Source organism: Dyadobacter frigoris, from assembly GCF_005280585.1.
Taxonomy (GTDB): Bacteria; Bacteroidota; Bacteroidia; order Cytophagales; family Spirosomataceae; genus Dyadobacter; species Dyadobacter frigoris.
Window position 1 is genome coordinate 1 of sequence record NZ_SZVO01000012.1, and the last position, 57,671, is coordinate 57,671.

Here is a 57,671-nt window from a genome sequence, read left to right on the forward strand (position 1 = left end):
GCCTGATTTACAAAAAATTACTGCCGACAACGGTTATAAAATAACATTCATAGATTATGTAATCAAAGAGTATAAATGGGAGGTGGAAATTGCACAAAAACCAGAATCAGCACAAGGATTTATCCCTCAGAAAAATCGCTGGCAAGTAGAAAGATCGTTTGGATGGCTAAATTTTAAACGTCGACTATTTAGAGATGTTGAGAAAACCGTAGAATCTGCTGAGGCAATGCTTGAAATTGCCTACTTATCCATTTTTTTGAATAGAATAACAAAATAAGATCCCAAAACATACTCTAAAAGCATTACGTTTTTTTATTTCGGGATATGATATTTGAACCGCAATAACTGTTCAATAATCTTTCACTTTAATCAAATTACAACAATGAAAAAAACATGTATCGCTCTTATGGTTTTATTGTTTGGGACATCCCTGAAAGGATATTCTCAAACAGCCGCATCCACCGATTTTTTTGCGGGTAAATGGGAAATTTCAATTGTGGGTACACCAAATGGAGATTCTAAACTTGTCACCCAGCTTACGCGCAAAGACGGCAAACTCACAGGCGAGCTAAAAGATCCGAGCGGGCAGAATCCGGAAGCCATTCCCATTAACAGTGTTGTGGAAGAAGCAAATAAAATGACGATCTATTTCACCGCACAGGGAACGGATGTTAGCCTGGACCTTAGTAAAATTGATGACAGTCACTTAAAGGGTTCAGTGATGAATGGCATGTTTGATGCTTCTGCCATCAGGGCTAAGGAATAATTTTCAAAGATTCAATGCAATTTTAACTGATCATCATAATGAGAAAAGCAAGTATAATTTTTGCAGCCCTATTTCTGGGTATTGCCTTCCAAGGCTTTTCTCAGAGTGCTGCACCGGCCGACTTTTTTGCCGGGAAATGGGAGATAAATCTTTCTGGAACACCAGCCGGAGATGTAAAATGGACAACAAACCTTGTCAGAAAAGATGGTAAACTGACAGGCGAACTGTCTGACGCAACCGATGCGGCAAAGCCGAAAAGAGTGATTAATAAAATTGACGAAACTGCTGATGAAATCGTAATTTTTTTTACTTCTTCACAAGGAGATGAAATTCCTCTTGCGTTGACCAAGACGACTATTAATACCTTGGAGGGCAGGCTTATGGATAGTTTTGACGCGAATGCCAAACGATTGAAATAGTAAGGAGAGGTTTGAGTTCTTCATTGTTAATTTACTGAATTGATAATGAATTTGTTACGTAACATTGAAAAATTATTCGTTGTCAGGATTGTCTTTATTCTGCCTTTTTAGTGGCAGAATAAAGACAATTTTTGTGCAAGCTGGTTTTTATCCCACAGTTTTTATTATTTGCCGGCAAAAAAGACGGTCTATTTAAAAATGCCTGGAATTACTATTTTTTCGATTGTATTAAACCTTCTTTTGTTTGACCGGATAATATTTAATTACCATTAAATAAATTTAAAAGTACAGATCCGAAGTACGGAGCATTTTTTTTTGTAAAATTAATTCTATATTTATGGTATATACGTCAAATTTTACTATGTTTTAGTTCTTCTGTGCCTATTTTGTAGAATTAGTTCGCTTTTGTCAATGATCTGAGAAGAGGAAACTTTGGCATGGACTTTTATTTAAAATCTAAGTCAGTAACCTTGAAAGAAATAGCATGGTATAGCAACTGCGGGCCAAGGGCTTGGATCAGGCCATGGTAAAGTTCAGGAAAGAGCTGAGATATCCACTATGCCTTGCTTTTTAAGTAATAAACCGAGTGTCATTTTGAAATACTAACCTCATTTTGTATATGGAACGCTTAGCCCAACCCTTAATTGCCATAGTTGACGACAGCGCTGTGGTCCGTACTTTTACTGCTTTTCTGCTTGCCAATTATGATTTTGAGGTTGTATTTGATGCCGAAAATGGCCAGGATTGCATTGATAAAATGCATCAGGCTGAACAGCTTCCTGATATAATTATTCTGGATATTGAAATGCCTGTCATGGATGGTTTTCAGGCAGCCGCCATTTTAAAGGAAAACTGGCCTGATGTGAAAATTATAGCGTTTTCAAACAAAAATGACAAGTTGTCGATGGAGAAGATTCTGGCCGCAGGAGCAAAAGCATTTGTTACGAAAGAAAGCGATATTACCGAAAAACTGATTGAGATTATAAATCAGATTTGGCTTCAAGGCCAGATGAAGATCGTGTCTTGAGAACGACATGCAATAGTGTATTAACAACAGCAAGACTTTTCTCCGAAAAGTGATCATCGATATTATTTTTACTTTCCGGAACGAGTGAATCCTGTACCTGGGTTTACTCGTTTTTTTAATAAAAATCCACCTTCTTCCAGGCAACCTGAATATCGTAAATCTGTGGGTTTTTCTTATATTTTGAAGCTGTGATTAGTTGAAATCCTGAATTTGTAGTGATAATGATTCTCGGTTTCGGATGAGTTTTGTGTTATCTGCTGATATGTTATAAAGGTTCAGTTATATTTGGAATATAACTTATTTATGAAAAAGATACTTTTACTATTCGCTTTCCTTATGTGCACAGCCAAAGTTGCTGATGCGCAGGATATTGATTCGATCGTAAACCGGGCTGCAAAGGCATATTTTACAAACGGCCAGAGAATCGGTGTTTCCATTGGAGTTATTCAAAAGGGTAAGATTCATCAATATCATTATGGCAGTACACAAAAGGGTAAAATTGTTAAGGCTAATAATGAAACAATTTACGAAATAGGATCCATCACCAAGACTTTCACCGGTATGCTGCTGGCTCAGGCGGTGCGTGATAAAAAGGTTGGTTTGAATGATGACATCCGAAAATACCTGAAAGGAGATTATCCCAATCTGGAATACAAGGGAAAGCCTATACAACTACTTCATCTGGCAAACCTGACGTCCGGACTTCCCGACAATCTTCCTGAAAAGATGCCGCCCTTCAAAGCAGCAGGCCGGGATTCGCAGCTTTTTGAATTAAAAAAAATACACGACGAGTATAGTCGCTCTCAATTTTTAACGGACCTTCATCAGGTTCAGCTCGTAAGAGAGCCAGGTCTTAATCCTTCACATTCGAATACGGCCGCCGAACTGCTTGGCTTTTTGCTTGAAAACATCTACGGGTTAAGTTATGACGCTCTTTTGATAAGGTATATCACAGGACCGCTGACTATGAAAAATACTTTTGTCTCGGTACCTGCTTCGAAGGAAAAGCAACGTGCAAAAGGTTATAACGAAAAAGGAACCCTTATGCCCGAAATTCCAAAAGATGCTGCCGGTGCTGGTGTACTGCAATCAACATTGCCGGATATGATCAGATACGCGAATTATCATCTTACGGGAAAAGACGACCGGGTTTTACTCAGTCATAACCTTAGCTGGGGAGACCTTGACAATTCGGGGATTGGTTTGAGCTGGTGGTTGAAAACAAATTTTGACGGTAAAAGAAAGATATGGACATCTGGCGGTACTTTCGGGTTTTCGTCATACTGCGTTCTTTATCCTGAGAGCGGTTTTGGTGTTGTGGCACTGGCCAACGAAAACGACGGCGGTGCTGAAGACGCACTGTCGGGTATTGCTTCTGCCATTTATAACGAAGTTTATTTTTCGGCCACCCAGCGGGCTTCCCTGGGTTTTGGATTTTCAAAATCAATTAATATTCTTCTGGTAGAACTGAATAAACCCGGATTTCAATCGGCAGCAGAATCAGTGAACGATTTAAAGAAAAAGGACGATTCTTTTAAATTATCCGAAGGTGAATTAAATAATTTCGGCTATTATTTACTAAATAAAGCGAGTAAAGACAAGGCATTGGAAATATTCAAACTAAACACGATTTTGTTTCCAGGCAGCTCGAATACATTCGACAGTCTTGCAGAAACCTACGAAAGTATCGGCGACAAAGATTCAGCAATCAAAAATTATAAGCGTGCCCTGGAACTCGATCCGGGCAATTCAAATTCTGCGGAGCATTTAAAGAAATTGGAAAACTAGATACCTATATTGGTACTTTGTCAATACCGCCTGACTAATAAAACGGAGTAGATACGGTACTTTAAATACTGGAAAATGATTACTAAAATCCATTAATTTTTGTTGAATATTAAATGAAAGCTGGTCCCTTTATCGTTTTCGACAAAAAGCCCTATGCCAAGCATGGAGGAAATTTCTTTTACCATCAGAAGTCCCAACCCATTAAACTCCTGTGAAACTTCAAGGGTCTTTTCATCATCATCTCCATTGAGCCAATGCATTAGGTTAAGAGATATCCCGGGGCCGCCGTCGGCAATGATCAAATGAAGTTTGTCGTGATGTGTTTCAGTGAAAACCCGGATATCGCCATTGTAAGTGAATTTGTTAGCGTTATCGATGATATTATGTATCACAACGCCAAGCAAATGATTATTGGAAAAGACAGTTACCTCTCTGCTCGTTTCCTGAATAAAAGTATTTTCGTGCTCCTGGATAGCAGGGGTAAATAAGGTGATTTTTTCACTGATCAGAGGATAAAGAAAGACTTCGGCAAATTTGATATGTTCTCCTTTAAACTGGGTTTTGATATACTGGATCATGTTTTCCAGCAATTGATTAATTTGCTTCGCTGAAATGTTAATATTCTTCCCTATTAAAGCTACCTGATCATATTTCTGAACGTCGATCATGGGTTGTATCTTATCAGAAGCGTATATCAAAAATTTAATTGGTGTCCTGATGTCATGGCTGATCGACGCCACAAGACGTGTCCTGATGTGCATCTGCTTATTTAGCTCTTTTTCGGAAATTTGAAGCTGTTGCAGGGTTTCTTCAAGAGATTGCGTTCTCGCCTTTATTTTTGTTTCCAACTCCTGGTTTTGTTTTTTTAGATAACGGGTCCTTGACCGGATAAATAGAAAAACAGCTGCCATAAACGCTGCTGCACATGCTAATCTGAACAGGAACGTTTCGTACCAGTGCTTTGGAACGATTACGGTGATACTTTTTGTAGAATAATTGTTTTGACCAAAACCATTGGTTTTACGTACGGTGACCGTGTATTTTCCTGATGAAAGTTCAGAAAATCGGATAGTTGGGTCAGCTGATTTTAAGTCTATCCAATCTGCCGCCACAGGTTTATTACCTGATTTGGTTAGCGCATAAGATAAATTTGTATTGTAATTATTTCCATAATAAGGCGTAGTAATGTGAAGATTTATTCGCTGCGGATCCTGTTCCAGCATGATAGTATCACTGTTTATCCGACTGATCTTATCACGAATTTCAATCCTGTCGAAGAAAAAACTTTTATCTGGCAGTTCTGGCGAAATATTTTCAGGAGTAAACCATACCAGGCCGTTCATCGATGGAAGCGATACCTGGCCGTCTGGAAGCCTTACTGCACCAGGCTGTCCTCTGCCGTTAAACTCATTAGTATTAAAGCCATTTTCTTTGTTATAATAGAGAAAAAATGGTTTTTCCGGTTTGGCAGTTTCTTTCCCTGATTCATTTGCAAAACGCAGAAAATCCTTTTTTGCAAATTGAAATAATCCTTTGTTGGTAGGTATCCACAGAAACCCTTTTTTATCTTCTACAATGTAATGTGCTGCCGAGATGAACTTATTGTCATCCATGGGGAACTGTATGAGCTTTTTTTCAGTGTAAAAAAATATTCCGTCTCCCATGGTTGACAGAAATATTCCATCTTTGCCGGCATTTCCTGAAACGTTGTTTTTAGGCTTTCCCGGGATATAGAGACTCCTGATAATTAACTTTTCGGTTCCTGGAATCAAAGTTGTTTTACCCGTTTTTATTTGAACCGAAAATAAACCGTGATGGGTTATCAGCCATAATTTGTCGTTATTTCCCTGGAAAATATGCATGATATCCTCTAAAACCGGGCCTTTGAAATGAGTTGGCTTTTGGGCAGGGCGTGAAGTGTCAATGTAAAAAAGTCCATTACGATGTATACCAAGCCATATTCTGCCAGTGTCATCCATATACATGGTATAGATCTGGTCACCTATATCCCAATGTTGAAGCAGATGTTCCCCTTTTGAATCGTACTGATATAAATTGTAACCCGATTTTGACCAGATATTTCCTTGTTTATCTGTTAGGATGCTGGATCCATCTCCTTCATAACCCGATTGAATAGCAGGTAATATGGCGTTATAAATTTCTCTGTTTTTTTTGCCGGAATCTATCAGTCCGAGCACACTTCCCTGAGGTGTAACGACCTGACTTTTGCCGTAAATCGTTTGCGTATAAAATATATTCTCAGAATCCTTATTTCCAAAGCGCAGCGTTCGGAAATCTTTCCTTATAAAGACAAACAACCCATGAGTGGAACTTCCCAGAAAAAGTCGTTTTTTATCGGTGTCAAAATAAGCCGTTTGAATGATATTGGCTTCCAGATCAAAATCATCCAGAATCAGACGGGTGATGCAGTTGCCTGCTTTAATGTCCTCTATATAGTAGAACTTTTTGTCCGCTTTAATAAAAACCTGATCAGAAACATTATTCCAGAAAATGGTATTTTTTTTACTACCTGCAACGTAGGAAGGGTCATTGAGAATATCGCCGTCAAGATGGATTTTTTCCAGGCCATCCGCTCTAAAACACAGCAAATTTCCACTGGATGTAAAACTAAACAAGCTGCCGTTTGAAATGAAATAATCGGAAAAATCGCTGGTTTTATAAGGCATATCCCACGATTTTTTCCAGTTTGTGAAAAATTCGATCTTATCCCGTTGTATAATATAAAAGGTGCCAATGCGGGAAGGGACCAGGATAATGTAGTAATGAAGCAGTCTGTCAGACATCTGTATTAAACTATTGGGCAGTCCTGATGCCGTTCTGTCGCGGTCTGTGTTACTGTGCGGAACGCGGGAAATCTGTTTTGCGTAATATAGAGAATCATCTACGGCGTTAGGGCCTTCGATGCGCATAACATCTTCCAGATTATCGCCAATGGCATAAATCCTGTTGGTATTTCCCGTCAGGTCCGGAAGAAGAGTGTAGAACCTAGGGCTTAATAAATTGGAATTAGTTTTATCAAAAGTATAAAAATGATGACCATCAAAGCGGACAAGTCCGTTTTCGGTCGCCAGCCAGATAAAACCGTTCTTATCCGCAGCAATGCTTTTTACGCTGTTTTGTGGTAGTCCGTTTTCATCTGTATAATGGCTCACTGCATATTTTTCTTCATATTTCTGGGCGTCACTGATTGTTAACCGCAGACACAGCATAGTAATTAAGAATATTCTTATCAACATGTTTTACTGTTTGATCTGGTTTGTCTATTCAGAAGGCCAGCGGTTAAGGTAAAAGCGGCCGGTAATGGTTTGCAAAATACAATTTATTGATGTTTTTCAAAGCGTTTCTGAAACTGTGAATTTCGTATAATGTGATATCACAGTCTGGAAAGTTTAGTTACGTACTTTTTATACGTAAGTATTTTTTATTAGTAAAAAGTATTTTCTGAAACCCGCCTTTTGGCGAAATACGATTTATTTGCGCTGTTTTTCTATTTTAAGTAAAATAATATACCTATAAATATAATAAATATAAACTTATAGTGAATTTTGATAAAATTGAATAAAGAATTTGTTACATACGTAATTGTTACTTAATGTTGTATAAAATACTTACGTAATAACTTTATTCTCCAAAATCATGAAACGATTTATACTTTGTGTAAGTGCAATGATTGGCCTGACTTACAGCACCGTCCATGCGTTGGCGCCGGATGATAAGAAGGGCAAAAAGATGGCTGGAAAAGTACGTTTGCTTCGGGAGCTTCCGGTTTATCTTGCTCCTGTCGATACGGCTTCGAGAAAAGAAATCCAGGAAAGTGAGGAATTTAAACCTTCCATTCATGTCGGTGCCATTGTCCATATGTTTGCGTCTGCGGAGCAATCCGGTTTTGGGGGAACGGCTTCTGCTGATTCAAAGGACTGGAACAAAGGGTTTTCTCTTTACCGCGCACGGGTTTTGGTAGGAGGACAATTATCTAAAAAAGGCAGTTTCTTTATGGAAACCGATCTTCCCTCACCCATAGGTGTGCAGCTGAGCAACGGTACTAAAAATGTAAAAGTAGCGCCCATTATCCTGGATGCACAATACGAGTATGATTTCTCTAATGCTTTTCAGCTGATCGCTGGTATGCAGCTGGTTTCAAATAACCGGAATGGTCTGCAAGGAGCGGCTGGATTGATGGCCAACGATTTTACCTATTTTCAGTATCCTTATAACATGTTTGGAAACAGTCCTTTGCAAGGGAACTTCGGGCGGGATTTAGGTGTAAATGCCAGAGGTTTTCTGCTTAAAGATAAGCTGGAATATCGTCTTGGTGTCTTTACAGGTAGAAATTTGGATGGACAGGCCCCTCTGCGTATAGTGGGAAGAGTTGCATATAATTTCCTTGATCCTGAAAAAGATTATTACTATGCAGGTACCAAACTCGGCACCGGAAATACATTTGCCTGGGGAGCTGGCTTTGATACGCAGGGTTCATATCATAATGTAGGTACGGATATTTTTATTGATAAAAAGGCAGGAAAAGCAGGCTCTGTGACGCTGAATGCTGCATTTCAATATATGACAGGAGGAACCAGTGTGAATTCCAAATACTCATTTGCTGCACTGATTCCGCAGCAAACCGTTCAGTTTCTGGAACTTGGATATTATTTTACCAAATCAAGACTGCAGCCTTGGGTACGCTATGAGAATCAGAACATTTCTTCCAAAAAAGAACAGGCAGGATCCGAACTTACCAGCAGTTTTGATAAAGCAAAATCAAGTAAAGTGTATGGAGGGGGACTGAATTATTTTTTTGCCGGAAATACTACGAATTTAAGACTTTCGTACGTGGCAAGACAGTATAATATTGCTAATTCAGCAGGGGATTTTAGTACAAAAGCATACGGGCAGCTGTGGTTGCAAGTTCAGTTTTTTATATTTTAATATGCTGAATGAGCTATAAACGTCTTATTTGTATATGAATAAGTATTACTTACGTAATTGAAATAATACTGGTATCTGTTCATCTTTACAAAATCTTGGCAGATCATAATTTAGTCAGATCATTAGTTTTCACTCAATATCATTATTAAATTCAGACATATGAAAATTTTACAAACGCGTTACTGGGGCATGATAATGCTCGCTATGGTTGCAGCACTTACCGGCTGTGGCGGTTCAGGTTCAAGTGATAAAAAAGAAGGAGAAGGCGAGACGGTTAAAATCGGAATTCTGCATTCCTTAAGCGGTACCATGGCGATTTCGGAGGTTTCACTTAAAGATGTGGTACTTATGGCAGTTGATGAAATCAATGCCAAAGGAGGTGTTCTTGGAAAGAAAATTGAACCCGTTATCGTGGATCCGGCTTCCGACTGGGATTTGTTTGCCGAGAAAGCGAAGGAGCTTTTGCTGGATAAAAAAGTGTCGGCTGTGTTTGGCTGCTGGACGTCGGTTTCCAGAAAATCGGTACTTCCTGTTTTTGAAGAAAATAACGGGCTGCTTTTTTATCCTGTTCAATATGAGGGGGAAGAGTGCTCCACAAGTGTTATTTATACGGGCGCCACACCAAATCAGCAGCTTATTCCGGCAGCGGAATATATGATGAGCGCGGAAGGTGGAGCGTATAAAAAATTCTATCTACTTGGCACAGACTATGTTTTTCCACGTACTGCGAACAAAATTTTGAAAGCGTTTCTTCTTTCCAAAGGTGTTCCGAAGGAAAACATTGTTGAAGAGTATACACCTTTTCATCACCAGGATTATCAAACCATCGTATCAAAAATAAAACAGTTTGCGGCGGGCGGAAAAGCTTGCGTGCTTTCGACGATCAACGGAGACTCCAATGTGCCTTTTTACAAGGAATTTGCCAATCAGGGATTGTCGGCAGCGACTTGTCCGATCATGGCTTTTTCAGTAGCCGAAGATGAATTGCGGGCTACGGATACGGAATTTCTGGTTGGCCACCTTGCGGCATGGAACTACTTTCAGTCCTCAGAATCTGCTGAAAACAAAAAATTTGTGGAAGATTTCAGAGCTTTCTGCAAGAAAAATAATCTGCCTGGCGGTGATAAAAGAGTAACGGATGACCCGATTTGCTGGGCTTACACCGGCGTGTACCTTTGGGCAAAGGCAGCGGAAAAAGCAGGATCCTTTGAAGTTTCAAAAGTTCGCCCTGCGCTTTACGGACTGGAATTTGATTCTCCGGACGGAGTTGTTAAAATGGATACTAAAAACCACCATTTGGCCAAACCGGTTATGATCGGTGAGATTAAACCGGACGGTCAATTTGATATTATCTGGAAATCGAATGGTCTTGTAAACCCTGAGCCGTGGTCAAAACTGACATCGCCGGATAAGGATTGTGATCATGTCGCACATGGCGGAACCTATACCCTTACCAAAAAGTAGGTCAAAAAAAAACAAAACATTTGCTCAACGTTAGATAGATAGGGCCGCTTGCCGGCAGGTTTCCACACCTTCCTTTTAAACTGGTTGCTGCCTTGCCGGTAGCGGCCGGTTTAAGCCGGGAATCCCATTCAGTAAAAAGCTTACCGTACACTTTAAACTTTCAGGTTATGAACTGCACCATCAAAATGTGGCTAGGGATTTGTTTGTGCCTTTTTATAGGAAAACGCGCCTCGGGTCAGTCTGACAGTACAAGTATTTACGTGGGTCACATCCTTTATCCGTCCAGTGATTCTGCTCGTATCACGGCTTTGCAAAAGCTGGTCAAACATGGAGAACCTTCGACTTTCCCCTTTCTTGCTGCTATTAATGAAAAAAAAATATTTCTATTGGATGGCCAGCCCGTTACCACAGGCTCGGCTCAGCAGCTGGCGGATGGCTCGGAGGTTTTTGAGATCTTTTATTTGTATCCAAAAAGTCAGGCAGTTCTAAATTCGGATGGCACACCTAAACTCCTTCCCGTCAGCTCGCTGGAAAAAATCGATATCAGCCGTTCAGATCGCCTTTCGATGGCGCCGATTTTGCCGTATCTGAATCTGGCAAATCCGGATCCTAAAAAACGTATAATCGCATACGGTCAGCTTTTGACTTCCTCTGACAGTTCCAAAATTAATGTTCTGTCGGGTGCTTTAAATCTTGAAAAAGATAAGGAAGCACTCACGGCCGGCAAGGAGATTTTGTTTCAGCTCAAATTGGAACAAGCTAAATCTGAAACGGTTGCCAAAGCCTATGTTGACAGCCTGGATAGTAACTGGGGCGAGAATGTTACGCTTATTCTCAAAGATTATTCTGTGTCAGGCAAACTGGAAGGTGCTAAAAAATATGCTGCCGGAAAAGTAACAGACCTTGAAAGTCTTCAGGGCAGAATCCAGAAAGCGCAGAATTTATTCAGCGGGATCAGTCTGGGCAGTATTCTGATTTTGATTGCGTTGGGACTTGCGATCGTTTATGGTTTGGCAGGAATTATCAATATGGCTCATGGTGAATTTTTGATGATCGGTGCTTACAGCACTTTTTGTGTCCAAAAACTTTTCATTGACATACTAGGCATAAAATCAGATCTGTTCTTCTTTGTCTCGCTGCCTGTTTCCTTTATAATCGCCGGAATTTTCGGGCTGATTTTGGAAAGACTTGTCATCAGGCATTTGTACTCCCGTCCGCTGGAAAGTCTTCTGGCAACCTGGGGTGTAAGTCTGATCATGGTGCAACTTGCAAGAAGTATTTTCGGGGATCTTACTGCCGTTAAAGCACCTTCATTTCTGGCTGGTGGCTATCAGGTTATGCCGCATTTAATTCTTCCATACAACAGACTTTTTATTATCGGTCTTACCATTATCGTCGTTTCGCTCACTTATCTGATGCTTTACAGAAGTCGGCTGGGTATTCAGATCCGGGCCGTAACCCAAAACCGGAGTATGAGCGCTTGTCTTGGTGTGGAAACCAGAAAAGTGGACGCTATTACTTTTTTTCTTGGTTCCGGGCTTGCGGGATTAGCCGGTTGTGCGATGACGCTGATTGGTAATGTGGTGCCGGACATGGGACAAACCTATATCGTTGATTCATTTCTTGTGGTTGTTACTGGTGGCGTTGGGAAAATTGCAGGTGCTATTCTTTCGGGTCTTGGTATCGGCTTTCTTACCAAAGTCCTTGAATCATTTTACGAAGCTGTTTATGGGAAAGTGCTGATTCTGGCTCTGATCGTGATTTTCCTACAATTCAAACCGCGCGGACTTTTTCCTGATAAGGGAAGGATAGCAGAAGATTAAATCTTAAAGTCCGTTTCGCCTAAAAATATATCAAATTTCTGACTATCATTTTTTATCACGATCATGGAAAAAACAAAAGATTTCAGGCTTTATCTGGCCTTTATTATCCTTTTTGCCATACTTCTTCCCTTGGGTAATTTGATGGGCTTCGTTTCCAATAATACGATTTCCTTGTGGGGGCGCTATTTCTGTTTTGCCATTGCGGCGTTAGGAGTTGATCTGATCTGGGGTTACACCGGAATACTTTCCATGTGCCAGGCGTTCTTTTTTTGTCTGGGAGGATATAGCGTAGCGATGCATATCGTGATGAAAGGCGCAACGGCAAGTGGAACAAGCGGTTCGGCAATACCTGATTTTATGGTTTGGAACCAGATCAATGCATTGCCATTTTTCTGGGTTCCGTTTCAATCTTTTGGGCTCGCATTAATTCTTGGCTTGCTGATTCCCGCTGCATTTGCATTTGTTTTTGGCTATTTTATTTTCCGAAGCCGGATTAAAGGGGTTTACATGGCCATTATCACACAAGCTCTGGCTTTGGCCATGTGGCTTTTGTTTTTAAGAAATGAAACGATGCTGGGAGGTACCAACGGGCTGACTGATTTTAAATCACTGCTCGGGCTGAGCCTTTCCTCGCCGGGTGTCAAGCTTGGTTTATATCTTTTTTCACTGGCCGGACTTTGTGGAACCTATTTTTTTAGCAAAAAATTGGTCGACTCCAAGTTTGGAAAAGTATTGCAGGCCATTCGTGACAGCGAATCCAGGACGAGTTATACAGCTTACCGGATTTTGGATTATAAACTCGCGATTTTTATCGTGGGAGCCTTGCTGGCTGCCTTTGCGGGTATGCTTTACGCGCCGCAAACGGGTATTATTACACCCGGAAGAATGGATGTGAGAGCGTCCGTAGAAATGGTTATGTGGGTTGCGCTTGGGGGGAGAGGAAAATTGAAAGGTGCCATACTTGGTGCGCTGGTGGTTAATTTTCTTTACAGTATTTGTACCAGTCTTTTTCCGGATTCGTGGCTTTTTATACTGGGCTTCCTGTTTGTGATTACAGTACTTTATTTTGACAAAGGCTTTTTGGGGATGATTGAAAAAATAGGCGGCGGAATAGGTAAAAAGAAAAACAAAATCACGGAAGTTGCCGAGCAGCAGGTTGTGTAAAATGCTGTTACAAAGTACTTACGGCAATAATCCTGTCAATACTCTAAAACGCTTTTAATATGCTACTTACAGTTAACGAACTTTCAGTTTCCTTTGGCGGCGTGCACGCCTTGGATCTGAGCCATTTTGAATTAAACGACAAAGAGCTGCGTGTCATCATCGGCCCAAACGGAGCGGGGAAATCAACTTTCCTTGATATTTTATGCGGAAAAACAAAACCGGATTCCGGTCAGGTTTTATATAATGATATACCTGTTCTTGGTAAAACAGAAGTTGAAATTGCAAACCTGGGTATTGGGCGAAAGTTTCAAAAACCTTCGGTGTTTCCAAGTCTGACGGTTTTTGATAATATGTTGTTGGCTTTAAAAATGAAAAAAAGCATTTTTGCTTCGCTTTTTTTTAAACCAACAGAAGAGATTGACGTAAGGATCCGGCAGGTGGCTGTGAAAGTAGGACTTGACAAAGAGCTCAAAAAAATAGCTGGAGAACTTTCACATGGACAAAAACAATGGCTGGAAATTGCGATTGTTGTTTTGCAGGATCCCAAACTGATGCTAATTGATGAACCGGCGGCGGGTATGTCAGACGAAGAAACGGAGAAAACAGGGGAGCTTTTACTGGAATTATCAAAACACCATGGCATCATTGTCATCGAGCATGATATGAAATTTGTTGAGCAAATTGCAAAGGACCTGGTGACGGTTTTGGTAAGAGGGAAACTACTGGTGGAAGGTTCTTTCTCGCAGGTTCGAAATGACCAGCGTGTTATTGACAGTTATTTAGGCAGGGCCAACGTACAACTTGAAAACTTCTGAACCATGAGTCAATCCATATTGAAGATCAATTCACTCAGCTCGGCTTACGGGCAAAGTACCATTTTATGGGGAACTACTCTGGAAGTGAAAAAGGGAACGGTTACTACGGTAATGGGACGAAATGGGGTTGGGAAAACTACACTTTTGAAAACAATCATGGGTTTGGTACCACCAAAATCGGGTATGATCGAATATAAAGATGAGGACGTAACGAATGTGCCAGCGTTTAAAAAATCGAGAATGGGTATTGCCTATGTTCCTCAGGGAAGAGAGATTATTCCCAAACTGACTGTTTATGAAAATCTTAAACTGGGATTGGAAGCTTTAAGTGATCGGAAGGCGAAAATTCCGGAAGATGAAATTTATGCCATGTTTCCTATTTTGAAAGATTTCAGAAACCGTCTTGGTGGAAATTTGAGCGGTGGGCAGCAGCAGCAGCTTGCCATCGCCAGGGCATTAACGGGGAGACCGTCATTATTGCTTTTGGATGAACCCACCGAAGGCATTCAGCCATCGATTTCTCAGGAAATTGGTCACATTTTAAAAAAGCTTGCAAAAGAGCAGGGGATTTCTGTTTTGTTGGTTGAGCAAAAAATAGATTTTGCCCGTCCGGTTACTGATTATTTTTATTTTATGAACCGCGGAGCAGTCGTTTCTCAGGGCAGCGCCGATGAAATGAGTATGGAAGAACTGCAAAATCATATTTCTTTATGATATTTTCTATATAAAATTACAAACGCACATACTTAGGATTAATTAATTTGAAAATTTATGTTTTAGCTCTTATACCTACGTATATTTACACGTAGGTATAAGTGGATTTTAAACCTTTGCCAAAACAAAAACACATCAACGTAACGATCAGGATCATGTTTAGAAAAGAGCCCGTTAAAGATGAAACTCAGGAAAGAAAAACCTTTCTTTACTTTACATGGCTGTATGTTTCTGCTCTCTTGATCGTCGCCGTTATTTCGATACTCAGCCAAATTTTGATTCAAAGATATCTGACCGCGCAGCGTGACGATTCCCATATTATCAATTATGCCGGACGGCTTCGTACATATAGCCAGACACTTAGCAAAACCGCCCTTTTGATCGAATCGGGGCGTGATCTGGAATCCAATCGTAAAGAATTTGTCAATACCTTAAAGCAGTGGCAAAAAGCACATCAGGCGCTGATAGGCGGAAATTCTTTCTTAAATCTTCCTCCCAATAATCGAAAAGAAATAGCTATGATGTATGATATGGTCAAAGAACCGTATCAGGAAATTTTGACGGCTGCCAATAAAATGGTGGCAGAAATGGAAAAAAATCAGCGTGCTGATTCGATCACCGTTAAGCCTTATGTGAAGAAAATCCTTGAATATGAAAAGTCATATCTGCTGGGTATGGAACTGATCGTTTTTGACTATGATCGTTTCTGGCGGCAAAAGGTACGTACGCTAAAAGAAATCGAATACATTCTTTTGGGCGTTGTTTTGTTTACACTGCTTTTGGAAGCCGGACTTATTTTCTTCCCGCTTTCGGTAAGAATACGGCAGACGATGACGGGTTTGATTGATTCGGAAAATCATGCGAAAACGCTTGCACAACAGCTTCAGGAAAGTAGCAAATCCATTGAGAAATCGCACAAGGAGCTTCGGGAAACGAACTTTGCACTTGAAAAAGCAACATATCTGGTTAAAACCGACCGGGAAGGAAATATCATTTATGCCAATGATAAGTACTGTCACGTAACCAAATACAATTTGTCGGAGCTTCTGAACCGGCCTTTGTTTTATAACAATCTGGGCGGTGAGGAAAGCATCGTTTATAATCATATCCGTGATGCACAGCGAAAAACAGAAGTTTGGCAGGGTGAAGTTTTTGATACCGCTTCTGACGGGGCGGGCTTCTGGCTGGATGTTACGATGATGCCCATTATTGACAAAAACGGAAGTCTTTATCAATATCTGGTCGTTTGTAATGATGTTACCAAGCGCAAAAATACCGAAAAACAGCTCTGGCTTCTGACCGAAGAAAAAATGCGCAGACAGGAAACTGAGCAGCATATCCGTTCCTTTTCGATCATTACCGGGCAGGAGAAAGAGCGCGAGCGTGTTGCTGCTGAAATTCATGATGGTATCGGGCAAATGCTGACAAGTCTTCGCATGAAACTCGAACAGGTTGATGACAGGATGGAGTATAAAGATCCTGAAATTCAAAAGGTTAATGAACTACTGGCCGGGATTATTTTTGAAACCAAAAGGATATGCGCAGATCTTCTGCCAAGCGTTCTGGAAGATTTTGGCCTGCGATCTGCAATCCGTGAACTGGTTAAAATGTGCAGGGAAACGGCCGGATCCGTTACTTTTCATCTGGAAGAGAATATCAGGAATGAAACGCTACCGCGCGAGATTGAAATCGGCGTTTTCAGGATTTTGCAGGAAGCACTTAATAATGCAATTAAACATTCGCAGGCTACGATCATAGAGGTACATGTTGATAGCAACACGGAGTTTTTAAATATGATCATCCAGGATAACGGGAGAGGTTTTTACTTTGACAATCAATATATTTATTCAAGAGAAAAATTCCCGAAAGCTCATGGTCTCAGAGGTATGAAAGAGCGATCTGATCTGTTAAACGGCACGATCAATATCAGCTCGGAGCCGGGCCACGGAACGGCTGTTCAACTGGAACTGCCATTGGGAAAACATAAATCCTGACCCATTACACATCAGCAAAAACTTCTTTTTTTTATGAAAAAAATAGCCGTATTTCTTGTCGACGATCATGAGATTTTCCGTAACGGATTAAAGCAGCTCATCAATAATGAACCTGATATAGAAGTGGCAGGAGAAGCAGCCACAGGCGAAGATGCTATTGAAATGCTTTCAAAAACCACGGTGGATGTCATCATCATGGATATTCGTATGCCGGGAATCAGTGGTCTTGACACCGGAAAGTCCGTTTTAAAGGATAATTCCAAAGCCAGACTTTTGTTTTTTAGTTTGTTCGACAATCCGGATTATGTACTTACCGCACTGGATATGGGTGCGAGCGGATATATTTTAAAAGATACCAGCAACAAGATTTTTTTGCATGCAATCCGCACCGTACACAATGGCCAGTTTTATTTTATCGGTGATGTGACCGATACGCTGGTTCGTAAATATCATGAACAAAGACTTATTTCTCCCGAGTCGGCAGCCACTCCATTGGCCGAAACCTCGCTTTCTAAACGTGAACAGCAGATTATTCGAATGATAGATCAGGGCGTTACAAATAAGGAGATCGCAGAAAACCTTGGGATCAGCATTAGGACCATTGAGGCGCACCGTCTTAATATTTTACGCAAATTCCAAGTCAGTACCATTGAGGAAGCAGTTGAAAATGCCCGCGCTTTTTCTCTTTTAGCTTAAAAAAGTAAGATAAATATTTTTTTAATTCGGCATCATTACTATATTTACGTACGTAACAATTACTTAGGTACGTAAATTATAAGATTCAACCAAAATCTGAGTTCTGATGCATTTATCTCCCAGGGAACAGGAAAAACTTTTATTATTTCTGGCTGGTGAGCTGGCAGAAAAACGCAAGGCCCGTGGGCTGAAGTTAAACTATCCGGAATCAATCGCTTTGATAAGCAGCCGGTTACAGGAAGAGGCAAGAGACGGAAAGTCGGTAGCTGAACTTATGCAGTACGGCGCGGAGATTCTGTTGCGGGAAGATGTTATGGACGGCGTTCCTGAAATGATCCATGACATCCAGATTGAAGCTACTTTCCCCGATGGAACCAAGCTGGTAACAGTCCATAATCCTATCCGTTAAAATCATGATACCAGGAGAATATATTTTGGGTAAAGGCGATATTATTGCCAATACCGGAAAAAGAACGGAATCCCTAACGGTTATCAACACCGGTGACAGGCCAGTTCAGGTAGGATCACATTTTCATTTTTTTGAAATCAACAAGGCACTCCTGTTTGACAGGGAAAAGGCTTACGGTATGCGGTTGAATATAGCCGCGGGAACCGCTGTCCGTTTTGAGCCAGGCGAAGAAAAGGATGTTGTTTTGGTAGTATTTGGAGGAAACGGAAAGATTTACGGATTCAATAATCTTGTAGACGGAGATCTGTCCGAAAGTAAGAAAAGTGCGCTGAACAAAGCAGATTTGACAAATTTTAAAAACGTGAAATCATGAGCTTGTCAATAAACCGTATCAAATATGCGAATATGTATGGGCCAACGGTTGGTGATAAAATCCGGCTGGCCGATACAGATCTAATTATTGAGATTGAAAAAGATCTATGCGTCGGCAACTCTGGTTATGGAGAGGAATCCAAGTTTGGCGGAGGGAAAACGATCCGTGACGGAATGGCACAATCTGCCAGAGCAAGGCGGGATGAAGGCGTTCTTGATTTTGTCATAACCAGTGTCATAATCATTGACCATTGGGGAATTGTCAAGGCAGATATTGGAATAAAAGATGGTAAAATCGCTGGCATTGGGAAAGCCGGAAATCCGGACACGACAAATGATATAACACCCGGTATGATCATCGGTGCTGCCACAGAAGTACATGGTGGTGCGGGTTTGATCGCAACAGCAGGAGGAATCGATACGCATATTCATTTCATTTGTCCGCAGCAAATTGATCACGCGCTTTTCAGTGGAATTACAACCATGATCGGTGGGGGCACGGGTCCGGCAGATGGCACAAATGCTACAACCGTAACACCTGGTGCCTGGAATATCCGGAAAATGCTGGAATCGGCAGAAGCATTTCCTATGAATTTGGGATTTTTAGGAAAAGGAAACTGCGCTTCTATGGCACCGCTGGAAGAGCAGATAGAAGCCGGGGTGATAGGCCTTAAAATCCATGAAGATTGGGGAGCGACACCGGCTGTGATCGACGCTTCCTTGAAAATGGCAGATCAGTTTGATATTCAGGTCGCTATACACACCGATACACTAAATGAGTCAGGTTTTCTGGAATCGACCATGGCTGCTATTGATGGCCGCGTAATACACACCTACCATACCGAAGGAGCGGGTGGGGGGCACGCGCCGGATATTATCAAGGCCGCTATGTATCCGCATATTTTACCGTCATCAACTAATCCGACACGTCCTTTTACAGTCAACACGATTGACGAACATCTGGACATGCTTATGGTTTGTCATCACCTTGACAAATCTGTCCCCGAAGATGTAGCCTTTGCTGATTCCCGGATCCGTCCGGAAACCATTGCCGCCGAAGATATTTTGCATGATATGGGCGTTTTCAGTATGATGAGCTCGGATTCGCAGGCGATGGGCCGCGTCAGTGAGGTCATTATCAGGACCTGGCAGACGGCTGATAAAATGAAAAAGCAACGAGGATTTCTGCCCGAAGATCAGCCGAATGACAACGATAATTTCAGGGCTAAAAGATATGTGGCAAAATATACGATTAACCCTGCTATTACCCATGGGATTTCAGAGCATGTTGGCTCTATTGAAACAGGGAAACTGGCGGATCTGGTTTTATGGAAACCTGCATTTTTTGGCGTAAAACCTGAAATGATCATCAAAGGAGGCATGATCATTGGCAGCCGGATGGGTGATCCCAATGCATCGATTCCGACACCACAGCCTGTTATTTACAGGCACATGTTTGGGGCATATGGCAAAGCACTGTTTGGTACCTGCGTTACTTTTGTGTCACAACTTTCACTGGATAGAAATGTAGTGCAGCAGTATGGTTTGCAAAAAATGATATTACCCGTTAAAAACTGCCGGAATATTTCCAAAAAGGATCTGATCCACAATGATGTTACGCCACAAATTGATGTGAATCCGGAAAACTATGAGGTTAGAGTGGATGGTGAACATATTACCTGTGAACCGATTGCAGTAGCTTCTTTGGCCCAGCGTTATTTTTTGTTTTAGAAAGATTAGACCTTTTTCATGATGATCATAAAAGAAAAGCTGGGAAAAATTAATAACTATGAAATCAGGGGCAGAAATATTGACTGGCTGGAAATGTATTGGTATGAGACCCGGAAAAGAATTCAGCATAAAAAAACGCGCTCTGGAAAAGAGATCACGATGAAATTTCTAAGCGAGTCGCCAGAAATAACCCAAGGCGATGTTTTGTATCAGGATGAATTTATTATCATCGCTGCTGAGATTTTGCCTTGTGATTGTATCATTGTAAAACCGGAAACGATCTTTGAAACCGCTTCGCTGTGTTATGAAATCGGGAATAAACACCTGCCATTATTTTTTGAAGATGACAGTTTGCTGGTACCTTATGAAGCACCTTTATTCAGACTGCTGACCGCACAAGGTTATAAGGTTTTACGGGAAGACCGGAAACTTTTGCAGCCTTTGAAAACAACGGTATCGCCACATGGAGAACAGGGCGGAACAAGTTTGTTTTCCAAAATTATGCAGCTGACCATTTCCTGAAAGAGGAAATAATTTCATTCAAATGGATTGGAATATATGAATATCCAGCTTCTGAGTTTATTACAGCTTAGTGATCCGACGCTTCCGATTGGAGGATATGCGCATTCTTCCGGGCTGGAAACGTATGTACAGGCTGGTTTAGTAAAATGCAGAAAAACGGCTGAGGAGTTTATCATGCAAATGCTTACCAAAAACTTTAAATATTCCGATGCCGCATTTACTTCGTTGGCATATGACGCGGCCGGTGAAAATGATTTTGAATTGCTTTTATCATTAGATCATGAATGCAGCGCATTGAAATTACCAAGAGAAATGCGCGAAGCAAGCCAGAAACTTGGCAACCGTCTGACGAAAATTTTTCAGCCCTTATGCGGCAGTGAAATAGCTGAAAAGTATGTGGAAGCCGTTAAATCCAAAACAGCATCAGGCCATTATTGTATCTTTTTCGGGTTGTATGCCAAGGCTTTACATATTGACAAAAAACAAATGCTGACAGGTTTTTACTATAATACTACCGTAGGGTTTATTACAAACAGCGTAAAACTTATTCCTTTGGGACAGCAGGACGGACAGCAATTACTATTCTCCTTTTTGCCTGTAATAGATCAGTTGGTAGAAGAATCGATGCAGCCCGACAGAGATCTTTTAGGCCTTTGCTGTCCGGGATTTGACATCAGGTGTATTCAGCACGAAAGTCTGTATTCGAGGTTATATATGTCATAAGCTGCTTATTTTTCGGTGTAGAATAACGCGGCTTAATTCTTTACTCAGCCGGATTTGAAAGCCGGATTAATATTAAAAACGATGGAAAGAAATTATATAAAAATCGGTGTTGCGGGTCCTGTGGGATCTGGGAAAACTGCCTTAATCGAAAGACTTACACGGCAAATGGCCGCCGATTACAGTGTCGGTGTGATAACCAATGATATTTATACCAAAGAAGACGCGGCATTTTTAACTCAGAATAGTCTTCTGCCCGAGGACAGGATTATTGGCGTGGAGACTGGCGGCTGCCCACATACTGCTATCCGCGAAGATGCAAGTATGAATCTGGAAGCTGTTGAGGAAATGGCTGGGAGGTTTCCCGATATCGAGATTATCTTTATTGAAAGCGGCGGAGATAATTTGTCCGCCACTTTTAGCCCCGATCTGGCTGATGTCAGCATTTTTGTAATTGATGTGGCCGAGGGAGATAAAATTCCAAGAAAAGGCGGTCCCGGCATTACCAGAAGTGATTTGCTGGTAATCAACAAGATAGATCTTGCGCCCTATGTACATGCAAATTTGGACGTAATGGAGCGGGATTCAAGGAAAATGAGAAATGGCCAGCCTTTTGTTTTCACCAATCTGATGAGTCTTCAGGGGCTTGATGTTGTTATTGACTGGATCAAAAAGTACGCATTAATGGAGCAGATTCAGGAGCCTGCCTTGCTGAGATGATCGCTGCCTTGCAAATTTATACAGCTCTGCGCGGGGAGATAACTTATTTGAAAAAAAGTTATTTTTCACCTCCTTTCAAGTTGGCTGATATCACCGAAAATCGTAATCAGAAAGTGCTGCATCTGATGCAGATGAGTTCGTCGCCTGGTATCCTTGATAACGATCAGTTTGAAATTGAAATTAACCTGGAAGAAAATTGTCATTTGCAGCTGCATACACAGTCGTATCAACGACTTTTTAGTATGACAACAGGAGCGGTGCAAACAATGAGGGTTGATCTTGCCCAGGGAGCGTCGTTCATTTATTTGCCGCATCCGGCCGTACCGCAGGCGAATTCTGTTTTTACAACCAGAAATAAAATTTATTTGTCAAAGGGCGGCCGTTTAATTTGGGGCGATATTATTACCTGCGGAAGAAAGTTAAACGGAGAGGTTTTCGAGTTTTCAAAATATCACGCAGTCACAGAAGTTTTTATGCTGGACAGGTTGATCATCAAAGAAAATATTTGCCTGATTCCTGGCCTGATGAACTTTAATACCATAGGACAGCTCGAAGGTTTTACACACCAGGCCAGCCTTATTTTTCTGGAAGACGTGAAGGATTTAAACAAATTAATTCGAGAGGCGACCTTATTTTTGGAGATGCAAACCGATATCATTTTTGGCATTACACCTGCTCCAACATCCGGACTTCTTATACGAATACTTGGTAATAAATCTGAACAGCTGATCCATTGTCTGAAAACTTTAACAACACTATTTACAAAAGAAAAATAATCTATGCAGACTGAATTGCAGGTTTTGCTCGCAGCGGCCGTAACGATCGCATGCCTACATACCTTAACAGGCCCTGATCATTACATCCCATTTATTGCTTTGTCAAAAGCCAGAGGCTGGTCGTTTGTCAAAACGATCTGGTGGACAATTATCTGCGGATGTGCTCATGTTTGGAGCTCCATTTTACTCGGACTTGGCGGCGCTGCAATAGGCTGGTCGCTCAGCAAAGTCAGTTGGCTTGAAGAAATCAGAGGCGGACTTGCGGGTTGGATGCTGCTGGGTTTTGGGGTTGTTTATGGTGTTTGGGGGCTGCTGAATGTATACCGTAACAAGACTCACAAACATTTTGAAATAGAAGAGGAAGGAGAAATTTACGTATATGAACACAGCCACGGGCAGGCTGTCAGGACAGGCGAAAAGCATAAAGTAACGCCTTGGGTTATGTTTATTATCTTTCTTTTGGGCCCATGCGAACCTATGATTCCCTTACTTTATTTCCCCGCAGCTCAAAATTCATTGACTGGAATGCTTCTGATGATTGGAATTTATACGGTTGTAACACTCGCGACGATGGTGCTGATGGTTGTTCTGGGGTTTTACGGACTTTCCATTTTCAGAGTTAATAAAATGGAAAAATACATGCATCCTCTTAGTGGGCTGACTATTTTTATATGTGGTGCCGGGATGGTTTTTATGGGTTGGTAGCCCATGGTATAAAACAAGGATACAATGGCGGATAAATATTGAAAAGCTGTTTTATAATAATTCAATTCAAACATGCTTCTAATTCCACAATATTATTCACTTTCAGCTTTTTGAAGATAATGCTTTTAAAAGTCCTTACCGCCGACATTTTAAGTCCAAGTGTTCCGGCGATCCAGGAGGTTCTTTTGTCTATGCGTACAAAGTATTTTTTTGGGTAATCCTGTTTTTAAAAATCAAATCTCCCGGTAATGGCCGGGAGATTGAAAGTATTATATACTGCTGTGTTATCAGTTGTAACAACTTAAAGTGTATGTATAAAGCCTTTGTTTTTAGTTGTTTGTCTGATTCTCTTTGTTGAGTCAGATAGTGTATGTTACAAACGGCTGGTAAAACAGGATTTATAGTTTGTTGATGAAGTGTAAATATTTTTTAGTTTGAAATGGCTAATGGGATTATTTTAATCGAGTTTTGCATTAGACGCATTATTGAAAAAAAAGTCACACATTTTTTCTATCGTCAAATAGAAAAAATATACACGGCTAACAGCAGGTTAGATATAGCTCCATGACAGCTGCCTCTTTATGCGGTTTGTCATTTTACAAAAAAATAATTTATCAACTCCAATATTTTGATCAGGAAAATACCCAGGAAGAAAACGGTTTCCACATACTTGTTCCGGAATTTTTCCTTTGTTCTTAACAAGCGCATTTTTACAGAGCTTTCTGTTACTTTAAGAATTTCTGCAATGTCGCGGATGCTAAGTTCGTCGGCATATTTCATGAGCAAAAGCCCTTTTTCGTCTACGTTAAGCTGATCCATGGCGTGCTGGAATTTTCGGGTTTCAACATCATCATGATCAAACAGAGTATTTAAATCGGTGTCATCAGCGACTTCAACCGATTCATCGTAAGAAATTTCACCACTTCTTTTATAAGACCGAAGCTGATCCATGCAATGGTTGTAGGTAATGGAATACAGCCAGGTTGAAAATTTAGCATCCTCCCTGAAAGTACTGAGCCGAAGTATTAATTTAAAAAAAATATCATGTGTTAAATCTTCCGCTTTCGCTGAATCTTTGACAAAAAACAAACATTTTTGGTAAACACGGGTAGCATATCTTTCGTATAATTTTTCAAAATAACTATTACGCTGGGTTTGAACATATAGTTTTACCAGATCTTCATCGGTATAATTTTGATCGTCAGATTTTTCATTGAACGGTTTTTTAGACATACTTTCAAAAATGTAACAGGCTAGGCTTGAAGTTTTTATTTTTTGAATTGAACAGAACCTGGAAATATCAGCGCTGTTTAAAATTCATTCAGTTGATGTAAATTGTATTAATTAACAAAGGCTATAACCTTGGAAATCAGCCTTTCCATTTTAAGGAAGGCTGATTTATTGTTTTTATCAAAATAGATATTTATGACTGATGTGTTAAAAATAGAATTAGATAAAATTATTAACGTTCTGTATATTAGCAAGTTATTTAATATTTCAAATTGCGATCAGAATTTATACCTGCATAAGACTATGTTTGGTGAAAAAAGTAACGAATTATTTCTATCAACTATCGAAAAAATTTGATCGACTTAATTTTCATACGAAATGTGAAAGAGACACTGTTTGAAATTGAAAAAATTTAATACCACTGACCTCAGTTAACCTGTGTTTCTTTTAATTTTTCGTGTAGATTTAGACCGAAGTATGTTTGTCGAATAGTAAAGATGCCCCGGACCGAATTATAGCAAATTCACATAAAGAAAAATCAGAAGGACGAGCTCAATCTGTAAATCAAAAAGAATATGGCCAGAAATCTTTCAATCCTGATCTTAAATGCACCTGTTCAACGCGTTTGGGATGCGCTGACAAAACCTGAACTTGTTAAGTTGTGGCAATATGGAAGCGAATTGATTACAAGTTGGGATGTTGGCAGTAGTATAAGATTCAGTGTCGAATGGGACGGAAAACTGTTTGAGCAGTGGGGGGAAATACTGGAAATCCGCCGTAATGAATTGATAAAATACAGCCTGTTTGCGCCGCGCCCGGATCTTGAAGACAGGCCGGAAAACTATTTTATCATGAACTACATTTTGACGGATGAAAACGGAAAAGTGAAACTTGAAATTTTGCAGGAAGATAACAGACCTGACGCAGTGCAGGAGGAACCTCAGGGGGAAGAAAATCCGGTTTTGAAAATGTTAAAGGATATTGTAGAATCTGCTGGCTAGGTGAATCCTGAAAATAAGTTATACTATGAATTCAACTTCCAATACCAGTTTGACTGAAAGTTGTCTCTTGGTTATTGATATGCAAAATGCTTCGTTTAGTCCGGAATATCCCTGTTATGATGCGGCGGGAGTACTGGAAAGGATTAACGCGCTCACGGATTTATCGCGCAAAAAAGGTCTGTCCATTATTTATGTCCGGCATAACGGAAGTGCTCAGAATGAATACATTCCATTGACCCATGGCTGGGAATTGTTGCCGGATCTGGTAGTAAGGGAAACGGATATTATGATTGAAAAAACAGCTAATGATGTCTTTTATAATACTGATCTTGAATCCGGATTAAAAGCCATGAATATAAATAAATTGATCATTACCGGCTCTGCCACAGAGTTTTGTGTAGATTCAAGCATACAATCTGCGTTGACAAAGAATTTTGATATTGTGGTAGCAGGCGATGCACATACAACAGCGGACAAGCCGCATTTAAGTGCTGAAAAAATAATCCGGCATTACAACTGGGTGTGGAGTAATTTGACACCGACAAAAGGTAAAATTGAAATAAAAAATAGTGCAACTATTTTGAAAGAACTAGACAAATAGGGGTCATTTATAACAAGAAATACAAAAAAATACCTTCACCGCTAAAACCGTTGAAGGTATTGCAGATGAAGGTAGAAAATTGATTCTTACAAATATTTATTTCTTAGCTGTTGCCGCCAGGTTGGAGACAACCTCCCATTGAAATCTTAAAAACTTATGCAGTGATTCTTCAAGAATTCTTTCCTGATCACTGTGCGCGCCAAACCCTTTCGGCCCGTCTTCACTATCCATCATTGGCCCGATTCCATAGCAGGCAATTCCTTTTGCGCGAAGAAACGACATGTCCGTTGCTCCCGTCAGCATGGTCGGAAGGGTGATTGTATTATAAGTTGTTTTCACTGCTGCTTCAATGATTTTAAATGCCTCGGTGGTCAGGCTACTTGGTTTTGATCCAGGGCGCGATGCGGCGCTGCTGCTTATTATTTCAACCTGCGGGTCATTTATAATCTTGCGCATGGCATCTAGTAATTTGGGCATATCTTCATCTGGCAAGGCACGGATATCAAGTGAAGCTTCTGCTTCGGAGGGAATAACATTGCTACGGTATCCGCCTTTGAAAATATTGGGCGATATCGACGTCCGGAGCGTTGAATAATATCTCGGCTCGTTCACTGCCAGATATTCCTGAGCAGCTTCGGTATTTTTTCCGCTTAATATGGATTGGTAACGCGCTGCCTGTTCCGGGGTACTTATTTCTGCCAATCTTTGGAAAAAGGCCTGCGTCGTCTCATTCAGGCGCATCGGCGTTTGCCAGGCCGCTACGTTAACCACGGCCTGGGATAAATGGACAATGGCATTACTTCTTAAAGGAACCGAGCCATGTCCGGAAATTCCTTTGGCTACGAGTTTTACACCGCGCGGAACTTTTTCGGTTGTCGCAACGGCAGCATATTGTATTTTTCCACCGGTACGCGTCACGCCGCCGCCTTCGGCAAAACAGTATTCCGCTTCGATTTCAGGCCAGTGTTCTTTAACCATATAATCGATACCAAACTTTACATTTCCTTCTTCTCCCGACTCTGCCAAAAAGATTACATCACGATCCAGAGGAATGTTTAACCGCTTCAAAGTCAACATAATCATCAGGCCTGTTGCAACATTATCCTTGTCGTCCACAGCACCGCGTCCGTACACATAGCCGTCTTTTCGGGTTGCAGAAAAGGCCGGATATGTCCATTTGGTTGAATCAATACTAACCACGTCCGTATGTGCCATAATCAGAATCGGGTGTTTTTTGCCGCTCCCGCTTATACGTGCCACCAAATTCGGGCGATTAGGATCCAATGCGAAAGTTTGAACTTTAATACCTTCTTTTTCAAGTACGGATTTCATATAGGCCACAGCGGGTGCTTCTGTTCCACCCGGATCGCTCGTATTTATTCGGAGCAGCGTCTGAAAATGCAGCATTGTTTCCTGTTCTATCGCCTTCCAGTCTGGTTGTTTGACCTGGGCGCTGGCAGCTGAAAAGGCGAGAAAGGGGATAAGCAGCAAAAAGCGTAAATCGATTTTCATAATTGGTGGTTGAGTTTAGTAAACTGTCTATTAAAATGCCTCCGCTAAGCCCGGATATGTAACCTGCAAAGGGTAGTTTCCTGTATGTATCAATTTAAGTACGAATGACTTAACCCAAGGGGTTTCGGTGCTGCTATTTCTAAATCTATAAAAAAAGAAATAGGTTAACAATCATTCTTGGAAAATTGAACTAAAAACTAAAAATGCGCCTGTTTGCTTACGAAAAGATACGTTGGTACTGTCCACGGACTGTAATTTAACTTATCAATAGCATTGTCGCGTTGAAGCTCCATTGTAGATTGATATAGATTCCTGGGACTTATTTTTCGATTAATCAAAGTCGCCGCAGGGTACAAAATCACTTGTCAGAATTTTTATTTAAAAATGAAAAAATGTAGAACATTCCACCCGGCGGTTCATTTATTGAAAGGTTTTGTGACATACACTCATTAAATTGTGAAGGTCTGATGAAAATTATAAAGTGTACATTTATCACAGAATTTAATTTAAAACGTGTACATCATATTAAATAGGTATGGGATTTTAATTTAGCAAATCAGCATACTAAGAGGATCAGAAATTTTTATATTTGAAGCATAACCCCTGCACAACGTTAGAAGAGAAATATGACAAATGATTTACAGGAACGAATTAACCGATTAGAAAATATTATCAGGGCATCTGAGCTTGGTACGTGGGAGTGGAATATTCAAACTAATGAAGTGGTCTATAATGAGCATTGGGCCGCAATACTTGGATACAGGCTGGAGGAATTGATGCCCGTTGTAAAAGACAGATGGCAAAAATTGATTTATCCTGACGATCTGATTTCTTCTGCCACTGCTTTGGATGATCATTTGAACGGAAAAACAAGCAGTTATCAAACCGAAGTCAGACTTCGGCATAAGTCGGGTCACTGGGTTTGGGTTCTGGACAAAGGGAAAATAGTTAGTCGGGACGATGAGGGTAAACCGGAGTGGATTATGGGTTCGCATCAGGATATTTCGGGCCGAAAAACAAGTGAACTTTTGCTTGAACAGCATAAAGAACTTTTACAAATCACTAAACAAGCAGCGTTGATAGGTTCATGGGAACTTGATTTGCGGTTAACGAAAATTACCTGGAGTGCCGTTACAATCAGTATCCATGAAACTCCTGCACACTACGATCCTGAATTCCGCGATCTGAAAAGGTTTTATTCCAGTGCAGGAAATGCTTTGCAGATTGTACATGCAATAAATAAGGCGAAAAAAGATAGTAAGAGTTTTGATATGGAATTTCAGATTCTGACGCAGGAGCGAAATCTGAAATGGGTAAGACTTATCGGAGTACCCTTTTATGAAAACAACAAATGCATTAGAATTTCAGGTCTTATTCAGGATATTGATCAAAAAAATAAAATGTTTGCCGAACTTGCTCTTCAGGAAGAGCAGTTTCGGCAAACTTTTGAGCATGCTGCCAATGGTATGGCATTGCTGAGTCTTTCTGGAAACTGGCTTAGGGTTAATAAAAGTCTTTGTGAATTGTTGGGTTACAGCCAGCAGGAACTTTTGCAACTGACATTCCAGGATATAACTTACAAAGATGATCTGGAAGAGGACCTGGGATTGGTAAAAGAACTTCTGGATGGCAGGATTAAAAATTATAATATGGAGAAACGATATTTCGATAAAAGCGGAAGTATCGTTTGGGTATTATTATCAGTTTCCATGGTTCGTAATGACCAGGGAGAACCTTTGTATTTTATATCCCAAATCAATAATATTACCCAAAGGAAACTTCTCGAACTGCGTTTGCAGAAAACCAACGACCGTTTGAAAGCGATTTTGGATGCCAGCACTCAGGTAGGTATTGTAGAAACCGAGCTTGACGGGACGATTAAGATATTTAATATCGGCGCACAAAATCTTTTGTGTTACAGCGAAGCGGAACTTGTCGGAAGAAGTACTACTGAAATTTTTTATCCCAAAGAACAGATTCTTGAAAGGGCGGTTTCTATAAATTCAAATGTTGATGTAAAAGGCTTCGAATTGCTCGTCAGCGGTGTAGATAGCTTAAATTTCGATACCCGCGAGTGGACCTATATCCGAAAAGATAAGTCGCAGTTTTCAGTAAGTGTGACCGTTACCGCTGTTAGAGATTATTTGGGGAGACCCAATGGGTATCTTTTCGTATTTTTTGATATTTCCAGGCTTAAAGAGGCAGAGATGAATGTCAAAGCACTCCTTGAAATGGCGCAGCATCAAAACAGAAGACTTCTGGATTTTGCCAATATCGTTTCTCACAATCTTCGTTCGAATGCCGGCAATATAACCATGTTGCTTGAACAGTCGGCTCATAATCTGCTATCAACGATCGGGAATTTGAAAGATATCGTTTCCGTGAATTTTTCAACTGAAAAAAATGCAGCCTGTTTAAATATTTTGAAATTTATTGAGCAGTGCCTGGGAAATCTCAGCGCTTTTATCCTGGAAAGCAACACCCTGGTAACTCTGGATGTGAGCCGTGATCTTCAAATTACCGGCACGGCAGCTTATCTGGAAAGTATTCTGATCAATCTTTTGTCAAATGCCATTAAGTACAGGTCTGCCATCAGGCCCCTTCATATTTTTGTATCGGCCAGGCGCGCTGGAAGTTTTGTTGAAATATGCATCCGGGATAATGGAAGGGGAATCGACCTGAAAACATACAGAGATAAAGTATTTGGACTTTACAATACTTTTCATGGCAATAAAGATGCCCAGGGGATTGGACTGTTTATTACAAAAAGTCAGATTGAATCCATGGGTGGAACTATTGATCTTGTAAGCGAGCATGATGTCGGTACTACTTTTACAATTTCGCTTTTGAGCGCTGACCAGGTTTTGAATAGTGTTTTGTAATTATTCAAAACCAATAAAATGAATTGAGCATGTGAAATAAATGTTCCCCGTTAACCTTTCATTTTAAGTTGACGGGCATTCATAGAATCGTACTGTTTGGCAAGACAATGATATAATATCAGCTCGTAAGCACGTTGTTTGGTATTAAAAGTGCGGTTTACACTCATGTGGATCAGGCTGCTGAGTATGGAAAAATACTGCGTACGATCGGATAAATTTTCCGAAAGCTTGGCCAGACTGCCTTTGAGTGAAGGATTCAAATCAGTTTTACCAAGTTCAAATACCTGGTCGATAATGTTTTTGAAATTACGGTAATGCATACCCAGTTGTTTGCGAAGCGTGCTATTGCCGTCAAATTCATTGAAAAAATTCTCTTTGAGATTTTCCATTAAAAGAACGCATTCCGACAGTTTCAGACCTGAATTTGTCAGTAACATATTAATCCGCCCAATGGAAAGTTCAAACCGTGCGATTTCATCAGGAATATGCTCAAAGGAAGAAATGGAATCCAGAAAATCCATACTGTCCAGATGAAATAAGTTCTCACAAATTTCTATTTGTTCATAGCCATATCTTTCCAGTTCCCGTTCGTAAGTATCAAGCTGGATTTTATAAACAAGTCCGCTTTGAACATATTCTTCCAGCGTTTCTTTAATCATATCAATCACCTGATAATAAAAACCATCTTGCGGATTACCCCGGAAACGGAATCTTAGATGATAGTCAGGATCCTGGTAACGGACAAAGAAAAATTGCGACACCATGTTTTCCTTTATCAATCGGTTGATCAAAGGATGAAGTACAAGCAATAATTTATCAGAAGATTTTTCTTCACAATAAATTTTAAAATACAACCACTCGCTGCCAACAGAAAAACTTCGCTGGGGGATTTCTTTGGAATTTTTGCCGGAAATTCCTTGTAAAGGAGCGGCTTCAGGATTGTAAAGAGGAATAACAATTTCATTTGTAAACCGGAATTCATCCTGACGCAAAAGACTGTTGTCCGATGAAAACAACGCTTCAAAAACGCGGATTTCTTTGTTTTTGTTTATTTCCTGTATCAGAATCTGCAATGAAAGTGAAATGCGTGTATCAATTAAGAGCTCATTATCACCCGAAGTGATAACAAACTTAGACGGCAAACCCATCCCGGCAAGTTTGTCTGCAATATGCTCCGGTTCGGAAGATTTAAAATGATGTATCTGAAGCAACCAACTTTCTCTGCTCAGGATCATATTTTTATATTTGACACGAGGAAGATGCGGCTGATTGCTAAAAAGTCCCCAGTCCCACTGCATATTCAACTCGGAATCCTGCAACTGCAATTCACATAAAAACTTGTAGATAGGAAGTCCTTTGGTGAAATTATGCGCATTCGATAGCCGCGGTATAATTCGTTTGTTCAGGCGTTTTGAACGGAGGATTATCTTATCATTGACAACCGAGATCATTAAATCCTGAACAGGGACCTGAAATTGTTCGTCGACAGAGGCTTTTCCCATATAGGGAATTTCGTAGCGATGCAGCACAGGCCGTGTCATGATATTGCCAGCTCCGGAGTCAGGACAGTGTACGATTTCTGCAAAAATTACGTCCGGGCTATTGTTTTCTTCCAGCTCTGCACACCGTAAAAGTTGTTTGCTAAGCGACGGGTCTGCTTCGTGAAACCGACTTAAAATATTAACGGCGGAAGGCCCGCTGCATGTCAAAAGATTGAACAGGAATTCTCCCTGGTCAACTGCCAGGCCGGATTGTGCTAAAAGGTTTCCTAATATATAAAAGCTGTAAGGTAAAGAAGAAGACTTCACCTGATTGTCTTTTTTGAAATCTTCAAGGTTATTTAAGTCTCTATCCGTCAGCTCGATTTCGGATAATTGATCCTTCAAACAAAGAGTATATTTATCTAGCAGCAGATTTTGCCACCATTCTGGTTGTTGCGTCGTTTGTTTTTTCTGGCTCTTAGGAAAAGAGAGCTCTTCGATCATGGGTGTGTAGCTGGCTCCAAGCGTACTTTGCAGGCCATAACCTATACCGGTTTGGTGATCCAGTGCCGTTGTAAGCGCTACTTCCTGTTGCTGATATCGATACTGAAACCTTCTTTTAAATTCTTCAAGATCAGCATTGCTTTTGGGTCTGTTTAAAACAAATAAACGGGAAAGCTGCTGTGTAATACTGAAAATCGTTTTTTCTGATAACTGGTTCACCGCACTCAATGCAACGGTATCAACGTGGACAAGATCTTTTTTAATGGCTGGAATACCAAGAAAGTTTAGTTTTTCCTGAAGGTTTTGGTACATCTGAACCCGGTTAACCTGCTGACTGAGAAGTTGCAGCAGGGAACTGAGGTGGCCGGTAAGTAAATAGGTATGATCTAAAAGAGAGATTTTTTCAATCATCGTATCAAGGTAGCCAACCCCTGTTACATTAGGTTCCAGCTCAGATACAAGGATTCTGTTTTCAATTAATTCGTCGATAAAATCGTAAGCTTCCGCTGCTTCAATGGTGTGGATTTGCAGAAGTGCGATAAGTTCAGGTATTTTAACGCCATTTCGGGCGCGGTCTAAAATCAGGCACAAATACTCGTTGCTTTCCAACGAGCTTATAAAATAATTTCTCCGGTCCTTGTCGACAACCTGTTCTATGTACCGGAAATCCTCGCCAGCCGAATAAAGAGAACTATTCACCGACAACGTAAGCTGCATACGGACACTCTGCTGTCTTATTAACCATTCTTTTATGGCTATCAGGCACTCCATGTCCAGGCGTGTATGCTTGATTAATACATCTTGCGTGCTGATCTGAATATCAGTTTCGTCTCCGATAATACCGGTTGAAGCAAGTGCAAAAAAACCGTAGGGAGTACAACGTGTACTCATCCTGACTAAATATTTGTAAAGTGTAATTTCAAGTTTATCAGTTTCTGAGACTTTTTCAGCCTCTAGCCACTTCATGAACCTTTCATATAAAACACCAGAGGCCAGATAAATTGCTTCCTGCGCACCGGGATTTTTAATGTACCATTCCCTTAGAACATGAGGATTTTTGTCTTCTAAAAACTTGCGGTGAAATTTCTCAAGCTGATCAACGGCAATAAGTGGTCGCCGAAGCATGAACAGGCCAAAGTGAGAAAGCATGAGGAGACGGCACTGGTGGTTAATATGTCAAAAAAATTAAGATATAAAGGTTGCAAGATAACAATTGAAAACAATTTCTACTTACAGTGATAGCCTGAATTATAAAAGCGTTCAGGCACTTTTTCTGCAATAAGCAATATCTTTGAATTTTTCCAATGCCCTTTGAAGATTCGCCGGAGGGAAAGGTTCTTTCAAAAAGTATAGCGGATCCAGTCCGTATCCTGAAAAAAGATATTCGGGATAGGAAGCTGAAATAATAAGGGCCTGCTGTTTACGGAGTTCTGACAGAATACTTTCCGGAACTGCCATTTCAGGAGAAGGCAAACTTGCAAATACGAGATCATAAGAACCCGATTGAAGTGTGCTCAGTGCTTCTGCCGAGTATGCGCCGGACCAGGTCAGTTCAAGGCAACTCGTACGGCGTATGAAACTTTCCAGAAAGCTGTCGGCAAGCCACCACTTTTTGATAAGAATACACCTGTACATTGGCTTTGGATTTATCTGAAAACTGGATTCGACGGTATTCGCCCAATTTACCGGATTCAAAGCAGGAAAGAGGTCATACCTGTGTTGTCTTTTGATTGTTGCGCGCTATTCTTTGAGCTTAAAGAAGTGATTCTTTCTTTTTTAAGAACAAGGCGTTTGCTGGCAGATGCGGATGTAGTTGATTTCGATTGCATGGTATTTAAGATTTTAAAGTTTGAATTAACGTTTGAATTCAAAGAGTCTTTTTGACTGAATGATGAAACGAAGCTAGCGTTTCTATTCAGCCTATTTAAATTATTTAGACGTAGAGGTAGGCGTTTTTCGATAAGCGCCAAACTATTACCGATCAGTTCATTGGTCGGTGAATAATGCTAGTGTGCATCAAGGAAGATCTGGAGCGTCACTTCGTATTCTTTTTCAGTTTTTTGAAAAGAGAGTTCATGCACGTCAGGATATAGCATGCTCAGGCGTTTGCGGGTGTTGGAAAGACCGATGCCGCCTGATTTTTTTGAGGGAGTAATAACAATTGGCGTTTTGCTGTTTTCGGGCAGACTGTTCTGTACAGTAAAGTAAAGTGTGTCGTTTTCTACGACAACCGAAATATGGACATACGACGATTTTATACTTAAATTAACACCATGTTTAAAAGCATTTTCAACAAGAGAAATTAAAAGGAGCGGGGCAATTTTGTGATTTTCGGTAATACCCTCGGTGTCTATAGAAATTTTTACCAGATCGGAAGAGTGCCTGTATTTTTCAAGGTCCAGGTAATTTTCAATGTATTCTATTTCTTCTATCAAAGGTACTCTGTCTTCGTTGACGCCGTACAAACTATAACGCATTAAACCGGATAGCTTAAGAACCAAATCAGAAGCCTGATCATCGACATCCAAAGTCCGGTTGTAAATACTATTGAGTGTGTTAAACAAAAAGTGGGGATTAATCTGAGACTTTAAAAAGCTGAGTTCGAGCGCCAGATTATCCCTTTCCAGAGCCAGATTGTTGTTTTTGAGTGTCATATTATTCTTCTGGAACTCAATCATATCTCTAAAATATTTGATACTCAGATAGATAGTGGGGACCTCAAAGCTGTACCAAAAATTCCAGGAAGCCACTTTTGGCATTGTAAAACAGCCAAACCATCCGGCCTGAATCAGGAACAGACTGTAAACCTTTTGTATCCATACATCCTGATAGTCGCCCGACGCATAGCCGTTACTGTAAGGTAGCAGGTGCCGGACTGAATAATAGTTACTCCAGTATATAAGAAGAAAAATTACCAGAAAACTCAATGCAAACGGAATAACCTTCTTTTTATAAAGATATCTCGGAAAGATAAAAAGGCTGAAACAGTAGTAAATGAAAAGGGTCTGAAAAAAGAAAATTACACATAAGATATTTGTAATGAACAAATTATCCCGTGTAAAAGGGCCAATGGAAAAATATTTGCTGATAATCCAGGTAAGAGCACATAAAAGAAGATGGAAAATAACGATCCCTGATTTTTTATTATCAAATATCGTATGCAAACTGATTTTATTTTCCATCGAAATTCTCATTTGTTTTCAGCTGCTTTTTTTAAAGCCTCTAGCACAACTTCTCTGTAAGTGACCCCAATGTCTACTTTTTTACCATCTATGGTAGTAATCTGATTTCCGTCTATTTCTTCAATGGCATTGATCCTGATAATATTGGAGCGGTTTACACGTATAAAACGGTTAACCGGCAACATGGTTTCCATTTTAGTCATGGTATTAAGGGTAATAATCGTTTTACCCGGTAGAAAAATTTTAATGTAATCTTTCATTGCCTCTATCAGCAATATTTCTTCCGGTATCACTCTGACAAGTTTTTTATCTTCTTTTATAAGGAGAAAATCACTGCCATTTTGCTCTCTTTTGGTAGGTGACGGCAATTTTAAAGGCATTGACGCGGTAAGGTCCTGCTGGCGTATTTCTGTGTTTTCAGTTTTTAGAGAGGGTAGTTCGGTTACCCTGTTAATAGCCCTTATAAATCTTTCAAAAGAAACTGGTTTGAGCAGATAATCAGTCACTTCGTGTTCAAAGCCTTCCAATGCGTAATCGGAATAAGCCGAAAACATTAATATTTTTGGGCGCATATTCCCTTTAAGGGACCTGATAAATTCAAAACCGTTCATTTCAGGCATTTCCACATCCAGAAATATTAGATCAGGCTTAAGGCGCTGCATCTGGAAAAGGGCGTCTACCGCATTCCCAAATTCACCGACTACTTCTAAAAAAGGTACGCGGGCAACAAATTTTCTGATAACTTCACGAGCACCGGGCTCGTCATCGATGATAAAACATTGTAAAATCGCACTCATAGTCCATGATTCATCTGTTCGTCTGAAATTTTACCGCATTGGTCGAATAATAGCAAAACTGGTCGAAATTGTTTTAGTTACATAATTCAATACACGTATTTTTATTACAGAAATCAGTATTATGAATTAAAAGGACTCAATATCAGTAAGAAAGATTCTGTCTATTAAACTAAAATATTTTGGTTAAAGGCTACTATTCATGACCATTATTGTTGATAGGAAACATAATCTTAATATACGTAACTTTTAAATGTACAGATTAACGATATCTAAGTAAGGTTAAAAACATAAAAGCTGGACTGGTCTGTTATTTTTTTGTCCAAATCAAGACATAATAAATGCTCAACGTTATGATGGTTAAATAAGGTTTTAAGTTTTTCGAGATAAAAGAAAAACTGATCCTATAGTGTGTGCGTAGTGAGGAACAGGATTGCATTTTTTGTAATCCTGTTTTTGTTTATGGTCGCTTTATCTAAAAACTTCTTTCGCTAAAACGTCCATTTTAATCCCGAAGCATGTTAAATTTCGGCCAAAATACCGATTACAATATAAAGTACCAAAGCACATGGCTAATTTACTAAAAGTATATGACATCCTTTTAAAATTGCAGAATCCTGTGAGATTCTAAACTGCTTTTGTGTTGTTAGAGGTTACAAATCTATCCTTGTTTTATTATTTTGCACTTCATGACGGGACATCTTCATAACATAATTTTTCTTTGCCTCGGACTGATTGTTTGTGTGTCACTGCTAACGGTAGCTGCTCAGAAAGCCAAAATTGCATATCCCATTTTTCTTGTATTGGCCGGACTATGTATAAGTCTCATTCCCGGTGTTCCTGCTATTCATTTGGAACCTGAATTGATTTTTATAGTGATTTTACCGCCTGTCTTATTTGATGCAGCACATGAAATATCGTTGAAGTCACTATGGAAATGGAGAAGGATAATTTCCGTCATGGCATTGGGATATGTACTTTTTACGGCTACCGCTGTGGCTTTTGTAAGTGTCTGGATTATTCCGGGATTTACACTTAGCCAGGGTTTTTTATTGGGCGCAATTATTTCGCCGCCTGATGCGTCTGCCGTCATGGCGGTTTTAAAATACAGCAGACTTCCAAAAAGTACTATGGCCATATTGGAAGGCGAAAGCCTGCTCAATGATGCCACCAGTCTTACCCTATTCCGGTTTGCCCTGGTTGCAATCTCTACCCAGCACTTCATTTGGCATGAGGCTTTCACGGGTTTTGGACTCGTTGTTATTTCGGGTATCGCCATTGGCCTTGCTTTTGGCGGATTGTCTTACGCAATTTACAAATGGCTGCCAACAGACGCCAATGTTGACATTGCCATTTCAATAGCGCTGCCTTATCTGATGTATCTGAGCGCCGAAGCAGTTAACTCCTCCGGTGTACTTGCTGTGGTAAGTGGTGGCTTACTCGTTGCTTATCAGACCCATTTTGTTTTTTCACATAAAAGCAGGTTGAAGTCAGCTTCACTCTGGTCGTCAATTGTATTTATACTCAACGCTGTAGTCTTTTTTCTCATCGGGCTTCAATTACCAGAAATTATCAAGGCAGTGGGGCGGTCCGGTCTTGCCATGGCAACGGGATATGCTTTGATTATTACATTTATTGTGATCCTTGTCCGCTTACTTGCTGGCCTGTTCAGCTCGGTATTTACCACCTACATCAGCCGCTATATCACCGTTGCGGCAAAACGGCCGGGTTGGCGTATTCCGGTTCTGAGTAGCTGGGCGGGTATGCGTGGCATCGTTTCTTTGGCTTCGGCCTCGGCTATTCCGTTATTGTTGCCTGATGGACAAGCTTTTCCTCATCGTAACCTGATCTTGTTTATCACATTTATGGTCATTTTAGTAACGCTGATCGGGCAGGGGCTGAGCCTTCCCTGGATGATTAGAATACTGGATCCGAAACCGCTGGAAGATTTAAAATCGGATCATCAGCAGTTACTTGAAATTGAATTGGAACTTTACCAGGTTGCTGCCGAGGAACTTAATTTCAACCATCAGCAAGACATCGACAAGAATGTGCTTTTGCAATATCGGGGTGAATACCTCAAACACAAGCTGCAAATATTGAAGGATGCCAATAGTGATGACGGAACAAGGCAAAAAGCCATGCAACGTCTGGAGCATTTCCGGGAGATTATGGCTAAGGTGATCAACAGAGAACGTCTTCAGCTTCATTCATTCAGAAAGAAAACCGAATATGACGATGATATTGTTGCTTTTGTAGAACACCGGCTGGATTTGGAAGAGGAGCAGCTACAAAGCGATAAGGAGTAGAGAGGAATTGATTTCGTGGAAGGATACTGGTAAAATTGAAGCAGACCTGATTTATATCTGGTCTGCTTCAAATAACTTGATTTATTGTTCCAGGCTTACACCTTCTTTGATCTGACTGACAAATTCAGGAGATGGCTTGAAAAATGGAATGACGTGCGCATCAACAATAATGGTCGAATTAAGCGCAATATTTCTGGCGGTCTTTTGTGCCCTATGTTTGATCGTAAAACTTCCAAAGCCACGGAAATAGACATTTTCTCCTTCACTTAATGAATCTTTTATCGTCACAAAAAATGATTCAATTACTTTCTCAACGGCGTCTTTTTCGATTCCTGTCCGTTCAGTTATTTTGGAAATAGTTTCTGCTTTTGTCATGCGGTCTGTAATGTGGGGTAAAACAAGCTTCAAAGGTAAGTCTTTCTGTTGTAAGACACAGGCTTTTAGCAGTAAAAGTCTTTAGTCCGGTTGAAATTTCAGAAAAATCAAACTTCTATATGCCATATCCCGGAGAATAAAAACGTACAGAGTCGTTTAACCTGAGCAATGGCGTTACAAGGAAAGCGTCTGATGATCGTCCATCGTTTTGGCAAAATCCAGAAGCACATCTTTGTCTTTGATAACAGCCATAAAACCGGAAATATGTCTGAATACGAATCCATCAAGTGAAGTTATACTTTCGGGAATCATTGCCAGATTTGTGTCGATCGTTTGGATCTGCCAACCGTTCGCGTGAGGCAAAACAGCAAAAATGTGCTCTTTTTTATCTTTCCAAACCGTAGAAAACTGATCAAATACGGCTATATTATTATCCAGGATAGTACGGAATTGATAGTCGGATTCTGATTTTGCCTTTTTGACGGATGAATAAATTTCATTGCCGATAATATCCTGAGCGACCTCAGCGGCCTTTAAAAATTGTTTGTACTGCATGGCAGCATCCGTCATATCGCGGTTGAAACCACCCAGAATTCCGGAAGTATTTTTAAATCCTTTTGGAAGTGTTGACCAAAGTTCAAAAATATTGTCACGATTTGTATCCATCACATCAATCGATGAAATAAACCGTCCGAAAAAAGCCTGGGCATCAGGAGGACAGATTTCATTTTTGAAATGCTCGTAAACAAGGCCAGCGGCCGACAAGAGCTCTTTATTTTGGTGATGGTCAAAATTGAGCATCACCGGATCGTAAACTCCGCCAACATCCAAAACCAGAATATTGCTATCCGCAACTGCTTCCGCAAGTATTTTGGGATCACGGGTACGCGTTACTTCGAATTGATAACCTGCCTGACGAAGAAGGGCCACAGCAATGACCTCATCTGCGTGAAATGCTGTGTCATGGGTAATGACAGTGGAAAAAGACATAAATATTCTGTAAGATTTCCGCTAAATTAATGAATTCGGCGGGATTCTCCCGCACTGGTCACACCATCTTAATACCAACTTTGAAAAGGTTTTTGTGGAAAATACCGGAAAATCGATATTTGAAAAATAATGGAATTCATATAAAATTTATAATTAATTTTATATTACTAATCACTTTAACTATTTTCGACCATGGAAACTAACGGTATACTAAAATGGTTTTTCGTTCTTTTATTTACACTTGTTTTATCGTGCACTGATCATCTGCCACCACAAAATTTAAGGATTAAAAGTATCACACAAACACTTCCTAACAGCAATGGGGTGGCTAACATTACAGAATTTAATTATGACAATGCAGGGCGGCTAAGTTATCTTAAATCCTACCAAACTCCGGACAGCAATGCAGCAGTTAGAGCCACCACGATTTATACATTTGATGGTAATAATATGCTTTTGGCTGTGACAAGGAATTTCAGTGATTTGAAAACCGAGAAGTATCAGTTTACCTACAACCAAGCTGGCCAAATCAATAAGCTTGATTATATGGCGACAGCCGATGATGTTTATAATATGACCTTTGAGTATAACGGAAATTTGCTTGCTGGAAGTAAAAGGAAATTTAGCTTTTCATCCGTCTCTTTTGATAAGAGCATTATTTACAATTTCAGTAATGACAATCTTGGGTCGGCAAGTTCTATCACGACTTTTACAAAAAATGTTTCATCGGTTACAAATTCTGTATCAACCTACACCTATGATGACAAGATAAATCCTTTCTATGGAAATTTTATCATTCCTGCACCCAACGGGCCTGCAAGACCTTCACAAGGAAATTTTAATTATTATACGTACTACGGCGGAATTGATAATTTTCTGTCTCTTAATAGAAATAATATAGTTTCAGAATCAATAGCAGAAAATTATAATGCTACATACGAATATACCTACAACATTCAGGGGCTTCCGCTGAGTCGTATTACAAGAAAGAAAAACGGACCTCAGGATGCAGGTTTTGTTGATGAAACTTTGGTTTTCGTTTACGAAACTTACTGAGCGATTCCAATTGATTTTTGAAGGGTTTTCATATGGATCTTTAATATTTTTCCTCAGCCAAAAAGTTTCAAATTCTTTGTTGGTATGTATGAACATGTTAATTAGAGATGTATCTTTATGGAAATTTGAATACGATATATACAATTTTCTATGAGATCGGTGCTGAAAATCTGCTTTATTGTTCTTGTTACGCTATTTTCCTCTTGTGCCACATCACATGAGAATTTTCTTAAATATGTTAATCCGAATATAGGAACAGCCCATAGCCGCTGGTTTTTTTATACGCCCGCAGCTGTGCCTTACGGAATGGCCAAGCTGGCTCCTTCGACCAACGGACATTGTGGAAATGCTTCTGGATGGGAAGCAGTGGGTTATGACACGAGACAGAATTCAATCGAAGGGTTTTTGAATTTTCATGAATGGCAGATAGGCGGGGTTAGTTTTATGCCTTCAAACGGGGTTTTGAAAGTGAAACCCGGAGAGCTGGAAGGTCCGAAAAATGGCTATCGTTCAGGATTTGACAGGAAAAACCAGGTTGCTGAGCCTGGATATTACAAAGTGCTGTTGGACGATTATCACATTACAGCCGAGCTCACTGCAACAAAAAGGGTAGGGTTTCATCGTTATACTTTTTCAAAAAACGATCAGTCACACATCATTTTAGACATTGGAAATAAACAGGGAGAAAGCGGCGAGGTGACTGATTCGGAAGTGAAAATGGTGGACGATACACACTTTGAAGGCTTTGTGAGTACTTATCCAAAATATGTGGCGCTTTACGATCCCCAAGGAAAAATATCTATGTATTTTTATGGAGAAATAAGTCGTAAACCTGCGAATATGACTGCTTTTACCACGGACAGTATTTTTGAAAATAAGTCTTTTTCGGAAGGAAAAGGTGCTGGTCTGGTACTGAATTATAAAACTGCGGACAGAGATCAGATTGAAATTAAAGTAGGACTTTCCTATACTTCAACCACAAATGCCAAGGAGAATCTTCTGGCAGAAGCTTCCGGTCTTACTTTTGATAAAGCCAAAGAAAGGGCACAAAATATCTGGCAGCAACAACTTGGAAGAATAGTTTTGACGGACACAAATCAGAATAACAAGGTTAAATTTTATACTGGTTTATTTCACGCTTTGCTTGGCCGGGGAATTGCGAGTGATATTAACGGATCTTATCCCAAACATGGCGGACTTCAGGGAAAGTTATCTGTTTCAAAAGATAACCAGATGCCTGAATTTATGAACACCGATGCAATCTGGGGCGCATTCTGGAATATCACCCAGCTCTGGTCTTTATCTTACCCGCAGTGGTATGGCAATTACGTAAATACTCAGCTCCAGCTTTATAAGGACAAAGGATGGCTTGGCGACGGGATCGCTAACAGCGAGTATGTTTCGGGTGTAGGAACCAATTTTGTTGGCCTGGCCATTGTGGGTGCGTACAATGCCGGTATTAGAAATTACGATGTGCAGCTTGCCTACCAGGCCGTAAAAGCCAATGAAATGAGTTGGTTGAACAGAAAACCGGGTTCTGGTAAAATGGATACAAAGTCTTTTATGAAACATGGTTTTGTTCCCTTTCTGGATCAGGATAAAACTGATTCAACAGGCTCTCATTATTCGGCTTCGCATACTTTGGAATATAGTTTTAGTGCATTTGCCGCAGCCCAAATGGCCAGATCATTAAACAAAAAGCAGGATTATGAAGATTTGATAACCTATTCCAACGGTTGGAAATATATTTTCAATCCCGGAAACAAACTGATGCACCCAAAAAAGGCTGATGGATCTTATATCAACAAACTTGATCCATACGAACCTTGGCGGGGTTTTCAGGAAGGAAATGCAATGCAGTATACCTTTTATGTTCCCCATAACCCGGCCGGATTAATCCAGGCAATGGGACAGGACATTTTCAATAACAAGCTCGACAGCATTTTCACATCCTCCGAAAAATCAGGTTTTGGCGGGGGGAAACAGATCGATGCATTCGCAGGAATTAAATCCCTGTATAACCATGGTAACCAGCCATGTCTGCACATCAGCTGGCTGTTTAACTTTTCAGGAAAACCGTGGCTAACACAAAAATGGACAAGATTGATTTGTGATGAATTTTATGGTACTGAGCCCATTCATGGCTATGGTTACGGACAGGATGAAGATCAGGGTCAGCTCGGTTCCTGGTATGTGCTTGCATCGTTGGGCTTATTTGATGTGAAAGGATTTACTGACGCTCGTCCGATCATAGAATTCGGAAGTCCGCTATTCAAAAAAGCTGATATTGAGCTCGGTAATGCAAAAAAACTAACGATTCAAACGGTCAACAATTCGCAGGAAAATTTATTTATCCAGTCAGCGAGCTTCAACGGCAAGAAACTGGAAAACTGCTGGTTATTCCGCGATGAGCTGATGAAAGGCGGTAATCTTGAATTTACCATGGGAAAAGAGCCAAACAAATCCTGGGGAGTCGCCATACCCCCTCCATCTGCGCAGTGACCTTCCGGAGCTCTCCACCTGAACATCCTTGACAATAAATGACAATCCCTGACAAAAAAATACCCCTGACTAATTCACATCTTAGCCTTAAGTCTGCTAAGTGTTTCCTGTGAAATGTTAAGGTATGAGGCCACCAGTTTATTGGGCAAACGTGCAACAATAGCAGGATTTTGCTCCAAAAGCAGAACATAACGTTCTTTGGCATTCATGGTTACAAAAGACATTAACCGGTTTGTATTGTTCACGTAGGCCTTTTCAAGATAGATTCTGTAAAATTTATCCCAGGAAGGAATAATTTCCAGAAGATGATAAAAGTCTTGCTGACTAATGTAGAGCAGGTCAGAATTTTCGACTGCCTGGATAAATTCCTGGGATGGCTCACCGGTAATAAAACTCACAAGACCGGTTGCAAAATTATTTTCAAATGCGACGTAACGTGTGGTATCCTGGCCTTGTTCGTTATTGAAAAAAATTCTTAGACAGCCCTTGCCAACAAAAAAGGTTCGTTGTCCGGTCTGTCCCTGGTGTATTAAAATCTCATTCTTTTTGGCGTAGTAAGGCCTGAAGCAGGTGAGTATAATTTCAAGTTCGGAAGGAGATACTTGGATTCTTTCTTTTATGTATTGGCTAACCTGGTCAGTTATATTTATCACGATTTTGAAGAGAGTTTTTCTGCCAGTTTGCGGGCATTGGGAATAATTAAAAATGCGGCTGCGTAGGCCACTGGTAACATAACGCTCCAGGCACTGATAAATTTATAAAACCAATCCTGACCTAAACCATAGTTGCGGATCAGACCGACAAAGGCCATAATCATCGTCATTGGAATAACCACAAAAAGTGTATTGATATACTTAAAATATTTCTGTTTCATAATAACTGAGTTTTTGTTTTGAAAGTGCAAATATGCCGGCCAATAAGACAGCAAACATTGACCTGTGTCAAAAAATGAAAACAGAAGATCATTTTTAAAACTTAACAATTGGAAGTTGTTTAAACTTTTTTTGAGTTATTTATTTTTCAGCGATAAAATATAACTTTAACAATCTGATATAAAGGATTTTTTGACTCAGATCCATGTTCTCTTATACTTATATGAGGCAATATCCATTGCTCTATTGTACTTTTATCGACAATTCCCGGAGAGATTTTTATTTTATGATACGGCACCACAAAATTTAAAATTTTACCGGGAAACCTTGTTGGAAACCAATAAGGTTAAACGACGTCATTATTAACCAAAACAATTCTGTGAAATCTTTTTTCTGTTCGATCGCCTTCCTCTTAATTTTTTTTTGTGTCCATGCGCAGGAAAATAGCCCTTTCAGCACTGGATTCGAGGAGACGATTTCTTCGAAGATATTGGGACAAAAACGTGAAGTCTGGATACATATTCCTAAAAGCAATGAAGGGAACAAAATTAAAGACAGAGGACATTATCCTGTGATTTATTTGTTGGACGGAAGTGATAATTTCAACACCGTTGTAAGTATTACAGAACATATGGCTGAATCAAGTCTTTGTCCTCCTATGATTGTGGTTGGAATCCTGCATTCAGACAGAGTGAGCGAGTTAACCATTGGTACCGATAACGAGTTGCCCGGAGTGGTTGGCAATGGTGAAAAATTCATGTCCTTTGTCGAGAAAGAACTTATTCCTTATATCGATGCGACCTATCCGACCACAACTTATAAAACATTTATCGGTCATTCCCTTGGAGGCTTGGCGGTAATGAATACTTTTCTGCATAACCCGAATTTATTTAATTCTTATGTTTCTCTTGACGGATCACTATGGTGGGATAATCATAAAATTGTGAAAGAGGCCAAAACCATTTTACCAACTCAAAATTATAAAGGGAAAGCATTATTTATGGCCATGGCCAATCGTTTGGAAAGGGGGATTGATACGCTAAGTGTTCAAAAAGACACAAGCGGGTCTACGGCACTTATTCGTAGCAATCTGGAATTCATTAAAGACCTTTCTAAAAATAAAAAGAACCAATTGCGTTTCAAATACAAATTTTACGAAAATGATAATCACCCTTCCGTAAGATTGGTCGGAGAATATGATGCGCTTCGATTTATTTTTGATTTTTACAAGCTTAAAATTTACGACAGCGAATTAAAGGACCCTGATTTTAAATTAGATTCATTATTGGTCACACATTACAAGAACGTTTCTGAAAAAATGGGGTATATTAATATGCCAGGTGAAAGCCAGGTTAATAATCTTGGATACCAAATGATGGGTACTAATCAATATACAAAGGCAGAAACTTTGTTCAAACTCAATATTGCCAACAATCCTGAAAGTGCCAATTGTTATGATTCGCTTGGTGATTTGTACCTTAAAACCGGTGATAAAACCAAAGCAATAGAGAGCTTCAAAAAAGCTTTAACGCTGAAAGCAATTCCGGAAACCAAAGAAAAATTGGAGAAGTTATTGAATGAGAGGAAAAAATAAAGCCCTATTGACATGTTCACTTACAGTTCTTTGTTTATATAACTTTGGGTCAAAATATTTATAATCGGTGCTTTCCAGAGCCGTGTTTCTTGGATTAGGTTTAATATTTGCTTGTATTTTTTCTGCATCGCAAACCATGTGAAGCTCGTCGTGATCAAACCCAGGGTCTGTATTTGGTCATTATTTCTTAAAATCCGAGGGCAAAGCGGCAGCCGTTTCATCATTGAAAACTGGAAGAGCAGATCTGAGCGCAGGATTATCCAGCATTTGTTTCAAACGGACAGGATCCGGATAGGGAATTTGAAAAGCCGGTTTTTGAAGTGCTGTGGAATCTCCTGTTTTTAAATAATGCGAGACATTTTTAATTTGAATCAGGACCATTTTGTGCCTGTTTTGCATATCAATAAAATCATCTTCTTTTCTGGAACGGTGGCCTTTGAAAAGAACTACAAAAAATGAAATGCTAATTAATATAGTTAAAAGTTGAGTTCGGAGGTTTCGTTGGGATAATTCTGTTATCCGAAGCGAAAACCAGGCGTAAGCTGTAAGACCGAAACTAAGAAAATCGGCATAACGTGATGTGACATTATTTAAATCATGACCACGGCCGTAGCTTGTTGCAAATGCCTGCAAGAGTGACCATAGCAGACAGCCTGCCATCAGCAGATCGTACCGGGTAAAAGTTTTTCGGTATATCAGAAAAGGAAGAGAAATAAATGTAGGTAACCAAAGCATAGGTAAGGCCCAATATTTTACTTTGAAAGGCCAGCTTTCCATCAATAAAAAAGTGTTTAACAATTCTTTTATGTCGTGCGCTCTGAAAATTTCATGGCCCGGCTGTGGCGGAATTGTCAAATATCCTGTGATTGCGATGGTTAACAGCAATAAAATAAACAAAAAGATTTGGGCAGGTCGTTTTCTGTGCAGATACCAGTGCAGGCCATATACAGACGCAACCGCCAAAGGTGTCATAATACCCGAGGCCATTGTTAATACGCTTAGGATGCTAAGAATAATCACGACCATAAATGAAACCAAACTTTCCGGTCGCCATGCAGCAATTGCTAACGCGGTTACTGCGAATAAAAGCAAAAAATAAAACTGGCTTTGAAAACCTACAAGAAGATTTTCCCAAATAAAAGGTAATACTGAACCCGCTAATATAACCGGAAGCATAAGCCATCTTTTTCCTTTTAATTCGCCAGTCATATATAACAGCCAGACCAAAATAAATGGAATGGAAGTGGCAAGTAAAACATTAATACGCGCCTCGGTGAGATTGTTCCATACACCAGTTAATTCAAAAGAGAATAATGTCAGGAGCCGGGCTGGAAATACACGGTGCTCGTTGTGTGGCAGCCAAAGATCCGTGAATTTAAGCGTCCCTTCCAGCCACGGACGAAGCAAATGATCACCTTCGGCATCCCATTGATCCCAAAACGGCAAGGCAACAGCGAAATGTTCTACATAATACCAGCGGGGAATTATAAGTAAAGACAGTAAAAGAAGAAAAAGTAAGGCAGGTTTTGCATTGTACTTTTTAACTTTTAAGCCGGATCCTGCAATCCCTGGCGGAGTAACCGGGTTGGCAGCAGAATTTGCCGGATCAGAAGTGGAGTTCAATTTCATTCAATTAAAATTTGTCAGGTAGCCTAAACTCCTGCCAAATATATTCTAATGTGGCATATTTATGGCACTTTTTTTAAATTTTTACTACAAAGTAATTTTCAAAATCAACAGGCTAAAAACGAAAAAAGTAAAAAGAGGATTTAATTTTCACAATGATTTGGTAATGCAAAAAATATAAATTTACTTTGTCTATATAATTACTAGACTAAAAGTTTTCCTGATTACCACCAGTCAGACAAAAGCTAAATAATTGTTTACATATGAAAACAAATTTTTTACTTTGTCATAAATCTCGGACTGCACATTTGTGGTTAATTAATTTTTTGCTTATACCTCATTATTGTTGTAGTACTGTCGGGATCAAATCTGCGAACACAGAATTTGGTCACAGTTGTCGTCACTGATCTGCATATTCAAGCCATCAAAATTTTATTTTAAGAAATCTGTCCGCTTTGTTGTTGGGAGAGTTTGTTACGTATACATCTTATCGTGTATAATCGTTAAGCGCTATGCCGACTTTTTTGAACAGCATTATTATCGGTGGATTTCGAATATCCTGCAAAAACTCATTGCCGCAATAATTATATTAATTACCATCCAGAAATGAAAACAAAAAGACAAAAACTTGCTGCAGCGTTACTTCTCGCTGCCACGGCTCTAATGCCGGCTTATGCCCAGAATATTACCCAACAGCAGCAACCCTTTAAAGGTGTAGTTGGTAAAACTTCCGCAGAATCCAAGGAAGTGTGGACCAATCCTGTGAAAGCGCCCGTCGGTGCCCCTAATGTCGTCTGGATTTTGCTGGATGACGTAGGTTTTGGTGCAAGCAGTACTTTTGGCGGTGTAATCAATACACCCACTTTTGATAGTCTGGCAAACAATGGGCTGCGTTATACCAATTTTCACACGGCGGCAATTTGTGCGCCGACACGTGCAGCACTTTTGACCGGTCGAAATCACCATTCGGTTCATGAAGGCGGTTTTTCACATACCTGGGCTTCGTTCGGTTATCCGGGCTGGGATGGCAGAATTCCTTCTGATAAGGGAACGATTGCTGAGATTCTGAGAGAATCCGGTTATAATACTTTTGCGGTTGGCAAGTACGGTCTTACGCCGGATCAGGACGCTACCGATGCGGGTCCTTTTGACCGCTGGCCTTCGGGAAAAGGATTTGATCACTTCTTTGGATTTTTAGGCTCACAAACCGACCAGTACAAGCCTGATCTTGTGGAAGACAATGCTCATGTCAAACCTGATGGCCGTCACCTGAATGACCAGATTACCGACAAAGCCATCAGCTTCATCGGGAGACAGAAAAAAGCGGCTCCGGATAAACCTTTCTTTTTGTATTATTCTCCCGGTGCTACACACGCTCCGCATCAGGTAGCTGCTTCGTGGAGTGATCCTTACAAAGGAAAATTTGACGGCGGCTGGGATGTTTTCAGGGAACAGGTTTTTGCACGCCAAAAAAAGCAAGGTATCATTCCGGCCAATGCAGTTCTGCCTGAGCGCAATCCGAATATCAAGGCCTGGAACAGTCTTTCTGCTGATGAAAGGAAATTATATGCCCGTTTTATGGAAGTGTATGCAGGTTATCTGACCTACACGGATCATGAAGTTGGACGCGTGGTAAGTTATCTGAAAGAAATAAATCAGCTTGATAATACCTTAATCCTGATTGTAATTGGTGATAATGGTGCGAGCAAGGAAGGTGCCCTAAGCGGAGTAATCGCCAGATCATCTGTGGCTGCTGTTGCAGCGCCGCAGTCAGAAGCGGATCAACTGAAAAATAACCTGGCTCAGATTGATAAAATTGGAACGCCGGAAGGAACCAACGCAAATTATCCGCTGGGTTGGGCGCAGGCTGCCAATACTCCTTTTAAATACTGGAAACAGGATGCGCAGTCAGAAGGTGGAACACGCAATCCTTTGATTGTATTTTATCCGAAAGGTATTAAAGACAAGGGAGGAATCCGGAATCAGTATGGTCATGTCATTGACCTTTTGCCGACAACACTTGAATTTACAGGTATTAAAACACCTGAATTTATTCGCGGAATCCGTCAGGACAGTATTCAGGGAACGTCACTGGTTTATTCATTTAACGATGCTAAAATTGCTTCGCGACATAGGGTGCAATACTATTATATTTTCGGTTCCCGTTCTATTTATAAGGATGGTTGGAAAGCCGGATTTGCTTTTCAGCCTGCGTCAGGTTCGACAGGAACGTTTGCGAGTACGATCAGCGTACCTAATCCTGCAAATAACGACTGGCAGCTTTACAATTTGAATGAAGATTTTAACGAGAGAATAGATCTCGCCAAAACAAATCCTAAAAAGCTGGAAGAGCTAAAAGCACTGTTTGAAGAGCAGGCCAAAAAATACAATATCTATCCTTATATTACCTGGGACGATGTCTTGAAAGGCCGCCTCTCGCAAAGGCCAGCAGAGCAGCCTGAAAAATCGGAAGCTGAAAAATAGCTGAAAGATATTCCATAATCATTTCACCCGTACAAATGCCAGTTAAGCAAGTCTTATGCAGGCAATTGTACGGGTGAAATTTTATAAATCCTACTTTTTGTAAGCAACATCAAATTTAACCTGCGTTCCATCCGGAAGTTTTGGAACAATTGCAAAATATTCCACGTGTTGTCTGGTGGTGAAAACTCCCTTGGTACGGATCACTTCAACATGATATGTTACCTTCCCGGCACCGCAATCGCTTGTTATCAACTGGCTCACCACATGTGCGGCCGAATCTGTAAAATAACTACCTGCCAAAAGCATTTTTGAACCAAAATCGATGTCCTGGTTACGATTGGCAATATATCTTTCGTATTGCTGCTGAGAAGTGATGACCAGATTGACCACTGAATTGGTATCCAAAACCGCTGCTGATAAACCCGAAGCAGGATTTAAATCCTGATAACTTAGAACGCCTTCGGTGCAGGCAACCACGGTGGGCTCGTCTGATTTACAGCTGTAAAATGTACTTCCGGCGATACCGAAAACTAAAAAACTGAATAGAGAAATACTTAAAGTCTTAAACTTTCTGCTCATAAAAACGGACTGATACTGAAAAATGCAATTAAGTTTTATGGTGTCAAATGTATTATACCACCGCTCCAAAAGTAATATAGCAAGGGAAATATACTTGAAACGCTTTGTAAAGATAATAACGCAAAAAGTCATAATCCGAGCGCGTACGAAAAGAAAATTTTTATATGCCGGTGATTTTTATAATTAAATTTATAGGATTATGTATTTAGTTCACATTTAATCATTTTGTAACTGATGGGTTTTGCTAGGGTCATTTTTGTAATAAGCTTATCAAAAATTGAACTCAGAAACCCTCTTCTGTTAAACCGGAAATGATATTCATCCAAATATTGTTGTAAGCGGTGTGTTTCACATTGGTGATGTACACCCCTTAACCAACCCTTGATATTCATAATATGAATATGCAGCATTGGAAATCCTGCTCCCTTATCGCTTTTTTCTTTGGTTATGTTCCAGTCCTTGCCTAGCGGCCAGTATCCACGCCATCCGTCTGTTTTTACCGATGCCTGCGGGGCAATATGCTCATCAAATATTTTCTTGAGGCTGTCTGCCGAAGCATCATCTATTACCCGGCAATAAGCCCTGCCAATGGTTATTTTATCATTTTTATCCTTTACTTTCTCGATGGCCAAAACAACCAGATCCTTGCTCCCATGACTTCTACCCGGCTGGCCGGCTGAAAATCCGCCCACCAGGAACTCATCCACTTCTACGTCGCCTGATAAAGCGTGCTTGCCGCTACTTTTCATCGCTTCCTGTATTTTCGCTTTCCAAAGCCAGGCACTCCGCTGCTGGCAGCCAAATTCTTTGGCAAGTTCACAGCTGGACATTCCTTTTTTTCGCACAGAAATACGAAACGCAATCTCAAATGCCTTCAGCAAGCCCAGTTTACACTTATGGAACAATGTTCCGGCTGTTGCCGATGCGTCATAGCCGCATTTTTTGCAGCGCAGGTAATGCCATTTTCTGCCTTTTCCATATTGACCATGCTGGCATTTCGAGCAAGAGTATCCGTCAGCCAACTTCTTATCTAAAATATAACGCAGGCAATCATCCTCCGTTGTAAATTTTCCCCTAAATTCATTAATACTTATCCCGCTAAACATATGCATCTATTTAACTTAAATATACTAAATAACTAGCTGATTTGCAATAGTTTATCTGTAAAATAAGTCAGTGCGAACTAAATACATAATCCTATAAATTTATATTAATTGCCCGCCTGACTTGCTGTGAATTCAGGGTTTCATCGTAGTTTTAGCACACTTGAACGATCGCTGATGAAAACCTTTGCCGGTATCTTCTGTGTTATACTGCTCGCCCTGCACATGTTAGGGCTTTCGCTCGCTGTGTTGTGTCTGGATTTTAATTATCAAACAGCTGAATCTGAGGTTAAGCGAAACGATAAATTTATTGTAAAAACCTTCGTTTCAACGGCTCAAAGTGAATCAGGTTTACAAGATTCCGGTGGGGTAGATGGGCTTTATCGTATTGATGATCAGCTCTATAACATAATCAATCGGGTGCATCAGCATGATACATTATTTGTCACATTCCAAAATAATGAATCTGCCTGGCAGCACTTTACGGTTTTGTCAGAAATAATGCAGGAAGTTTATTCAGCTAATAAAACGTCTCATCCGGTAAGTCTTGCCATCAGGTTGCTGACTGATTTTTCCAAAGTTTATTTATCCACAAATGCCTTTACGTTGAATAATCACATGTGTATTATTCAATGGTTGAAACCTATACTTTTTGACGATCTTCAACACAGTTTAAAACAAGAAGTTTTACTGCCCGATTCGCCGCCTCCCGAAAATAGTTTAGTTACATGTTCTGAAGGTTTTAATGCTAAAATCTTTTTTGGCTCATAATTTCTTTCCAGATCATCTTAAATAGTATTTGATAGATGGCACAGAAATTCTTGCACAGCATTTCGCTGGAAAGAGGCTGTGACCCTTTGTCCTGTTTTTTAATAAGATTTTAAACACAGCGAACGATAATCATCTGTAAGCCAGAGATTAATTCGTCATAAAATATTCAGATATGACAGCTATATCAACAGAACCAATAGGAAGTATTCCACGGCCGGCTTATTTGCAGGAAGCGATGCAGGCATTTCAGAAAAGTGAGATCAAGGAGAATGAATTGTCAGATCTTTTTGCCCGTGCAACCCGTGAAACAATCCTTCAACTGGAAGCTACCGGTTCTCCCGTGTTATCGGATGGAGAGCAATCCAAGCCAAGTTTTGCAACGTATGCTGTGGCAGGATCTTCAAATCTGGCTCCGGGCGGTGTTATAATTCCTTTCGCTGACGGCCACACAAGACAGCTGCCAAAATTAGTTTCGGGTCCATTCAGATATCAGCATTTCGCGTCGGAATATCTCAAAGAGGCCAGGAATTACACATCTTTGCCTGTAAAACAAGCGGTAATTTCTGCGTCAGCGATGAGTTTGCTATATCCGTCTGAGGGTATTGAAGGATATTCACAGCAGCAATTTATCAGTGATTTACTCGATCAGGCAGAAGCAGATATTCGCAGGTGTCTGGATGCAGGTGCCTACAATGTTCAAATTGATTTTACAGAAGCGCGGCTTGCTTTAAAACTGGATCCAAGTAAAGGTTTGCTTTCCCAGTTTATTGATCTGAACAATCAGGTGCTTGACAGATTTACGCCGGAGCAACAAAGCAGAATCGGTGTACATACTTGTCCGGGCGGTGATCATGATTCAACGCATAGCGCAGATATTCCTTATTCTGAGTTATTACCGCTTTTCTTCAAGCTTCATGCAGGAAATTTTTACCTGGAATATGCCGGTGAAAAAGATAAAATATCGGTATTGGAGTCGATCCGGGAAAACATTAATCCGAATCAAAAGATATTTCTTGGCGTAATTGATGTATTGAATCCAAGGATTGAAACGCCGGAAGAGGTGCGTGATCTGCTTATTCAGGCCTCAGAGTATATTCCGGTTGCACAACTGGGTTCGACTGACGACTGCGGATTTTCTCCTTTTGCAGATGATATTTCTACGGCCCGTGAAATCGCTTTTGAAAAAATAAAAGTGAGGGTGCAGGGAACAAAACTGGCCGGGGCAAAAATATAATAATTAGAATCCTAATACAAAATGAACGCCGCACAAGAAGCCAATAGGGGACTTGTGCGGCGTATTTTTGTAAGGTATTTCTTTTCATGGGTTTTTGAGTTAAGAATATAAAATTGGAGAATGCTCAGTCAATAAAACTATAACTTTAAATTATCAAGGGTGATTAGCGTTTGATATTCGCATGAAACACGGGTGCATCAGGGGCAATTTCCACTTATCAAATCTTCCGTCCTTACATCATTTAGTAAGTCAAAGCCATGGCAAAACATTTGAAAAAATAATTACATTAGATTCATACAACCAACTTGCGTTTCTGTTTCTATGAAAATAAATAATTCATGCGTCGTTAAAAACTCATATTAAATGAAATTTTTCTATCACTCACTTCTGCTGATACTTATTTTGATTCAGCAAAATACCGATGTTAAAGCGCAGTCGCCAAAAATTAACGCCAGGGTCGATTCTCTCTTTGCAGAATGGAATAAGCCTGGAAAACCGGGCGCCGCTGTTGGTGTTGTTCATCAGGGGAAACTGGTTTATGCCAAAGGTTTTGGTGAATCGGATCTGGAAACGGGCGCTCGCAACGGGCCGGAAACCATTTTTCACATCGCTTCTGTTTCTAAGGAATTCACGGCGTACGCCATTGTTCTTTTGTCTCAGGAAGGCAAACTTTCATTGGATGACGATATCAGAAAGTACTTGCCGGAGGTGCCGGATTTTGGAAAAACCATCACCATTCGTCACCTGATTCATCATACAAGCGGATTGCGTGATCAGTGGAATTTATTGGCCATGGCTGGCTGGCAACTTGATGATGTCATTACAAAAGAGCATGTTTTTAATCTGGTCAAAAGACAAAAAGAATTGAATTTTGAGCCTGGTTCTGCTTATTCGTACTGCAATACTGGCTATACTCTTTTGGCCGAAATTGTTGGCCGGATTTCAAAGCAACCCTTTTCGGCATATATGCAGGAGCATATATTTAAGCCATTGGGCATGAAAAATACGTTATTTTATGATGATTATGAGCGCATTGTAAAAGGAAGAGCTTATTCGTTCCACAAATCTGATAAAGTCCCGGAAGGTTATAAAAAAAGTGTTCTGAGTTATTCCAATGTCGGAGCGACCAGCTTATTTACGACCGTTACAGACCTTTCGCATTGGATTGATAATTTCAGCTCTCACAAAGTTGGTAATGCGGCAACCATGACGCAAATGCTGGAAAGAGGCAGGCTGACCAAAGGAGATACGCTTCCATATGCTTTTGCGCTGATCCACGGCAAATTAAAAGGATTGTCTTATTACGGACATAATGGAGCAGACGCCGGATTCAGGTCTTTTCTTTCTTATTTTCCAAAAGAAGATTATGGTTTTATTGTGCTGAGCAACCAGGCTGAGTTTGATCCGCAGAAAAAGGGTTTTGAAGTAGCCAATCTTTATTTAGCTTCCCAATTTAAAGAAGATAAAACGGTGAAAGTGCCGGATACTTCTGCACCAATTACCGGTTATAAATTTGATTCAACACTTTTCAAAAAATACGAAGGATCGTACGAACTCGCCGAAGCACCTGGTTTTGTTCTGAGATTCTGGCGTAACGGAGCTCGTTACATGACGCAGGCGACAGGACAAGGAGAAAATGAAATATTTCCGTCATCGGATTCAACTTTTTTCCTGAAAGTTGTTGAAGCATCTGTGGTTTTTCACAAATCAAAGGAAGAAAAGGTTAGCAAAATTACGCTCAGACAAAATGGAGAACATGCGGGAAATCGTGTTAAGCCTGCTGTGATTCAGAGTATGAAGAAGGAGGAATTGGTTGGGAAATATTACAGTACTGAGCTTGAAACCTTTTATTCCATAACACTGACAGATGATACTTTGAAACTCGTTCATGTTCATCACGGAGAGGTTGTTTTAAAAACTATTAGTAAAGATCGCTTCGCTGCGCCCTGGTGGTTTGTGCAAAATGTAGATATTGCCAGAGATGAATCAGGCAAAGTTTCGGGTTTGCGAATGTCTAATGGAAGAGTTATGAATTTATGGTTTAAGCGTTTAAATGAAGATTTTGCGGCAGGTGAACCTACACCAATTAAAAAATAGATTCGGATTTATGGTTTAAATTTAAGAAGGCGGACTTTTGCCAGATCAGCAAAAGTCCGCCTTCCTAATTTTACTATTCTGGTTTTTACCAGTTTTTGAAAATCAGATAATGTTGGTTTTATCAAAATGGAATGATCACTTTAACACTTCCATTTCTACCCATATTATAAATCCCTGAACGACCATTTGGAGAAGCGGCGTAATATTCAAAATATTTAAGACGGTTCAGGTTCGACTGATAAGCCGTATCAAATAAATTATCAATTTGTAAAAACAGCTGAAATAATGTCTTTTTGTTTCGATTGTTGACCGTTGTTCCGCAGCCGATATTGAACAAAGCGTAACCGGCCGTGGCCGTTTCTGTATTATCGACACCATAGAATTTATTTTGTGCGCCATAATAATCTATTTCAGCTCTGAAATAAGTTCCGGTCAAATTTCCAATTGGTTTTCCCAGGGAAGCCCTGATTTCAGAACGACCATGAACGGGAGGTATAAACGGCAGATATTTCGCTGAATTTCCTTCCAAAGCAATAAGAGCATTATTGCGGTTTAAACCTCTTATAAACGCCAGACTATTATTAAAGGTCAGCCATTTAAGGCCGGTAGGATGTAGGTTTATACTAAATTCTGCTCCGTATAATTGTGCTTTGGACTGCTGGTATTTGTATGTAAAATTACCCGGAACAATGATGACAGGTTTTCCATCAGCATCCACAAGCCGCGCCTGATAAATATAATTGTCGATGGTGTTATTAAAAAGTTCGACACTGAAATCGAATTCTTTTAGGTATCCAATAAAGCCAATATCGGTTTGCAGACTGAATTCAGGTTTAAAATCGCGGTTTCCAAGATATACGATGTGCGCGCCCGGATCCAGGCCGTTTGAGCCGATTTCTGTGATATTCGGAGCGCGGTAACCTCTTGATAAATTAGCTTTTACCAGTAGTCTTTCCGAGATATTGTAAGTCGCGCCAAGACTACCGGAAATCCCGTTGAAATTTCGGTCGTAGGAAGGGAATTGTAAAACAGCACTGGAACCTGGTTTCGTTAAAAGTTTATTAAATCCGGTTTCAGGATTATGCTGCACATATTGATCTTTCCAATTCCACGACCGCGTATCATACCGCATCCCACCGCTGATATCGACTTTACCCAGTGATTTTTTCAAAAACAAAAACGCGCCAATATCAAGCAGATTATAATCTGGAATCGGGAAATCAGTACCACTCAGATTTCGGTTCATCTGATACATTCCGTTCACACCCAAAGTCGCTTCGAGCCCTTTCCACTCCGGGAAATTGTATTTGAAATCATAAT

At 40.3% G+C, this 57,671-nt stretch carries 48 protein-coding genes (1 of these 48 running past the window's edge); 32 read left to right on the plus strand and 16 right to left on the minus strand.

Annotation, left to right across the window (positions count from 1 at the left end; genetic code table 11):
• The 5 genes from FDK13_RS23280 to FDK13_RS23300 form a co-directional block, all read left to right on the plus strand.
• The coding region (locus FDK13_RS23280; protein WP_170982892.1) for a transposase at nucleotides 1-277 on the plus strand (277 nt) is incomplete at its 5' end.
• Between the two features lie 105 nt (nucleotides 278-382).
• A complete protein-coding gene (locus FDK13_RS23285; RefSeq protein ID WP_137342420.1) occupies nucleotides 383-766 on the plus strand; it encodes a hypothetical protein in 384 nt (127 codons plus the stop codon).
• 38 nt (nucleotides 767-804) lie between these two features.
• Nucleotides 805-1,185, plus strand: a complete 381-nt coding sequence (locus tag FDK13_RS23290; RefSeq protein WP_137342421.1) for a hypothetical protein — start codon at nucleotides 805-807, stop codon at nucleotides 1,183-1,185.
• Nucleotides 1,186-1,804: 619 nt separating this feature from the next.
• A complete protein-coding gene (locus FDK13_RS23295; protein ID WP_137342422.1) occupies nucleotides 1,805-2,212 on the plus strand; it encodes a response regulator in 408 nt (135 codons plus the stop codon).
• Between the two features lie 303 nt (nucleotides 2,213-2,515).
• The gene (locus FDK13_RS23300) at nucleotides 2,516-4,000 is read left to right on the plus strand and encodes a serine hydrolase (protein WP_137342423.1); all 1,485 of its coding nucleotides are present in this window, start codon (nucleotides 2,516-2,518) and stop codon (nucleotides 3,998-4,000) included.
• A gap of 92 nt (nucleotides 4,001-4,092) precedes the next feature.
• On the opposite strand, the gene FDK13_RS23305 is transcribed toward FDK13_RS23300, so the two are convergent.
• Nucleotides 4,093-7,257 carry a ligand-binding sensor domain-containing protein gene (locus FDK13_RS23305; protein ID WP_137342424.1) on the minus strand — a complete coding sequence of 1,055 codons (3,165 nt, stop codon included), beginning with the start codon at nucleotides 7,255-7,257 and terminating at the stop codon, nucleotides 4,093-4,095.
• A 400-nt stretch (nucleotides 7,258-7,657) separates the two neighbouring features.
• On the opposite strand from FDK13_RS23305, the gene FDK13_RS23310 reads away from it, so the two are divergent.
• From FDK13_RS23310 to FDK13_RS23385, 16 genes are all read left to right on the plus strand, one after another.
• Nucleotides 7,658-8,947, plus strand: a complete 1,290-nt coding sequence (locus FDK13_RS23310) for a putative porin (RefSeq protein WP_137342425.1) — start codon at nucleotides 7,658-7,660, stop codon at nucleotides 8,945-8,947.
• A 159-nt stretch (nucleotides 8,948-9,106) separates the two neighbouring features.
• Nucleotides 9,107-10,411, plus strand: coding sequence for an urea ABC transporter substrate-binding protein (gene urtA / locus FDK13_RS23315; RefSeq protein WP_220417408.1), 1,305 nt, complete (start codon nucleotides 9,107-9,109; stop codon nucleotides 10,409-10,411).
• 167 nt (nucleotides 10,412-10,578) lie between these two features.
• Nucleotides 10,579-12,234, plus strand: coding sequence for an urea ABC transporter permease subunit UrtB (gene urtB / locus FDK13_RS23320; protein ID WP_220417409.1), 1,656 nt, complete (start codon nucleotides 10,579-10,581; stop codon nucleotides 12,232-12,234).
• A 63-nt stretch (nucleotides 12,235-12,297) separates the two neighbouring features.
• Nucleotides 12,298-13,398 (plus strand): urea ABC transporter permease subunit UrtC, encoded by a 1,101-nt coding sequence (gene urtC, locus FDK13_RS23325; RefSeq protein WP_137342426.1) that lies wholly within the window; start codon nucleotides 12,298-12,300, stop codon nucleotides 13,396-13,398.
• 59 nt (nucleotides 13,399-13,457) lie between these two features.
• A complete protein-coding gene (gene urtD, locus FDK13_RS23330) occupies nucleotides 13,458-14,213 on the plus strand; it encodes an urea ABC transporter ATP-binding protein UrtD (RefSeq protein ID WP_137342427.1) in 756 nt (251 codons plus the stop codon).
• Between the two features lie 3 nt (nucleotides 14,214-14,216).
• Nucleotides 14,217-14,927, plus strand: coding sequence for an urea ABC transporter ATP-binding subunit UrtE (urtE, locus tag FDK13_RS23335; protein ID WP_137342428.1), 711 nt, complete (start codon nucleotides 14,217-14,219; stop codon nucleotides 14,925-14,927).
• A gap of 116 nt (nucleotides 14,928-15,043) precedes the next feature.
• The gene (locus FDK13_RS23340) at nucleotides 15,044-16,921 is read left to right on the plus strand and encodes an ATP-binding protein (protein WP_137342429.1); all 1,878 of its coding nucleotides are present in this window, start codon (nucleotides 15,044-15,046) and stop codon (nucleotides 16,919-16,921) included.
• A 33-nt stretch (nucleotides 16,922-16,954) separates the two neighbouring features.
• Entirely contained in the window at nucleotides 16,955-17,617 is a 663-nt protein-coding gene (locus FDK13_RS23345; RefSeq protein ID WP_137342430.1) for a response regulator, read from the plus strand.
• Between the two features lie 106 nt (nucleotides 17,618-17,723).
• Complete coding sequence (gene ureA, locus FDK13_RS23350; RefSeq protein ID WP_137342431.1) at nucleotides 17,724-18,026, plus strand: urease subunit gamma; 303 nt, start codon at nucleotides 17,724-17,726, stop codon at nucleotides 18,024-18,026.
• A gap of 4 nt (nucleotides 18,027-18,030) precedes the next feature.
• Complete coding sequence (ureB, locus tag FDK13_RS23355; RefSeq protein WP_137342432.1) at nucleotides 18,031-18,399, plus strand: urease subunit beta; 369 nt, start codon at nucleotides 18,031-18,033, stop codon at nucleotides 18,397-18,399.
• Nucleotides 18,396-20,129, plus strand: a complete 1,734-nt coding sequence (ureC, locus tag FDK13_RS23360) for an urease subunit alpha (protein WP_137342433.1) — start codon at nucleotides 18,396-18,398, stop codon at nucleotides 20,127-20,129. Before ureB ends, ureC begins: the two co-directional genes overlap by 4 nt.
• Nucleotides 20,130-20,147: 18 nt before the next feature.
• Nucleotides 20,148-20,651 (plus strand): urease accessory protein UreE, encoded by a 504-nt coding sequence (locus FDK13_RS23365; RefSeq protein ID WP_229216183.1) that lies wholly within the window; start codon nucleotides 20,148-20,150, stop codon nucleotides 20,649-20,651.
• 36 nt (nucleotides 20,652-20,687) lie between these two features.
• Nucleotides 20,688-21,374 carry an urease accessory protein UreF gene (locus tag FDK13_RS23370; protein WP_137342434.1) on the plus strand — a complete coding sequence of 229 codons (687 nt, stop codon included), beginning with the start codon at nucleotides 20,688-20,690 and terminating at the stop codon, nucleotides 21,372-21,374.
• Between the two features lie 81 nt (nucleotides 21,375-21,455).
• A complete protein-coding gene (gene ureG / locus FDK13_RS23375; protein WP_137342435.1) occupies nucleotides 21,456-22,091 on the plus strand; it encodes an urease accessory protein UreG in 636 nt (211 codons plus the stop codon).
• Nucleotides 22,088-22,867 (plus strand): urease accessory protein UreD, encoded by a 780-nt coding sequence (locus FDK13_RS23380; RefSeq protein WP_137342436.1) that lies wholly within the window; start codon nucleotides 22,088-22,090, stop codon nucleotides 22,865-22,867. Before ureG ends, FDK13_RS23380 begins: the two co-directional genes overlap by 4 nt.
• A gap of 3 nt (nucleotides 22,868-22,870) precedes the next feature.
• Nucleotides 22,871-23,572, plus strand: a complete 702-nt coding sequence (locus FDK13_RS23385; protein ID WP_137342437.1) for a hypothetical protein — start codon at nucleotides 22,871-22,873, stop codon at nucleotides 23,570-23,572.
• Between the two features lie 61 nt (nucleotides 23,573-23,633).
• On the opposite strand, the gene FDK13_RS36690 is transcribed toward FDK13_RS23385, so the two are convergent.
• Both FDK13_RS36690 and FDK13_RS23395 read right to left on the minus strand, forming a co-directional pair.
• Entirely contained in the window at nucleotides 23,634-23,765 is a 132-nt protein-coding gene (locus FDK13_RS36690; RefSeq protein ID WP_137342658.1) for a LuxR C-terminal-related transcriptional regulator, read from the minus strand.
• A gap of 398 nt (nucleotides 23,766-24,163) precedes the next feature.
• Nucleotides 24,164-24,805 carry an RNA polymerase sigma factor gene (locus FDK13_RS23395; RefSeq protein ID WP_137342438.1) on the minus strand — a complete coding sequence of 214 codons (642 nt, stop codon included), beginning with the start codon at nucleotides 24,803-24,805 and terminating at the stop codon, nucleotides 24,164-24,166.
• Nucleotides 24,806-25,377: 572 nt separating this feature from the next.
• Here FDK13_RS23395 and FDK13_RS23400 point away from each other — a divergent pair.
• Both FDK13_RS23400 and FDK13_RS23405 read left to right on the plus strand, forming a co-directional pair.
• Nucleotides 25,378-25,803: an SRPBCC family protein gene (locus FDK13_RS23400; RefSeq protein WP_137342439.1), complete on the plus strand. Its 426-nt coding sequence runs from the start codon at nucleotides 25,378-25,380 to the stop codon at nucleotides 25,801-25,803.
• Between the two features lie 25 nt (nucleotides 25,804-25,828).
• Entirely contained in the window at nucleotides 25,829-26,404 is a 576-nt protein-coding gene (locus FDK13_RS23405; protein WP_137342440.1) for a cysteine hydrolase family protein, read from the plus strand.
• A 96-nt stretch (nucleotides 26,405-26,500) separates the two neighbouring features.
• Here FDK13_RS23405 and FDK13_RS23410 read toward each other — a convergent pair whose 3' ends face one another.
• Nucleotides 26,501-27,916, minus strand: coding sequence for a M20/M25/M40 family metallo-hydrolase (locus FDK13_RS23410; RefSeq protein WP_137342441.1), 1,416 nt, complete (start codon nucleotides 27,914-27,916; stop codon nucleotides 26,501-26,503).
• A 626-nt stretch (nucleotides 27,917-28,542) separates the two neighbouring features.
• Here FDK13_RS23410 and FDK13_RS23415 point away from each other — a divergent pair.
• Nucleotides 28,543-30,798, plus strand: a complete 2,256-nt coding sequence (locus FDK13_RS23415; protein ID WP_137342442.1) for a sensor histidine kinase — start codon at nucleotides 28,543-28,545, stop codon at nucleotides 30,796-30,798.
• A 50-nt stretch (nucleotides 30,799-30,848) separates the two neighbouring features.
• Here the strand turns inward: FDK13_RS23415 and FDK13_RS23420 are convergent, their stop codons facing one another.
• The 4 genes from FDK13_RS23420 to FDK13_RS23435 form a co-directional block, all read right to left on the minus strand.
• A complete protein-coding gene (locus tag FDK13_RS23420) occupies nucleotides 30,849-33,932 on the minus strand; it encodes a lantibiotic dehydratase (RefSeq protein ID WP_137342443.1) in 3,084 nt (1,027 codons plus the stop codon).
• 111 nt (nucleotides 33,933-34,043) lie between these two features.
• A complete protein-coding gene (locus FDK13_RS23425) occupies nucleotides 34,044-34,418 on the minus strand; it encodes a response regulator (protein ID WP_137342444.1) in 375 nt (124 codons plus the stop codon).
• A gap of 371 nt (nucleotides 34,419-34,789) precedes the next feature.
• Nucleotides 34,790-35,965, minus strand: coding sequence for a sensor histidine kinase (locus tag FDK13_RS23430; protein WP_170982893.1), 1,176 nt, complete (start codon nucleotides 35,963-35,965; stop codon nucleotides 34,790-34,792).
• Nucleotides 35,966-35,973: 8 nt separating this feature from the next.
• Nucleotides 35,974-36,762, minus strand: coding sequence for a LytR/AlgR family response regulator transcription factor (locus tag FDK13_RS23435; protein ID WP_137342446.1), 789 nt, complete (start codon nucleotides 36,760-36,762; stop codon nucleotides 35,974-35,976).
• 740 nt (nucleotides 36,763-37,502) lie between these two features.
• On the opposite strand from FDK13_RS23435, the gene FDK13_RS23440 reads away from it, so the two are divergent.
• The gene (locus FDK13_RS23440) at nucleotides 37,503-39,068 is read left to right on the plus strand and encodes a Na+/H+ antiporter (protein ID WP_170982894.1); all 1,566 of its coding nucleotides are present in this window, start codon (nucleotides 37,503-37,505) and stop codon (nucleotides 39,066-39,068) included.
• 81 nt (nucleotides 39,069-39,149) lie between these two features.
• Here FDK13_RS23440 and FDK13_RS23445 read toward each other — a convergent pair whose 3' ends face one another.
• Nucleotides 39,150-39,443 carry an HU family DNA-binding protein gene (locus tag FDK13_RS23445; RefSeq protein ID WP_137342448.1) on the minus strand — a complete coding sequence of 98 codons (294 nt, stop codon included), beginning with the start codon at nucleotides 39,441-39,443 and terminating at the stop codon, nucleotides 39,150-39,152.
• Between the two features lie 174 nt (nucleotides 39,444-39,617).
• Entirely contained in the window at nucleotides 39,618-40,433 is an 816-nt protein-coding gene (locus FDK13_RS23450) for an MYG1 family protein (protein WP_137342449.1), read from the minus strand.
• Between the two features lie 192 nt (nucleotides 40,434-40,625).
• Here FDK13_RS23450 and FDK13_RS23455 point away from each other — a divergent pair, with 192 nt between their 5' ends.
• Both FDK13_RS23455 and FDK13_RS23460 read left to right on the plus strand, forming a co-directional pair.
• A complete protein-coding gene (locus FDK13_RS23455) occupies nucleotides 40,626-41,489 on the plus strand; it encodes a hypothetical protein (RefSeq protein WP_137342450.1) in 864 nt (287 codons plus the stop codon).
• 150 nt (nucleotides 41,490-41,639) lie between these two features.
• The gene (locus tag FDK13_RS23460) at nucleotides 41,640-43,991 is read left to right on the plus strand and encodes a GH92 family glycosyl hydrolase (RefSeq protein WP_137342451.1); all 2,352 of its coding nucleotides are present in this window, start codon (nucleotides 41,640-41,642) and stop codon (nucleotides 43,989-43,991) included.
• 74 nt (nucleotides 43,992-44,065) lie between these two features.
• Here the strand turns inward: FDK13_RS23460 and FDK13_RS23465 are convergent, their stop codons facing one another.
• Both FDK13_RS23465 and FDK13_RS23470 read right to left on the minus strand, forming a co-directional pair.
• Nucleotides 44,066-44,644 carry a Crp/Fnr family transcriptional regulator gene (locus FDK13_RS23465; protein ID WP_220417410.1) on the minus strand — a complete coding sequence of 193 codons (579 nt, stop codon included), beginning with the start codon at nucleotides 44,642-44,644 and terminating at the stop codon, nucleotides 44,066-44,068.
• On the minus strand, nucleotides 44,641-44,865 hold the full coding sequence (locus FDK13_RS23470) for a DUF2798 domain-containing protein (RefSeq protein ID WP_137342452.1): 225 nt from the start codon (nucleotides 44,863-44,865) through the stop codon (nucleotides 44,641-44,643). Before FDK13_RS23470 ends, FDK13_RS23465 begins: the two co-directional genes overlap by 4 nt.
• 377 nt (nucleotides 44,866-45,242) lie before the next feature.
• Here FDK13_RS23470 and FDK13_RS23475 point away from each other — a divergent pair, with 377 nt between their 5' ends.
• On the plus strand, nucleotides 45,243-46,457 hold the full coding sequence (locus tag FDK13_RS23475) for an alpha/beta hydrolase-fold protein (protein WP_137342453.1): 1,215 nt from the start codon (nucleotides 45,243-45,245) through the stop codon (nucleotides 46,455-46,457).
• A gap of 180 nt (nucleotides 46,458-46,637) precedes the next feature.
• Here the strand turns inward: FDK13_RS23475 and FDK13_RS23480 are convergent, their stop codons facing one another.
• Entirely contained in the window at nucleotides 46,638-48,086 is a 1,449-nt protein-coding gene (locus FDK13_RS23480) for a hypothetical protein (protein WP_137342454.1), read from the minus strand.
• A gap of 603 nt (nucleotides 48,087-48,689) precedes the next feature.
• Here FDK13_RS23480 and FDK13_RS23485 point away from each other — a divergent pair.
• Nucleotides 48,690-50,567, plus strand: coding sequence for an arylsulfatase (locus FDK13_RS23485; RefSeq protein ID WP_137342455.1), 1,878 nt, complete (start codon nucleotides 48,690-48,692; stop codon nucleotides 50,565-50,567).
• A gap of 90 nt (nucleotides 50,568-50,657) precedes the next feature.
• Here FDK13_RS23485 and FDK13_RS23490 read toward each other — a convergent pair whose 3' ends face one another.
• Together FDK13_RS23490 and FDK13_RS23495 are read right to left on the minus strand one after the other, a co-directional pair.
• Nucleotides 50,658-51,146, minus strand: a complete 489-nt coding sequence (locus FDK13_RS23490) for a hypothetical protein (RefSeq protein ID WP_137342456.1) — start codon at nucleotides 51,144-51,146, stop codon at nucleotides 50,658-50,660.
• A gap of 197 nt (nucleotides 51,147-51,343) precedes the next feature.
• Complete coding sequence (locus FDK13_RS23495; protein WP_137342457.1) at nucleotides 51,344-52,258, minus strand: IS1595 family transposase; 915 nt, start codon at nucleotides 52,256-52,258, stop codon at nucleotides 51,344-51,346.
• A 168-nt stretch (nucleotides 52,259-52,426) separates the two neighbouring features.
• Here FDK13_RS23495 and FDK13_RS23500 point away from each other — a divergent pair, with 168 nt between their 5' ends.
• The 3 genes from FDK13_RS23500 (at nucleotide 52,427) to FDK13_RS23510 (ending at nucleotide 56,351) form a co-directional block, all read left to right on the plus strand.
• Complete coding sequence (locus FDK13_RS23500; RefSeq protein ID WP_137342458.1) at nucleotides 52,427-53,020, plus strand: hypothetical protein; 594 nt, start codon at nucleotides 52,427-52,429, stop codon at nucleotides 53,018-53,020.
• A 172-nt stretch (nucleotides 53,021-53,192) separates the two neighbouring features.
• Complete coding sequence (locus FDK13_RS23505; RefSeq protein WP_137342459.1) at nucleotides 53,193-54,254, plus strand: cobalamin-independent methionine synthase II family protein; 1,062 nt, start codon at nucleotides 53,193-53,195, stop codon at nucleotides 54,252-54,254.
• Between the two features lie 363 nt (nucleotides 54,255-54,617).
• Nucleotides 54,618-56,351, plus strand: coding sequence for a serine hydrolase domain-containing protein (locus FDK13_RS23510; RefSeq protein ID WP_137342460.1), 1,734 nt, complete (start codon nucleotides 54,618-54,620; stop codon nucleotides 56,349-56,351).
• Nucleotides 56,352-56,472: 121 nt separating this feature from the next.
• Here the strand turns inward: FDK13_RS23510 and FDK13_RS23515 are convergent, their stop codons facing one another.
• On the minus strand, nucleotides 56,473-57,671 hold the 3' portion of the coding sequence (locus FDK13_RS23515; RefSeq protein ID WP_137342461.1) for a TonB-dependent receptor. It continues 1,267 nt past the right edge of the window; 1,199 of the gene's 2,466 nt are visible here — the last part of the coding sequence; its start codon lies beyond the right edge, outside the window; it ends in the stop codon at nucleotides 56,473-56,475.

Bases quoted from the DNA above. Each gene is read 5' to 3' on its own strand.
- FDK13_RS23490 (WP_137342456.1), bottom strand. From the start codon at position 51,146: ATGAGCAGAAAGTTTAAGACTTTAAGTATTTCTCTATTCAGTTTTTTA.
- FDK13_RS23510 (WP_137342460.1), top strand. From the start codon at position 54,618: ATGAAATTTTTCTATCACTCACTTCTGCTGATACTTATTTTGATTCAG.
- FDK13_RS23415 (WP_137342442.1), top strand. From the start codon at position 28,543: ATGACAAATGATTTACAGGAACGAATTAACCGATTAGAAAATATTATC.
- ureB (WP_137342432.1), top strand. From the start codon at position 18,031: ATGATACCAGGAGAATATATTTTGGGTAAAGGCGATATTATTGCCAAT.
- FDK13_RS23430 (WP_170982893.1), bottom strand. From the start codon at position 35,965: ATGGAAAATAAAATCAGTTTGCATACGATATTTGATAATAAAAAATCA.
- FDK13_RS23445 (WP_137342448.1), bottom strand. From the start codon at position 39,443: ATGACAAAAGCAGAAACTATTTCCAAAATAACTGAACGGACAGGAATC.
- FDK13_RS23365 (WP_229216183.1), top strand. From the start codon at position 20,148: ATGATGATCATAAAAGAAAAGCTGGGAAAAATTAATAACTATGAAATC.
- FDK13_RS23395 (WP_137342438.1), bottom strand. From the start codon at position 24,805: ATGTCTAAAAAACCGTTCAATGAAAAATCTGACGATCAAAATTATACC.
- FDK13_RS23450 (WP_137342449.1), bottom strand. From the start codon at position 40,433: ATGTCTTTTTCCACTGTCATTACCCATGACACAGCATTTCACGCAGAT.
- ureC (WP_137342433.1), top strand. From the start codon at position 18,396: ATGAGCTTGTCAATAAACCGTATCAAATATGCGAATATGTATGGGCCA.
- urtB (WP_220417409.1), top strand. From the start codon at position 10,579: ATGAACTGCACCATCAAAATGTGGCTAGGGATTTGTTTGTGCCTTTTT.
- urtE (WP_137342428.1), top strand. From the start codon at position 14,217: ATGAGTCAATCCATATTGAAGATCAATTCACTCAGCTCGGCTTACGGG.
- FDK13_RS23505 (WP_137342459.1), top strand. From the start codon at position 53,193: ATGACAGCTATATCAACAGAACCAATAGGAAGTATTCCACGGCCGGCT.
- FDK13_RS23410 (WP_137342441.1), bottom strand. From the start codon at position 27,916: ATGAAAATCGATTTACGCTTTTTGCTGCTTATCCCCTTTCTCGCCTTT.
- FDK13_RS23480 (WP_137342454.1), bottom strand. From the start codon at position 48,086: ATGAAATTGAACTCCACTTCTGATCCGGCAAATTCTGCTGCCAACCCG.
- FDK13_RS23305 (WP_137342424.1), bottom strand. From the start codon at position 7,257: ATGTTGATAAGAATATTCTTAATTACTATGCTGTGTCTGCGGTTAACA.
- FDK13_RS23470 (WP_137342452.1), bottom strand. From the start codon at position 44,865: ATGAAACAGAAATATTTTAAGTATATCAATACACTTTTTGTGGTTATT.
- FDK13_RS23405 (WP_137342440.1), top strand. From the start codon at position 25,829: ATGAATTCAACTTCCAATACCAGTTTGACTGAAAGTTGTCTCTTGGTT.
- FDK13_RS23285 (WP_137342420.1), top strand. From the start codon at position 383: ATGAAAAAAACATGTATCGCTCTTATGGTTTTATTGTTTGGGACATCC.
- FDK13_RS23425 (WP_137342444.1), bottom strand. From the start codon at position 34,418: ATGTACAGGTGTATTCTTATCAAAAAGTGGTGGCTTGCCGACAGCTTT.
- FDK13_RS23310 (WP_137342425.1), top strand. From the start codon at position 7,658: ATGAAACGATTTATACTTTGTGTAAGTGCAATGATTGGCCTGACTTAC.
- FDK13_RS23460 (WP_137342451.1), top strand. From the start codon at position 41,640: ATGAGATCGGTGCTGAAAATCTGCTTTATTGTTCTTGTTACGCTATTT.
- ureG (WP_137342435.1), top strand. From the start codon at position 21,456: ATGGAAAGAAATTATATAAAAATCGGTGTTGCGGGTCCTGTGGGATCT.
- FDK13_RS23370 (WP_137342434.1), top strand. From the start codon at position 20,688: ATGAATATCCAGCTTCTGAGTTTATTACAGCTTAGTGATCCGACGCTT.
- FDK13_RS23420 (WP_137342443.1), bottom strand. From the start codon at position 33,932: ATGCTTTCTCACTTTGGCCTGTTCATGCTTCGGCGACCACTTATTGCC.
- ureA (WP_137342431.1), top strand. From the start codon at position 17,724: ATGCATTTATCTCCCAGGGAACAGGAAAAACTTTTATTATTTCTGGCT.
- FDK13_RS23500 (WP_137342458.1), top strand. From the start codon at position 52,427: ATGAAAACCTTTGCCGGTATCTTCTGTGTTATACTGCTCGCCCTGCAC.
- FDK13_RS23435 (WP_137342446.1), bottom strand. From the start codon at position 36,762: ATGAGTGCGATTTTACAATGTTTTATCATCGATGACGAGCCCGGTGCT.
- FDK13_RS23385 (WP_137342437.1), top strand. From the start codon at position 22,871: ATGCAGACTGAATTGCAGGTTTTGCTCGCAGCGGCCGTAACGATCGCA.
- urtA (WP_220417408.1), top strand. From the start codon at position 9,107: ATGAAAATTTTACAAACGCGTTACTGGGGCATGATAATGCTCGCTATG.
- FDK13_RS23485 (WP_137342455.1), top strand. From the start codon at position 48,690: ATGAAAACAAAAAGACAAAAACTTGCTGCAGCGTTACTTCTCGCTGCC.
- FDK13_RS23455 (WP_137342450.1), top strand. From the start codon at position 40,626: ATGGAAACTAACGGTATACTAAAATGGTTTTTCGTTCTTTTATTTACA.
- FDK13_RS23295 (WP_137342422.1), top strand. From the start codon at position 1,805: ATGGAACGCTTAGCCCAACCCTTAATTGCCATAGTTGACGACAGCGCT.
- FDK13_RS23495 (WP_137342457.1), bottom strand. From the start codon at position 52,258: ATGCATATGTTTAGCGGGATAAGTATTAATGAATTTAGGGGAAAATTT.
- FDK13_RS23290 (WP_137342421.1), top strand. From the start codon at position 805: ATGAGAAAAGCAAGTATAATTTTTGCAGCCCTATTTCTGGGTATTGCC.
- urtC (WP_137342426.1), top strand. From the start codon at position 12,298: ATGGAAAAAACAAAAGATTTCAGGCTTTATCTGGCCTTTATTATCCTT.
- FDK13_RS23345 (WP_137342430.1), top strand. From the start codon at position 16,955: ATGAAAAAAATAGCCGTATTTCTTGTCGACGATCATGAGATTTTCCGT.
- urtD (WP_137342427.1), top strand. From the start codon at position 13,458: ATGCTACTTACAGTTAACGAACTTTCAGTTTCCTTTGGCGGCGTGCAC.
- FDK13_RS23300 (WP_137342423.1), top strand. From the start codon at position 2,516: ATGAAAAAGATACTTTTACTATTCGCTTTCCTTATGTGCACAGCCAAA.
- FDK13_RS23400 (WP_137342439.1), top strand. From the start codon at position 25,378: ATGGCCAGAAATCTTTCAATCCTGATCTTAAATGCACCTGTTCAACGC.
- FDK13_RS23380 (WP_137342436.1), top strand. From the start codon at position 22,088: ATGATCGCTGCCTTGCAAATTTATACAGCTCTGCGCGGGGAGATAACT.